This is a genomic window from Pseudomonas inefficax (assembly GCF_032164165.1).
GTDB classification, from domain to species: domain Bacteria; phylum Pseudomonadota; class Gammaproteobacteria; order Pseudomonadales; family Pseudomonadaceae; genus Aquipseudomonas; species Aquipseudomonas inefficax.
In genome coordinates this window covers 1,600,388-1,654,783 of sequence record NZ_CP134401.1, presented here as the reverse complement: position 1 = coordinate 1,654,783, position 54,396 = coordinate 1,600,388, and the positions used below count along the sequence as shown (strand labels likewise).

General features: G+C 64.2%; 58 protein-coding genes (2 of these 58 only partly in view). 31 read left to right on the top strand and 27 right to left on the bottom strand.

Annotation, left to right across the window (positions count from 1 at the left end):
* Window positions 1–148 carry the 5' end (the start) of an acetyl-CoA C-acetyltransferase gene (locus tag RIN61_RS07435; RefSeq protein ID WP_112250148.1) on the bottom strand. The gene continues 1,031 nt to the left of window position 1, outside the view, so 148 of the gene's 1,179 nt are visible here — the first part of the coding sequence; its start codon is at window positions 146–148; its stop codon lies beyond the left edge, outside the window.
* A gap of 176 nt (window positions 149–324) precedes the next feature.
* Between RIN61_RS07435 and RIN61_RS07430 the strand changes: the two genes are divergently transcribed.
* The 4 genes from RIN61_RS07430 to RIN61_RS07415 all read left to right on the top strand — a co-directional run bounded on the left by RIN61_RS07430 (window position 325) and on the right by RIN61_RS07415 (window position 3,654).
* Window positions 325–591, top strand: coding sequence for a PepSY domain-containing protein (locus RIN61_RS07430; protein WP_085692244.1), 267 nt, complete (start codon window positions 325–327; stop codon window positions 589–591).
* Complete coding sequence (locus RIN61_RS07425) at window positions 588–1,121, top strand: cytochrome b/b6 domain-containing protein (protein WP_112250150.1); 534 nt, start codon at window positions 588–590, stop codon at window positions 1,119–1,121. The genes RIN61_RS07430 and RIN61_RS07425 overlap by 4 nt, the downstream gene beginning before the upstream one ends.
* Window positions 1,122–1,366: 245 nt before the next feature.
* On the top strand, window positions 1,367–2,578 hold the full coding sequence (gene fabV, locus RIN61_RS07420; RefSeq protein ID WP_112250152.1) for an enoyl-ACP reductase FabV: 1,212 nt from the start codon (window positions 1,367–1,369) through the stop codon (window positions 2,576–2,578).
* 167 nt (window positions 2,579–2,745) lie between these two features.
* The gene (locus RIN61_RS07415; protein ID WP_313856487.1) at window positions 2,746–3,654 is read left to right on the top strand and encodes an alpha/beta hydrolase family protein; all 909 of its coding nucleotides are present in this window, start codon (window positions 2,746–2,748) and stop codon (window positions 3,652–3,654) included.
* 127 nt (window positions 3,655–3,781) lie between these two features.
* Here RIN61_RS07415 and RIN61_RS07410 read toward each other — a convergent pair whose 3' ends face one another.
* Genes RIN61_RS07410 through RIN61_RS07395 form a run of 4 tightly spaced genes read right to left on the bottom strand, consistent with a single transcriptional unit; the run spans window position 3,782 to window position 5,753 of the window.
* Entirely contained in the window at window positions 3,782–4,123 is a 342-nt protein-coding gene (locus RIN61_RS07410) for a HopJ type III effector protein (protein WP_112250156.1), read from the bottom strand.
* Complete coding sequence (locus RIN61_RS07405; RefSeq protein ID WP_003260708.1) at window positions 4,116–4,412, bottom strand: DUF1244 domain-containing protein; 297 nt, start codon at window positions 4,410–4,412, stop codon at window positions 4,116–4,118. Before RIN61_RS07405 ends, RIN61_RS07410 begins: the two co-directional genes overlap by 8 nt.
* Before the next feature lie 9 nt (window positions 4,413–4,421).
* Complete coding sequence (gene folM, locus RIN61_RS07400; protein ID WP_112250158.1) at window positions 4,422–5,159, bottom strand: dihydromonapterin reductase; 738 nt, start codon at window positions 5,157–5,159, stop codon at window positions 4,422–4,424.
* A 33-nt stretch (window positions 5,160–5,192) separates the two neighbouring features.
* Window positions 5,193–5,753, bottom strand: coding sequence for a putative antibiotic biosynthesis monooxygenase (locus tag RIN61_RS07395; RefSeq protein ID WP_112250160.1), 561 nt, complete (start codon window positions 5,751–5,753; stop codon window positions 5,193–5,195).
* A 219-nt stretch (window positions 5,754–5,972) separates the two neighbouring features.
* Between RIN61_RS07395 and RIN61_RS07390 the strand changes: the two genes are divergently transcribed.
* Window positions 5,973–6,908 carry a MerR family transcriptional regulator gene (locus RIN61_RS07390; protein WP_112250162.1) on the top strand — a complete coding sequence of 312 codons (936 nt, stop codon included), beginning with the start codon at window positions 5,973–5,975 and terminating at the stop codon, window positions 6,906–6,908.
* Here the strand turns inward: RIN61_RS07390 and RIN61_RS07385 are convergent.
* A complete protein-coding gene (locus tag RIN61_RS07385) occupies window positions 6,893–7,510 on the bottom strand; it encodes a hypothetical protein (protein ID WP_112250164.1) in 618 nt (205 codons plus the stop codon). The two genes, RIN61_RS07390 and RIN61_RS07385, sit on opposite strands and share 16 nt — an antisense overlap.
* Before the next feature lie 56 nt (window positions 7,511–7,566).
* Window positions 7,567–7,995, bottom strand: coding sequence for a PAS domain S-box protein (locus RIN61_RS07380; protein WP_112250166.1), 429 nt, complete (start codon window positions 7,993–7,995; stop codon window positions 7,567–7,569).
* A 129-nt stretch (window positions 7,996–8,124) separates the two neighbouring features.
* On the opposite strand from RIN61_RS07380, the gene RIN61_RS07375 reads away from it, so the two are divergent.
* Complete coding sequence (locus RIN61_RS07375) at window positions 8,125–8,580, top strand: flavodoxin (RefSeq protein WP_112250168.1); 456 nt, start codon at window positions 8,125–8,127, stop codon at window positions 8,578–8,580.
* A 128-nt stretch (window positions 8,581–8,708) separates the two neighbouring features.
* Here the strand turns inward: RIN61_RS07375 and RIN61_RS07370 are convergent, their stop codons facing one another.
* The gene (locus RIN61_RS07370) at window positions 8,709–9,605 is read right to left on the bottom strand and encodes a LysR family transcriptional regulator (protein ID WP_112250170.1); all 897 of its coding nucleotides are present in this window, start codon (window positions 9,603–9,605) and stop codon (window positions 8,709–8,711) included.
* A 96-nt stretch (window positions 9,606–9,701) separates the two neighbouring features.
* Between RIN61_RS07370 and RIN61_RS07365 the strand changes: the two genes are divergently transcribed.
* The 4 genes from RIN61_RS07365 to RIN61_RS07350 all read left to right on the top strand — a co-directional run bounded on the left by RIN61_RS07365 (window position 9,702) and on the right by RIN61_RS07350 (window position 12,881).
* A complete protein-coding gene (locus RIN61_RS07365) occupies window positions 9,702–10,088 on the top strand; it encodes a CidA/LrgA family protein (RefSeq protein ID WP_112250172.1) in 387 nt (128 codons plus the stop codon).
* Window positions 10,078–10,764 carry an LrgB family protein gene (locus tag RIN61_RS07360; RefSeq protein ID WP_024087732.1) on the top strand — a complete coding sequence of 229 codons (687 nt, stop codon included), beginning with the start codon at window positions 10,078–10,080 and terminating at the stop codon, window positions 10,762–10,764. The genes RIN61_RS07365 and RIN61_RS07360 overlap by 11 nt, the downstream gene beginning before the upstream one ends.
* Window positions 10,765–10,940: 176 nt before the next feature.
* Window positions 10,941–11,846, top strand: coding sequence for an alpha/beta fold hydrolase (locus RIN61_RS07355; protein WP_112250174.1), 906 nt, complete (start codon window positions 10,941–10,943; stop codon window positions 11,844–11,846).
* Between the two features lie 120 nt (window positions 11,847–11,966).
* On the top strand, window positions 11,967–12,881 hold the full coding sequence (locus tag RIN61_RS07350) for an SDR family oxidoreductase (protein ID WP_112250175.1): 915 nt from the start codon (window positions 11,967–11,969) through the stop codon (window positions 12,879–12,881).
* 353 nt (window positions 12,882–13,234) lie between these two features.
* On the opposite strand, the gene RIN61_RS07345 is transcribed toward RIN61_RS07350, so the two are convergent.
* Window positions 13,235–14,017 (bottom strand): IclR family transcriptional regulator, encoded by a 783-nt coding sequence (locus tag RIN61_RS07345; protein ID WP_112250177.1) that lies wholly within the window; start codon window positions 14,015–14,017, stop codon window positions 13,235–13,237.
* 174 nt (window positions 14,018–14,191) lie between these two features.
* Between RIN61_RS07345 and hmgA the strand changes: the two genes are divergently transcribed.
* The 3 genes from hmgA to maiA are packed head-to-tail and all read left to right on the top strand — an operon-like array spanning window position 14,192 to window position 17,434.
* Window positions 14,192–15,493: a homogentisate 1,2-dioxygenase gene (gene hmgA / locus RIN61_RS07340; RefSeq protein WP_112250179.1), complete on the top strand. Its 1,302-nt coding sequence runs from the start codon at window positions 14,192–14,194 to the stop codon at window positions 15,491–15,493.
* 3 nt (window positions 15,494–15,496) lie between these two features.
* The gene (gene fahA / locus RIN61_RS07335; RefSeq protein ID WP_112250180.1) at window positions 15,497–16,789 is read left to right on the top strand and encodes a fumarylacetoacetase; all 1,293 of its coding nucleotides are present in this window, start codon (window positions 15,497–15,499) and stop codon (window positions 16,787–16,789) included.
* 12 nt (window positions 16,790–16,801) lie between these two features.
* Window positions 16,802–17,434 (top strand): maleylacetoacetate isomerase, encoded by a 633-nt coding sequence (gene maiA, locus RIN61_RS07330; RefSeq protein WP_313856478.1) that lies wholly within the window; start codon window positions 16,802–16,804, stop codon window positions 17,432–17,434.
* Here maiA and RIN61_RS07325 read toward each other — a convergent pair.
* On the bottom strand, window positions 17,428–18,234 hold the full coding sequence (locus RIN61_RS07325; protein ID WP_112250184.1) for a SirB1 family protein: 807 nt from the start codon (window positions 18,232–18,234) through the stop codon (window positions 17,428–17,430). The genes maiA and RIN61_RS07325 overlap by 7 nt on opposite strands.
* A 125-nt stretch (window positions 18,235–18,359) precedes the next feature.
* Between RIN61_RS07325 and RIN61_RS07320 the strand changes: the two genes are divergently transcribed.
* On the top strand, window positions 18,360–19,379 hold the full coding sequence (locus tag RIN61_RS07320; RefSeq protein WP_313856477.1) for a Leu/Phe/Val dehydrogenase: 1,020 nt from the start codon (window positions 18,360–18,362) through the stop codon (window positions 19,377–19,379).
* A 124-nt stretch (window positions 19,380–19,503) separates the two neighbouring features.
* Here RIN61_RS07320 and RIN61_RS07315 read toward each other — a convergent pair whose 3' ends face one another.
* From RIN61_RS07315 to RIN61_RS07305, 3 genes are all read right to left on the bottom strand, one after another.
* Window positions 19,504–19,767: a YebG family protein gene (locus tag RIN61_RS07315; RefSeq protein ID WP_112250189.1), complete on the bottom strand. Its 264-nt coding sequence runs from the start codon at window positions 19,765–19,767 to the stop codon at window positions 19,504–19,506.
* 110 nt (window positions 19,768–19,877) lie between these two features.
* Window positions 19,878–20,141, bottom strand: coding sequence for a DUF3077 domain-containing protein (locus RIN61_RS07310; RefSeq protein WP_112250191.1), 264 nt, complete (start codon window positions 20,139–20,141; stop codon window positions 19,878–19,880).
* A gap of 157 nt (window positions 20,142–20,298) precedes the next feature.
* Window positions 20,299–20,541, bottom strand: a complete 243-nt coding sequence (locus RIN61_RS07305; protein ID WP_252378687.1) for a hypothetical protein — start codon at window positions 20,539–20,541, stop codon at window positions 20,299–20,301.
* 448 nt (window positions 20,542–20,989) lie between these two features.
* On the opposite strand from RIN61_RS07305, the gene RIN61_RS07300 reads away from it, so the two are divergent.
* Window positions 20,990–21,460, top strand: coding sequence for a phosphate-starvation-inducible protein PsiE (locus tag RIN61_RS07300; RefSeq protein WP_112250195.1), 471 nt, complete (start codon window positions 20,990–20,992; stop codon window positions 21,458–21,460).
* Between the two features lie 3 nt (window positions 21,461–21,463).
* Here the strand turns inward: RIN61_RS07300 and RIN61_RS07295 are convergent, their stop codons facing one another.
* Window positions 21,464–21,754 (bottom strand): DUF3509 domain-containing protein, encoded by a 291-nt coding sequence (locus RIN61_RS07295; protein WP_112250197.1) that lies wholly within the window; start codon window positions 21,752–21,754, stop codon window positions 21,464–21,466.
* 123 nt (window positions 21,755–21,877) lie between these two features.
* On the bottom strand, window positions 21,878–22,225 hold the full coding sequence (locus RIN61_RS07290) for an HPF/RaiA family ribosome-associated protein (protein ID WP_003260689.1): 348 nt from the start codon (window positions 22,223–22,225) through the stop codon (window positions 21,878–21,880).
* A gap of 232 nt (window positions 22,226–22,457) precedes the next feature.
* Between RIN61_RS07290 and RIN61_RS07285 the strand changes: the two genes are divergently transcribed.
* The 6 genes from RIN61_RS07285 (at window position 22,458) to RIN61_RS07260 (ending at window position 28,832) form a co-directional block, all read left to right on the top strand.
* A complete protein-coding gene (locus RIN61_RS07285; RefSeq protein WP_112250199.1) occupies window positions 22,458–22,763 on the top strand; it encodes a DUF3649 domain-containing protein in 306 nt (101 codons plus the stop codon).
* Window positions 22,760–24,337, top strand: coding sequence for a PepSY-associated TM helix domain-containing protein (locus tag RIN61_RS07280; RefSeq protein WP_112250201.1), 1,578 nt, complete (start codon window positions 22,760–22,762; stop codon window positions 24,335–24,337). The genes RIN61_RS07285 and RIN61_RS07280 overlap by 4 nt, the downstream gene beginning before the upstream one ends.
* Window positions 24,337–24,663 carry a DUF3325 domain-containing protein gene (locus RIN61_RS07275; protein WP_112250203.1) on the top strand — a complete coding sequence of 109 codons (327 nt, stop codon included), beginning with the start codon at window positions 24,337–24,339 and terminating at the stop codon, window positions 24,661–24,663. The genes RIN61_RS07280 and RIN61_RS07275 overlap by 1 nt, the downstream gene beginning before the upstream one ends.
* A 4-nt stretch (window positions 24,664–24,667) precedes the next feature.
* Window positions 24,668–25,243, top strand: coding sequence for an RNA polymerase sigma factor (locus RIN61_RS07270; RefSeq protein ID WP_252378686.1), 576 nt, complete (start codon window positions 24,668–24,670; stop codon window positions 25,241–25,243).
* On the top strand, window positions 25,240–26,223 hold the full coding sequence (locus RIN61_RS07265) for a FecR family protein (RefSeq protein WP_313856467.1): 984 nt from the start codon (window positions 25,240–25,242) through the stop codon (window positions 26,221–26,223). The genes RIN61_RS07270 and RIN61_RS07265 overlap by 4 nt, the downstream gene beginning before the upstream one ends.
* 218 nt (window positions 26,224–26,441) lie before the next feature.
* The gene (locus RIN61_RS07260) at window positions 26,442–28,832 is read left to right on the top strand and encodes a TonB-dependent siderophore receptor (RefSeq protein ID WP_313856465.1); all 2,391 of its coding nucleotides are present in this window, start codon (window positions 26,442–26,444) and stop codon (window positions 28,830–28,832) included.
* Between the two features lie 90 nt (window positions 28,833–28,922).
* Here the strand turns inward: RIN61_RS07260 and RIN61_RS07255 are convergent, their stop codons facing one another.
* Window positions 28,923–29,798, bottom strand: a complete 876-nt coding sequence (locus RIN61_RS07255; RefSeq protein ID WP_112250211.1) for a helix-turn-helix domain-containing protein — start codon at window positions 29,796–29,798, stop codon at window positions 28,923–28,925.
* 264 nt (window positions 29,799–30,062) lie between these two features.
* On the opposite strand from RIN61_RS07255, the gene RIN61_RS07250 reads away from it, so the two are divergent.
* Window positions 30,063–30,965: a DMT family transporter gene (locus RIN61_RS07250; RefSeq protein WP_112250213.1), complete on the top strand. Its 903-nt coding sequence runs from the start codon at window positions 30,063–30,065 to the stop codon at window positions 30,963–30,965.
* Window positions 30,966–31,101: 136 nt separating this feature from the next.
* On the opposite strand, the gene RIN61_RS07245 is transcribed toward RIN61_RS07250, so the two are convergent.
* Both RIN61_RS07245 and RIN61_RS07240 read right to left on the bottom strand, forming a co-directional pair.
* Window positions 31,102–32,076, bottom strand: coding sequence for a 2-hydroxyacid dehydrogenase (locus RIN61_RS07245; RefSeq protein WP_207877928.1), 975 nt, complete (start codon window positions 32,074–32,076; stop codon window positions 31,102–31,104).
* Between the two features lie 179 nt (window positions 32,077–32,255).
* Entirely contained in the window at window positions 32,256–33,203 is a 948-nt protein-coding gene (locus RIN61_RS07240; RefSeq protein WP_313856461.1) for a LysR family transcriptional regulator, read from the bottom strand.
* 191 nt (window positions 33,204–33,394) lie between these two features.
* Here RIN61_RS07240 and RIN61_RS07235 point away from each other — a divergent pair, with 191 nt between their 5' ends.
* The 4 genes from RIN61_RS07235 to RIN61_RS07220 are packed head-to-tail and all read left to right on the top strand — an operon-like array spanning window position 33,395 to window position 38,174.
* Window positions 33,395–34,924: an efflux transporter outer membrane subunit gene (locus RIN61_RS07235; RefSeq protein ID WP_207877930.1), complete on the top strand. Its 1,530-nt coding sequence runs from the start codon at window positions 33,395–33,397 to the stop codon at window positions 34,922–34,924.
* Complete coding sequence (locus RIN61_RS07230; RefSeq protein ID WP_313856458.1) at window positions 34,921–37,098, top strand: FUSC family protein; 2,178 nt, start codon at window positions 34,921–34,923, stop codon at window positions 37,096–37,098. Before RIN61_RS07235 ends, RIN61_RS07230 begins: the two co-directional genes overlap by 4 nt.
* A 4-nt stretch (window positions 37,099–37,102) precedes the next feature.
* A complete protein-coding gene (locus tag RIN61_RS07225) occupies window positions 37,103–37,303 on the top strand; it encodes a DUF1656 domain-containing protein (RefSeq protein ID WP_008097766.1) in 201 nt (66 codons plus the stop codon).
* A gap of 10 nt (window positions 37,304–37,313) precedes the next feature.
* Complete coding sequence (locus tag RIN61_RS07220) at window positions 37,314–38,174, top strand: efflux RND transporter periplasmic adaptor subunit (RefSeq protein WP_112250220.1); 861 nt, start codon at window positions 37,314–37,316, stop codon at window positions 38,172–38,174.
* Window positions 38,175–38,259: 85 nt separating this feature from the next.
* Here RIN61_RS07220 and RIN61_RS07215 read toward each other — a convergent pair whose 3' ends face one another.
* The gene (locus tag RIN61_RS07215; protein WP_063913353.1) at window positions 38,260–38,709 is read right to left on the bottom strand and encodes a universal stress protein; all 450 of its coding nucleotides are present in this window, start codon (window positions 38,707–38,709) and stop codon (window positions 38,260–38,262) included.
* A gap of 271 nt (window positions 38,710–38,980) precedes the next feature.
* Here RIN61_RS07215 and RIN61_RS07210 point away from each other — a divergent pair, with 271 nt between their 5' ends.
* The 5 genes from RIN61_RS07210 (at window position 38,981) to RIN61_RS07190 (ending at window position 45,136) form a co-directional block, all read left to right on the top strand.
* The gene (locus tag RIN61_RS07210) at window positions 38,981–39,889 is read left to right on the top strand and encodes a LysR family transcriptional regulator (protein WP_112250221.1); all 909 of its coding nucleotides are present in this window, start codon (window positions 38,981–38,983) and stop codon (window positions 39,887–39,889) included.
* A 235-nt stretch (window positions 39,890–40,124) separates the two neighbouring features.
* Window positions 40,125–41,666 carry an MFS transporter gene (locus RIN61_RS07205; RefSeq protein ID WP_112250222.1) on the top strand — a complete coding sequence of 514 codons (1,542 nt, stop codon included), beginning with the start codon at window positions 40,125–40,127 and terminating at the stop codon, window positions 41,664–41,666.
* Window positions 41,667–41,694: 28 nt separating this feature from the next.
* Window positions 41,695–42,756, top strand: a complete 1,062-nt coding sequence (locus RIN61_RS07200) for an HlyD family secretion protein (RefSeq protein ID WP_112250223.1) — start codon at window positions 41,695–41,697, stop codon at window positions 42,754–42,756.
* Window positions 42,753–44,201, top strand: a complete 1,449-nt coding sequence (locus RIN61_RS07195; RefSeq protein WP_313856454.1) for an efflux transporter outer membrane subunit — start codon at window positions 42,753–42,755, stop codon at window positions 44,199–44,201. Before RIN61_RS07200 ends, RIN61_RS07195 begins: the two co-directional genes overlap by 4 nt.
* A 140-nt stretch (window positions 44,202–44,341) precedes the next feature.
* Complete coding sequence (locus RIN61_RS07190) at window positions 44,342–45,136, top strand: SDR family NAD(P)-dependent oxidoreductase (RefSeq protein ID WP_207877934.1); 795 nt, start codon at window positions 44,342–44,344, stop codon at window positions 45,134–45,136.
* A 130-nt stretch (window positions 45,137–45,266) separates the two neighbouring features.
* On the opposite strand, the gene RIN61_RS07185 is transcribed toward RIN61_RS07190, so the two are convergent.
* From RIN61_RS07185 to RIN61_RS07150, 8 genes are all read right to left on the bottom strand, one after another.
* Window positions 45,267–46,079, bottom strand: a complete 813-nt coding sequence (locus RIN61_RS07185) for an SDR family oxidoreductase (protein WP_112250227.1) — start codon at window positions 46,077–46,079, stop codon at window positions 45,267–45,269.
* A 150-nt stretch (window positions 46,080–46,229) separates the two neighbouring features.
* Entirely contained in the window at window positions 46,230–46,694 is a 465-nt protein-coding gene (locus RIN61_RS07180; protein WP_112250229.1) for a multidrug transporter, read from the bottom strand.
* A gap of 235 nt (window positions 46,695–46,929) precedes the next feature.
* Window positions 46,930–48,384 (bottom strand): mannose-1-phosphate guanylyltransferase/mannose-6-phosphate isomerase, encoded by a 1,455-nt coding sequence (locus RIN61_RS07175; protein WP_112250231.1) that lies wholly within the window; start codon window positions 48,382–48,384, stop codon window positions 46,930–46,932.
* A 35-nt stretch (window positions 48,385–48,419) separates the two neighbouring features.
* A complete protein-coding gene (locus tag RIN61_RS07170) occupies window positions 48,420–49,067 on the bottom strand; it encodes an alginate O-acetyltransferase AlgF (protein ID WP_087500486.1) in 648 nt (215 codons plus the stop codon).
* A gap of 19 nt (window positions 49,068–49,086) precedes the next feature.
* Entirely contained in the window at window positions 49,087–50,244 is a 1,158-nt protein-coding gene (locus RIN61_RS07165; protein ID WP_112250233.1) for an alginate O-acetyltransferase, read from the bottom strand.
* Between the two features lie 10 nt (window positions 50,245–50,254).
* The gene (locus tag RIN61_RS07160) at window positions 50,255–51,712 is read right to left on the bottom strand and encodes an MBOAT family O-acyltransferase (RefSeq protein WP_112250235.1); all 1,458 of its coding nucleotides are present in this window, start codon (window positions 51,710–51,712) and stop codon (window positions 50,255–50,257) included.
* Between the two features lie 185 nt (window positions 51,713–51,897).
* The gene (locus RIN61_RS07155) at window positions 51,898–53,001 is read right to left on the bottom strand and encodes a mannuronate-specific alginate lyase (RefSeq protein ID WP_112250237.1); all 1,104 of its coding nucleotides are present in this window, start codon (window positions 52,999–53,001) and stop codon (window positions 51,898–51,900) included.
* A 7-nt stretch (window positions 53,002–53,008) separates the two neighbouring features.
* Window positions 53,009–54,396, bottom strand: partial view of an alginate O-acetyltransferase gene (locus RIN61_RS07150; RefSeq protein WP_112250239.1) — the 3' portion only. Its footprint extends 55 nt past the window's final position; the window shows 1,388 of its 1,443 coding nt (coding positions 56–1,443); its start codon lies beyond the right edge, outside the window; the stop codon is at window positions 53,009–53,011.

Below are 54,396 nucleotides of genomic sequence, written 5' to 3'. Positions count from 1 at the left end.
CGTCGACCTGCGCCGGGGCCAGCCCGGTCTGCTCCAGCAGGCGCTTGATCACGGCGGCACCGAGGTCTACTGCAGGTACGGTGGCCAAGGCGCCCTGGAAGCTGCCGATGGCGGTACGGGTTGCGGCGACGATGACCACGTCGTTCATGTTGTTGTTCTCCGTGCGATGGGCGTAATGCCTCAAGCATCGGTGGCTTTGGCTCATTTGTTAAGTTTGTTTTTCTTTACGATTGATGTGGAAAACAAATGAATGGGCGTAAAGCGGCCGGCAGAACTATGCTGATGGATGCGCTACTACACTCATCTGGATGGGAGCACATGCCCATGCGTACATTGATCGCGCTGACCCTTTTGATTGGCAGCAGCACTGCATTAGCCGCCACCGAATGCACCACCGCCGACAAAAGCACCTGGCAGGATCAGGAAAAATTCCAGGCGCAGCTCAAGGAGCAGGGCTACAAGATCAACAAGTTCAAGGTCACCAAGGGTAACTGCTACGAGATCTACGGTTTCGACAAGGATGGCAAGAAGGTCGAGATCTACCATGACCCAGTGACGGGCAAGGCAGTCAAGACCGAGTACCACGATTGAACAGCGACGGCACGGTGCAGCTGTGGGACCCCCTACTGCGGCTGTGCCACTGGTCGATCGCCGTGGTGTTCTTCGCCAATTACTTCTTCAACGAAGAAGGTGACGACTGGCACCAGTGGCTGGGTTACTACGCACTCGCCGTTGTGGTGGTGCGCGTTATCTGGGGCTTTGTCGGGCCACGCAGCGCGCGCTGGGCCGATTTCTGGCCAACCCCGGCAAGCCTGCTCGGGCATGCTCGGGCGTTGCTGCATGGGGAGCTTGACCATCACATGGGGCATTCGCCCATTGGCGCGCTGGTGATGGTGCTGATGCTGACCTGCATCGCCGGTCTTGGCCTTACCGGGTGGGCGTCGGAGGAGGTGGACGCGCTGTTCGGCGTCGATTGGCCGATGGACCTGCACAGCTGGCTGGCCAATGCGCTGCTGGCGCTGGTTTGCGTGCATGTGCTGGCGGCCATCTACGAGAGCGTGCGCATGCGGGAAAACCTGCCTTGGTCGATGATCACAGGGCGCCGTCGGCACCGCGATTGACTGTGGCGGCCTCTTCGCGGGCTTGCCCGCTCCCACAGGTATTGCGCAGCCCTCAGGCTTTGCGCCGTCCCTGTGGGAGCGGGCGAGCCCGCGAAGAGGCCGGCACAGGAAAACCTCGGTTTTGAATCCCTCTGATCACCCCGTAATATGTGTCGGATAACCTGCAGGGGTAGTCTCACCCTCTGATCAACCGGAATCGCCCATGGCGGCGCTTCCCCCGGCATAAACCTGACGAGGTACAGACATTGGCCATCATTCATCCTAAGGTCCGCGGTTTCATCTGCACCACGACTCACCCGAAGGGCTGCGAGCTCAACGTCCGTGACCAGATCGAAGCCACCCGCAAACTGGGCGTGCGCGAGGATGGCCCGAAGAAGGTCCTGGTCATCGGTGCTTCCAGCGGCTACGGCCTGGCAGCACGCATCACCGCGGCGTTCGGCTTCAAGGCCGACACCCTGGGCGTGTTCTTCGAAAAACCAGGCACCGAGACCAAGGCCGGCACCGCTGGCTGGTACAACGCTGCAGCCTTCGACAAGTTCGCCAAGGCCGAAGGCCTGTACAGCAAGTCGATCAATGGTGACGCTTTCTCCGACGAGGCCCGTGCCAAGGTCATCGAGCTGATCAAGAACGAAATGGGCGGCAAGGTCGACCTGGTCATCTACTCGCTGGCCTCGCCAGTGCGCAAGCTGCCGCAAACCGGTGAACTGGTGCGTTCGGCCCTGAAGCCGATCGGCCAGCCATACAAGTCGACCGCCATCGACACCAACAAGGACAGCATCATCGAGGCCAGCATCGAGCCGGCTACCGAGCAGGAAATCGCCGACACCGTCACCGTCATGGGTGGCCAGGACTGGCAGCTGTGGATCGACGCCCTGGCGGGTGCCAACGTGCTGGCCGAAGGCGCCCGCACCGTGGCCTTCAGCTACATTGGCAGCGACATCACCTGGCCGATCTACTGGCACGGTGCGCTGGGCCAGGCCAAGCAGGACCTGGACGAAACCGCCCTGCGCCTGGACAAGAAACTGGCCGGTGAAGTCAAGGGCGGCGCCAACGTGGCGGTGCTGAAGTCGGTGGTTACCCAGGCCAGTTCGGCCATCCCGGTGATGCCGCTGTACCTGTCGATGGTGTTCAAGATCATGCAGGAGAAGGGTGTTCACGAAGGCACCCAGGACCAGCTGGACCGCATGTATCGCGACCGCATGTACCGTGCCGACGGCGCGCCGGCCGAGGTCGACGAGAAGGGCCGCCTGCGTCTGGACGACTGGGAACTGCGTGATGACGTGCAGGACGCCTGCAAGGCGCTGTGGCCACAGGTGACCACCGAGAACCTGTTCGAGCTGACCGACTATGCCGGTTACAAGAAGCAGTTCCTAAACCTGTTTGGCTTCGAGCGCGCTGACGTCAACTACGACGAAGACGTGGCTACCGATGTGAAGTTCGACTGCGTCGAGCTGTAATCGCTGTCGGCCTGTACCGGCCTCTTCGCGGGTAAACCCGCTCCCACAGGGATCTCACCAAGCCTGAAGGCAGTGAGGACCTTGTGGGAGCGGGCAAGCCCGCGAAGAGGCCGGTACAGGCTATGAAAACTTTGCTAGCTTTGGCGCACAACAACAGGGAATGTGCCATGAGCAGCCTCACCCAGCCCGCCACCGCCTTTCGCCACACCGCAGCCGACGGCTACAGCCTCGGCGGCTTCCGCTGGCGCCACGCCCGACCTGACCCCCAGCGCCCGCTGGTGATCATCAACGCTGCCACTTCGGTACGCTGCCGCTACTACTCGCGTTTCGCCGACTACCTGTTTGCCCAAGGCTGCGATGTGCTGACCTACGACTACCGTGGCATCGGCGAATCCCGCCCGGCCTCGCTGCGCGGCTTCCAGGCATCCTGGAGCGACTGGGGCCGGCTGGATTTCGAAGCCATGCTGGTGCATGCCGCAGAACATTTCCCCGGCCAGCCGGTGGATGTGGTGGGGCACAGTTTTGGCGGCTGCGCAGTGGGGCTGGCACCGTCGGCGAGCAAGGTTCGCCGGGTGGTGATGGTTGGCGCACAATTCGCCTACTGGCGCGATTACGCGGCTGGCCAGCGCTGGCAGCTGTTCGGCAAGTGGCATGTGGTAATGCCGCTGCTCACCCGGGTGTTCGGTTATTTTCCCGGCAAGCGCCTGGGTTGGCTGGAGGACACGCCATCCGGCGTGGTGCACGACTGGACCACCCGTACCCCGCGCTATGAGCACCGACCCAGCGGGCGTGCACTGGAGGCACTACCGTTCGCCCAGGTGCGGGCGGCGACGCTGGCCATCAGCCTGACCGATGACCCCTTTGGTACCGTGGCGGCGACCGAGCGTTTGCTGGGCTATCTGCAGGGCGCCGAACGTAAGCACCTGCGCATTGCGCCTGTGGATATCTCGGTCGATGAAATTGGCCACTTCGCGTTCTTCCATGACCGGTTTCGCGAGAGTTTGTGGCCGGTGGCGTTGCAGTGGTTGCGGCAGGGGGGATTGGCGGGTGAGGTGCCGGGAACCATCATCAGGTGAGGTTGGTTTCGAGATTTTGGGGCCGCTCTGCGGCCCTATCGCGACACAAGGCCGCTCCTACAAGGAACGCGGTCTTCTGTAGGAGCGGCCTTGTGTCGCGATGGGCTGCAAAGCAGCCCCAGCTATCTCAAGCCTTGCGCGCAAGCGGCAGCTCGGCGAACTTGACGCCCGCCAGCCCATGCTCGATCAGCGCACGGATATTGCCATGGTCGCTGCCTTCGGGCGTGGCCACCACGTCACGGTAGTGCTCGCCGAAGGCCAGCAGCGCTTCCTGGTCGCTCAGCCCTTCCAGCAGCGCCAGGCCCAAGGTCTTGCACGAACCTTCGTTCTGCCCGGCCGCATTCGCCACGCCGCCATTGTCGAAGGCCTGTGGCTGGTAGCTGTAGTTCTCGGCAATGAACGCCAGGGTATCGGCAAACACGTGTTGGCCGCTGGCCAGGCTGGCGCGCAGGGTGTTCAGGTCAGTCACGGGGTTTTCCTTTTTCGAACGCCGCTTGTTGGTCGGCGCTGGCTTCTTTCTGGTATTGGGCTTTCCACTCGGCGTAGGGCATGCCGTACACCGCTTCGCGGGCGTCATCCAGGCTCAGGTCGAGCTGGCGCTCGTCGGCCGCAGCCTTGTACCACTTGGACAGGCAGTTGCGGCAGAAGCCGGACAGGTTCATCAAGTCGATGTTCTGCACGTCGGTGCGCTTCTGCAGGTGTTCGACCAGGCGCCGGAACGCGGCGGCCTCGAGTTCGAGCTGTTGCTGTGGGGTCATGGGCTTCTCTCAGGTCATGCGGTTCTTCAGGTGGCGGCCACCGTTGATGACCACCTGGCTGCCGGTGCTGTACTGGCTGGCGAGCAGGTACTTGACCGTCTCGATCAGCGGGCCGGCGCCGGGTTCGAACTCCAGCAGGGCCTTCTTCAGGGTCTGCTGGCGGTAGGTTTCGTCACCCCCTTCCTTGAGGATCAGCAGCCCCGGCAGGATACCGTTCACATGCACCTTGGGCGCATATTTTTCGGCGAATGACAGCACCATATTCTGCAACGCGGCCTTGGTCGCGGCGTAGCCGATGTGGCTTTTGCTGCCGCGCGAAGAGGTTTCGTCGCAAATGTGAATGATGTCGGCCTTTTCCACCTTGGCCAGCAGGTCGCCCAGGGCCAGGTTGAGATGGTAGGGCGCTTCGACGTGCAGGCGGAACATGGTCTCGAGGTTGTCGAGGCCATCGTCGAGCCAAAGCGAGGCGTTGTGGATGATCGCGCGCAGGCCGTCGTAATGGTTGTGCAGGTGGTCGATCAAAGCCTGGCGGTCGGCTAGCTGGCACAGGTCGGCCTGGAACTGCACGATGTTCGGGTGGGCCGTCTGTGGCTGAATGCTGCGGCTGGCACTGACCACCTTATGGCCGGCCTGCGCCAGTTCAAGAGCCAGGGCCAGCCCGACGCGCTGGCTGGCTCCGGTAACGAGAATGGGGCTGTTCATGTTCGGGGCGGTCAACTTGTCTGTCCTTTGGTTGCCGCCCAGCATACCCGAACTGTCTTCCGCGTGTACGGCCTGGCCTCAGCGGCTGCGCAGGGCGCCAGCGGGGGCCGCAGATGCATGCAGCCAGCCGGCCAGCAGGCGGGTGGACAGGGGGATGAACAGGTAGACCATCAACGGCGTCAGGCCCAGGGTGCTGAGCAGTACCCGTGGTACCAGGTCCAGGGTTGCCAGCCAATGGCCGAACACCAGGTTGAACACCAGCGAGACCGGGAAGAAGGCCAGCCAGATGGCCACGGCCTGCTTCCAGCGTGGCGGTTTTTGCACCATATTGGTGCCAAACCAGTCATCGATGCCGCTCACGCGCGCCTCTTTGGGGCGTTCGAACAGGCCGTTGCCGCGTTGCAACCAGGCCCGGCGCGAGGCGGAATGCTCCCAGGCATGCAGGGTCGGCTCGTCGCTGAAACGGAATATGATCTGGAATTCGTCGCTGTCGCGGGGTGGCGCGAGGATGCCCGAGCCAAGGTAGCCGGGGAAGTCGGTTGCCAGCTGTTCGCCTTCATGCAGCCAGGCCAGCAGGTCCTGGTAGCGGCCATGGGCGGCGCGGCGCGACACCATCAAGGTAACGGGTGGGGTAGACATCGTGTATCTCCTGGCAACAGGGCTGGCGGGTAGCCGGCCCCTTTGGCTGTGTGGCCCGGGGTGGTGGGCGACGCAGGCGGGCATGCAAGAATCGGGCGCGGATTATCGCCCATGCGCGATTTTCGGCAACTGTCAGCCGGCAAACGGTTGCCGACCAGCGTCTGGTATTGCCGTAGTAGACTAGGTGTTCAACTTGGGCACACAGGGTACTCCGTGCAGATGAACGAACAGGGACTGAATCCGGTAATCGATGCGGGCCTCGCGCAGCAGGACCTGTTTCCGATCCGTGAGGTTTCCCGCCTGACCGGCGTCAACGCCGTGACCTTGCGCGCCTGGGAGCGCCGCCACGGCCTGATCCAGCCAACCCGCACCGACAGCGGCCACCGCCTGTATTCCCAGGCCGATATCGATGACATCCGCCGCATTCTTGGCTGGCTGGAGCGCGGCGTGGCGGTAAGCAAGGTCGCCAGCATCCTCGCGCGCGACCATGCCCTTGCCGGCCAGGCAGGTGGCGCGGCGGGTGCCTGGGGGCGCTGGCAGCAGCAGATTCGCCAGGCGCTGCAACGTTTTGACCTGGCCAGCCTGGACCGCCTGTTCGACGAGGTGTTTGCCGCCTGCACCCTGGACCAGGTATTTGCTGAAGTGTTCATGCCGGTGTGGCATGACCTGGCGGCCGGGCATGGCGGCTATGGGCAGGCCAGCGAGTGGCTGTTCCTCGATCAGTTCTTGCGTGGCCGGGTGTCTACCCGCTTGCAGCTAGCCCGTGCACCGCGCAGCCGCATGGTGCTGCTGGCGCCGTTGCCGGGGCAGTGTCACGAACTGGAACTGCTGGTGACCAGCCTGACCCTGGGCAGCGATGAAGTTGGCGTAACGCCATTGGCGAGCGGGCAGCCGCTGGAGGAACTGGCACTGGTCTGCGAGCGCCTGACGCCGAATGTCCTGGTGCTGTTTTCCCATCAGCCGCCGACAATGGAGCTCACACGGCGCTTGACGCGCTTGGTGGCAGGGCTGGAATGCCCGTTGTTACTGGCTGGTGAAGCGGCGGAACTGGCACAGGACAGCCTTGCTGGCAGCCCGATTGCCTGCCTGGGCGCGCAGGGTAGCGTGATGCGCCAGCGTTTGCGGCAGTTTCTGGCCGGTCAGCTCGATACCTGAGTGTGAAGCTCGGGGTGGGCCCGGCGATGGGCCTGGAGGATGTAGTCACGCAGGCGTTCGATCTCTTCGGCCGGGCTTTGGCTGAGATCATAGGCGGCAAGGTCCGGGCCGATGCGCCGGCCCAGCACGCCATGCAGTTCGATGGGAGGGATGTTGCCAGGGGCGAAGCGCAGTTCGAAGCGGGCTGGTGCCGCTGGCAGGCCACGGACTTCAAGCAACGTACCCTTGAACGAAATATCGCGAACCCACAGGCCGCTTTCCTGACCATGGGCATCGAGCAGTGCGCTCGGCTGCTCCATCGACAGGCGCCAGGGGCGCAGCATGGGGCCGTCCTCGTAGATTTCCGGCGAGCCCAGTTGCAGGTGCAGGGCGTGGAATTCATCTTCCACCAGTTGCAGCGGGAAGCTGATCTGCTGGTTGTTGAACTGCGCCTGCAGGGTTACCTGTTCGTTGGCCACCAAGCGGGTGAGCAAGCTCTGGATGCGGCGGTCGCCATTGACCAGCAGGCTCGACATGGGGTCGGCCAGGTTCAATTGCGGCGAATGCTGCATGTTCTGTATGAAATCCAACTCGTCCTGGGTCAGGAGCGCTTCTGCTTGCATGATCGAACTCGATGGCGATTTCTTCAACGGGATTGACCGTGCGTGGCGTACTTGGTTCAGGTGCGTTCGTCGGGTTTCGGACGAACGCGCAGTTGCGCAAGTTCGCGCTCCAGTTCGACCTGGCGAGTGACGTCTTTCTGAATGCCGATGAAGTAGGTGCGCTGTTCGACGTCGTGCCTTACCGGGGTGATCGACAGTTCGTTCCAGAAAGCGCTGCCATCCTTGCGGTAGTTGCGCAGTACTTCGCGGCACGGTCGACCTTCGGCCAGGGCCTTGCGGATGCGGGCGCGGCCAAGCTGGTCGCGGTCGTCTGCCTGCAGGAAGCGGCAGTCCTGATAGAGAATTTCGTCACGGCTGTAGCCGGTCAGGCGTTCGAAGGCCGCGTTCACGTAGATGAGGATGGTGTCGTCGCCTTCCTGTTCGGCGACCACGATGCCGTCATTGGACGCATCGACCATGGATTGCAGCAGTTGCGCGTTGATCATGTTCGGGCCGTTGAGTAAACAAGGGTGCGAAGCAGGGCTGGGGGATGGTGACTTTGGTAGAGGCGGCCTTTTGCCAGCGCCGGATGCTAGTATCCTACGTTTTCACTCAGTTTCGGAATCCTCTACCCGATGAAAGTCGCCATTATTTCCGGATCGGTCTACGGCACCGCCGAAGAAGTCGCCCGTCATGCTGAATCGCTGCTCAAGGCTGCGGGCCTGGAGGCCTGGCACGCGGCACGCGCCACCTTGCAGGACCTTGAAGGTTTTGCCCCCGATGCCTTGCTAGCCGTGACCTCGACCACTGGCATGGGCGAACTGCCGGACAGCCTCATGCCGTTGTACAGCAGTATTCGCGATACCCTGCCTGCGGCCTGGCGTGGCCTGCCTGGTGCGGTGATTGCATTGGGTGACAGCAGTTATGGCGATACCTACTGCGGTGGCGGCGAGCAGATGCGCGAACTGTTTGCCGAACTGGGCGTGCGGGAAGTGCAGCCTATGCTGCGCCTGGATGCCAGCGAGACGGTGACCCCTGAGGCGGATGCAGAGCCTTGGTTGGCTGAGTTGGCAGCAGCATTGAAAGCCTGACAGGTCTTTTTTTGCCTGTACCGGCCTCTTCGCGGGTAAACCCGCTCCCACAGGGGAACCTCAGCTTCTGAAGCCTGTGTAGTACCTGTGGGAGCGGGTTTACCCGCGAAAAGGCCAGCAAGGGCAGCTCATTCCTTGCTGTCGAGCACCGGCCACTCGTTCACCAACGCCAACCACGCCTGCGCCGCCCGTGACAGATACGCCCCACGCCGCCAGATGAACGCGATATCCCACCGCAAATCCCCTGGCGAGCGCAGTGGCAAACGCACCACCCCGGGGCGCTCCAGCGCTTTCGCCACCACACGGGGCAGCAGCACCACGCCCTGGCCCGCCGCCACAAGTGCCGCGAGGAAGTCCGCCTGGCCACTGCGTCCGCCTTCCCTCGGGGTAAAACCCTCCTGCTGGCACGCCTTCAGTAGCCGATCGTTCAGCACGAAACTGCGCTGGTAAAGCAGGAACGGCGTATCGGCCAACTGCCGCAAGTCCACTCCGCCCTGGCCCGCAAGCTTGTGGCCGGCAGGCAAAACGGCATCCAGCGGTTCGTTGCAGAACGGCTGGTAGTCAAACGCCTCGTCACTGGGCGTCAGGCTGCCACCCAGTTCCAGCTCGCCACTCCTGACCGCCTGTTCGATGCTGCGGCTGCCGCCTTCGAGCAACTGGATCGCAATGTTCGGGTGACGCCGCCGATACTCGGCGAACAACCCGGCGAACAGCGCGTCGCTGCCCAGCATCGGCAAGCCCAGGCGCAGTTCACCGCGGCCCATCTGGCTGAGGTCGTCCAGTTCGCTGAGCAATGCCTGACGCTGGCGCAGCAAGGCTTCGCCGCGCTCCAGCACAATGCGCCCGGCAGCGGTCAGGTGCAGCTGCGAAGCCTGGCGTTCCAGCAGCGGCTGGCCCACATCTTGCTCCAGCTGGGCCACCTGTTTGCTCACCGCCGACTGGCTGATGTGCAGGGTCTGCGCCGCCTGGGTAAAACCGCCGCGGTGGACCACTTCGATAAAGCTGCGCAGCTGTTTGAATTCCATGATCGCAATTCCATTCTGGAATGGCATTCAGTCTAACAATTCGCTTTTGGCCTAGGTAGCCAAATCTTAAAATGAGGGCCTGTCGAGGAACCCCCCATGAAACCCGCGTTGTTGAAAAAAGCCCTGCGCCTGCTCGTCGAGCTGGCGATCCTCTGCGCACTGTTCCTGCTCGGTGGCCAGCTTGCCACTTGGCTGGGCTGGCCGATTCCTGGCGGCGTGATGGGCCTGGCATTGCTGCTGTTGCTGTTTGCCTCGGGTGTGCTCAAGCCGGCCATGCTGCAACTGGGTGCCGGCTGGCTGATGGCTGAGATGCTGTTGTTCTTCATCCCGGCGCTGATGAGCCTGCTCGATTACGGCGCCCTGATCCGTGACGAGGGCTGGCGTATTTTGCTGGTGATTGCCGTGAGCACCTTGATGGTAATGGTGGTGACCGCGTTGACCGTGGAACTGGTGTGCCGCTGGAGGTTGCGCCGTGAGCCTTGAACCCATGCCGCTGTTCTGGCTGGCCCTGACCTTGCTCGCGTACCTGGGCAGCCGCTGGTTGTACCGGCGCAGCGGGCGCTACCTGCTGTCGCCGCTGATCCTGGTGCCGGTTCTGTTGCTGGCGGTGGCCGTGCCGCTGCACACTGCCTATGCCGAATACGCCCGCAACACCCATTGGCTGATGAGCGTGCTTGGCCCGGTGACCGTGGCATTCGCGGTGCCGATCTGGCAGCAACGGGCCATGCTGGCGCGCCATTGGCCAGCTTTGATGGTGGGCATGGTCGCAGGCAGCAGCGCTTCGATTGCCAGTTCCTGGGGGTTGGCTCATATGTTGGCGCTCGACAGCGCGACCAGCCTGTCGCTGGTGCCGCGTTCGATCACCACGCCTTTTGCCATGCCATTGGCCCATGACCTGGGTGGCGTACCGGAGCTCACGGCGGTATTCGTGATGTTCACCGGCGTGCTGGGCGCCATGTTCGGCGGCGTGCTGCTGCGCTGGTTGCCGTTGCGCACGCCGCTGGCGCGGGGTGCGCTGTTCGGCGTCGGCGCCCATGGTGCCGGTGTCAGCCGGGCGCAGGAGGTAGGCCGCGAGGAAGGCTCGGTGGCTGGCCTGGTCATGGTCCTGACCGGGTTGTTGAACCTGTTCGCGGCACCGCTGCTGGCCATGCTGCTCTGACCGTTCGTGCCACTGACTCGCCAAGTCATCAAGCTGGCTGGAAACGCAAGTTCCAGCGCGTGGGCTGCTGGCTAGACTCAGCCTCGACATAGAGAGCACATGTAAGTGCCGAGGTGACATGCAATGACCGCAGCCTTGCTCTATTCCGCCGACACCACTTCACCGGGACCGTTCTGATGCCTATGGCCGAAATTCCATTGTGCGTCTGGCGTACCCGGGGACAGAGTTTCACTTTCCGGGGCCAGAGCATCCGCTACTGGACCGCAGGGCAAGGAGAGCCCCTGCTTCTGTTGCACGGCTTCCCCACTGCCAGCTGGGATTGGCACTACCTGTGGGGGCCTTTGGCCCAGCGCTTCAGGGTGATCGCCTGCGACATGCTCGGCTTTGGCGATTCGGCCAAACCGGTCGATCACGTGTACAGCTTGATGGAGCAAGCCGACCTGCAGCAGGCCTTGCTCGCCGAGCTGAAGGTCGACCAGCCGGTGCACCTGCTGGCTCATGACTACGGCGGCAGTGTGGCCCAGGAAATGCTGGCGCGGCATCATGAACAGCGCGCCAATATCGCCAGCTGCGTATTCCTCAATAGCGGGCTGTTCCCCGAAAGCTGTCGCATGTTGCTGATCCAGAAGCTGCTGCTCAGTCGCCTGGGCTGGCTGGTAGGGCGTTCGTTCGGGCGCGACGATCTGGTGCGCAACGTGACGCAGGTCTACGGCCCGTGCACCCACCCCAGTGAAAGCGCGCTGGATGACTTCTGGAGCCTGATCGCTGCCAACGGTGGCACGCGTATCCTGCACAAGCTGGTGGGTTACATGCCGGAGCGCAGGTTGCACCGCGACCGCTGGGTTGGTGCGATGCAGCACGAAGGCGTGCCGCTGCGCTTCATCAATGGCGTGGTCGACCCGCTGTCCGGCGCGCACATGGTGGAGCGCTACCGGCAACTGGTGCCCGAGCCGGACATAGTGCAGTTGCAGGGCGTCGGCCATTACCCGCATACCGAAGCGCCGGTGCAGGTGCTGCGCCATTACCTGACCTTTCGTGAACAACCTGTGAGCTATTTCCAGCAGAAAGTGGCGTGGTCCTGACAGGGCCCCACAACCATCGCGCTGCGTTATTGCCAGGCATTCAGCCTGCGTGAGCTTGATTGTTCGCCCGCCGCTGGCGGCGGACACTCGGCTGACCTGAACCTGCCTGGAGCCATGAGCATGAGCGAGCCTGTCCGTCTGCAAGATCGCGTGGTGATCGTCACCGGAGCCGGGGGCGGCCTGGGCCGTGCCCATGCGCTGCTGTTCGCCGCGCGTGGCGCCCGGGTGGTGGTCAATGACCTCGGCGGCTCCACCCACGGAGAAGGTGCCAGCGCCTCCGCCGCCGACCGGGTTGTAGAGGAGATCCGCGCCGCTGGTGGCAGTGCCATTGCCAACCATGACTCGGTCAGCCACGGCGCGCGTATTGTCGAGCAGGCCCTGGACAGCTTCGGCCGGGTCGATGTGCTGGTGAACAACGCCGGCATCCTGCGTGACAAGACCTTCCACAAGATGGAAGACAGCGACTGGGAGCAGGTGTATCAGGTGCATGTCGAGGGGGCTTACAAGGTCACCCGCGCCGCCTGGCCGCACCTGCGCGAGCAGAACTGGGGGCGGGTGATCTTCACCGCTTCCACGTCCGGCATCTACGGCAACTTCGGTCAGGCCAACTATGGCATGGCCAAGCTGGGCCTGTATGGGTTGACTCGTACCCTGGCAATCGAAGGGCGCAAGCACGGCATCCTGGTCAACGCCATCGCCCCCACGGGTGGCACCCGCATGACCGAAGGGCTGATCCCGCCCCAGGTGTTCGAGCGGCTCAAGCCTGAGCTGGTCAGCCCACTGGTGGTGTACCTGGGCAGCGAGCAGTGCCAGGGCAGCGGTGAGCTGTTCGAAGTGGGCGGCGGCTGGGTGGGCAAGGTGCGGTGGGAGCGCAGCCTGGGGGTAGGCTTCGATCCTCGCGAAGGCTTTACCCCGGAACAGGTGGCGGAGAACTGGGCACGGATTGGCGACTTCGACGGGGCAGTGCACCCACAGGACAGCTTGCAGGCGTTGCAGCAGATGATGGCGAACTTGCAAAAGTATCCGCTGGGCTGAAATTTTTATGCCTGTGCCGGCCTCTTCGCGGGTAAACCCGCTCCCACAGGTACACCACAAGCCTCTGGGGGAGTGATATCTCTGTGGGAGCGGGTTTACCCGCGAAGAGGCCAGCACAGGCGACGGAAATTTTTCAGGGCAAATAAAAAAGGCCGCTGCAAGCCGCAGCGGCCAATCGAGACGTCAGATCAAGGAGCTTCAAAATCTACGTCGGTGAACCTCGCAGGCCTGAAAGGCGGGGGGGAGAGCCCTTCATGCCGGCCAGTGAGTTAAGAATAAGCGCCTAATCCTGTAGGAAAAATAGCCGCTTATGACATTCACCTTTACGTTTCGGGCAATAGTGCCGCAGGCGCTCAGTCGGCGGGCGAGTACCCCATGCGCCAGCTGGTTTCCCGCGTTGCCGCCAGCAGCCGCTGCGCCGCCGGGCCATGCTCGTCGGCATGGAAGATCGACGTCGGCCCGACCACCGTCATCACCGCGGCGATCTGCCCCATGGCATTGAACACCGGGGCCGACAGCGCATCCACGCCCGGCATCAACAGCCCGTGCACATGGTGCAGGCCACGTTCGCGAATGCCCGCCAACACCGCCTGGTAGTCAGCGGCGTTGTGCTGCAGGGCGGCCAGTTCCCGGTCACGCAACTCCACGGTCTCGCGCTCGGGCAGGTAGGCGGCGAATACCAGCCCGGTGGACGATGTGAGCAGCGGCAGTACCGAGCCGATCTGCGTTACCACGGTGACCGCGCGTACTGCCGGCTCGATACTGACCACTGTCGCGCCCTGGTTGCCCCATACGGCAACGAAACAGCTCTCGTTAAGTTCATCGCGCAGCTGCGACAACGGCAACGCGGCAATCTTCAGCACATCGATGCTGCCCAGCGCCGCCAGCCCCACCCGCAGTGCCTCGCGCCCCAGGCCGTAATGGTTGGTGGCCGCATCCTGTTCGGCAAAACCGCTGGCGATCAATGCTTGCAAATAACGGTGCACCTTGCTCGCTGGCATCTGCACATGTTCCGCCAGGCGCGACAGGGAGGTGGACGGGGAGAGTTCGGCAAGGGCCTTGAGGATGTCGGTGCCGACCTCCGCCGAGCGGACTTTCTGCTTGCCGTTGTCGGCGGGGGAGCTGGCTTTGGCCATGGACATCTTCTTCCGGATTCGTCGAGTCGCGCCTTTATAGCTTGACGCATTGCCCGTAGCAAATTACGTTATTCGTAATCTGATTACGATAAAAACAATGCAGACGCGCTGCCACCCCGCCCCGGGCCAGCAGCCAGCTGCCAGCAACGGCTCGGTCAGAGCCCGGAGGCATCGATGAATCGCGATACGTCACCCGACCTTCACTACCTCAGCGGCTTCGGCAACGAGTTTGCCAGCGAAGCGCTGCCAGGGGCCCTGCCGGTCGGGCAGAACTCGCCGCAGAAGGCACCCTATGGGCTGTATGCCGAGCTGCTCTCGGGCACGGCGTTCACCATGACCCGCAGCGAGCTGCGCCGCACCTGGCTGTACCGTATTCGCCCGTCTGCCCTGCACCCGCGTTTCGAGCGCCTGGCGCGCCAGCCACTTACCGGCCCGCTGGGGGCCATCACCCCCAACCGCCTGCGCTGGAACCCCCAGCCGATCCCCGTCGAACCGACCGATTTCATCGAAGGCTGGCTGCCGATGGTGGCCAACGCCGCTGCGGAAAAACCGGCCGGCGTGAGCATCTACATCTACCGCGCCAACCGTTCCATGGAGCGGGTGTTCTTCAACGCCGACGGTGAACTGCTGCTGGTGCCGCAACAGGGCCGCCTGCGCCTTGCCACCGAGCTGGGGGTGATGGAAGTCGAGCCGCTGGAAATCGCGGTAATCCCGCGTGGCATGAAGTTCCGCGTCGAACTGCTCGACGGCGAGGCCCGCGGCTACATCGCCGAAAACCACGGCGCGCCGCTGCGCATCCCGGACCTGGGCCCGATCGGCAGCAACGGCCTGGCCAACCCGCGCGACTTCCTCACCCCGGTGGCGCACTACGAAGAGGCCAATGGCCCGGTGCAGCTGGTGCAGAAGTTCCTGGGCGAACACTGGGCCTGCGAACTGCAGCACTCGCCACTGGATGTGGTCGCCTGGCACGGCAGCAACGTGCCGTACAAGTACGACCTGCGCCGCTTCAACACCATCGGCACCGTCAGTTTCGACCATCCGGACCCGTCTATCTTCACCGTGCTGACCTCGCCGACCAGCGTGCATGGCCTGGCCAACATGGACTTCGTGATCTTCCCGCCACGCTGGATGGTGGCCGAGAACACCTTCCGTCCACCATGGTTCCACCGCAACCTGATGAACGAGTTCATGGGCCTGATCAACGGTGCCTACGACGCCAAGGCCGAGGGTTTCCTGCCGGGCGGTGCCTCGCTGCACGGGGTGATGAGCGCCCATGGCCCCGACGCCGAAACCTGCGAAAAGGCCATTGCCGCCGACCTGGCGCCGCACAAGATCGATAACACCATGGCCTTCATGTTCGAGACCAGCCAGGTGCTGCGCCCGAGCCTGCAAGCCCTTGAATGCCCGCAGTTGCAGGCCGACTACGATAGTTGCTGGGCCACCTTGCCGAGCACCTTCAACCCGAACCGGAGATAACCCATGAATCACACTGCCATTGCCCGTAGCTGGGTCGAGCACGCCAACGGGCACAGCGACTTCCCGCTGCAGAACCTGCCGCTGGGCATCTTCAGCCGGCCGGGTGAAGCCAGACGCTGTGGTGTGGCCATCGGCGACGCGATCCTCGACCTGGAAGCGGTGCTGGCCGCCGGCCTGTTCGACGGTGCCGCCAAGGCCGCTGTCGAGGCCACCCGTGGTGGGGTCTTGAACGCATTCTTCGCCCTCGGCCGCAGTGCCCGCGTTGCCCTGCGCGAGCGCCTGCTGGTACTGCTGGGCGAACACAGCGAGCACCAGGCGGCGCTGCAGGCCGCCCTGTACCCGGCCAGTGCCTGCCAGCTGCATGTACCGGCGCAGATCGGTGACTACACCGACTTCTACGTGGGCATCGAGCACGCCAAGAACGTGGGCAAGCTGTTCCGCCCCGACAACCCACTGCTGCCCAACTACAAGTACGTGCCGATCGGTTATCACGGCCGCGCCTCGACCATTCGCCCGTCCGGCACCGACGTGCGCCGGCCCAAGGGCCAGACCCTGCCGGCCGGGCACACCGAGCCAAGCTTCGGTCCCTGCGCGCGCCTGGACTATGAGCTGGAGCTGGGTATCTGGATCGGCCAGGGCAACGACATGGGCCAGGCGATCCCGGTAGGCGATGCCGCCGAGCACGTGGCCGGCCTGTGCCTGCTCAACGACTGGTCGGCGCGCGATATCCAGGCCTGGGAATACCAGCCGCTGGGGCCGTTCCTGTCCAAGAGCTTCATTACCAGCATCTCGCCCTGGGTGGTTACCGCCGAAGCGCTGGAACCGTTCCGCTGTGCCCAGCCGGCACGCCCGGAAGGTGACCCACAGCCACTGTCGTACCTGCTGGACAAGCGCGACCAGGCCGCCGGTGCTTTCGATATCGAGCTTGAGGTGCTGCTGCTGACCGAGCGCATGCGCGAGCAAGGCCTTGCCCCGCACCGCCTGGCCCTGAGCAATACCCGCAACATGTACTGGACCGTCGCGCAGCTGGTTGCGCATCACAGCGTCAACGGCTGCCAGCTGCAACCGGGCGACCTGTTCGGTTCGGGCACGCTGTCGGGCGCCACGCCAGGTTCGTTCGGCAGCCTGCTGGAGATCACCGAAGGCGGCAAGCAGCCGGTGGAACTGGCCAGTGGCGAGGTGCGCAAGTTCCTCGAAGACGGCGACGAGATCATCCTGCGTGCCCGCTGCGCGCGTGATGGCGTGGCCAGCATCGGTTTCGGCGAATGCCGCGGCACGGTCATCGCCGCCAACTGAGGAGGCAAGGGCATGGAGCTGTACACCTATTACCGTTCCACCTCGTCCTACCGGGTGCGCATTGCCCTGAAACTGAAGGGGCTGGCCTACCAGTCCTTGCCGGTCAACCTGTTGCAGGGTGAGCAGCGCGGTGCGGGCTACGTCGCGGTCAACCCGCAGGGCCGCGTGCCGGCCTTGCGCACCGATGGCGGTGAGCTGCTGGTGCAGTCGCCGGCGATCATCGAGTACCTGGAAGAGGTTTATCCACAGCCCGCGCTGCTGCCTGCCACGGCCGAGGCGCGCGCCAAGGTGCGGGGCGTGGCGGCGATCATCGGCTGCGACATCCACCCGCTGCACAACGTCAGCGTGCTCAACCGGCTGCGCCAGGCCGGCCAGGACGAGAGCCAGGTCAACCAGTGGATTGGCCACTGGATCAGCCAGGGGCTGGCGGCAGTGGAGCAACTGATTGGCGATCACGGCTTCTGCTTCGGTGATGACCCGGGCCTGGCGGATATCTACCTGATCCCGCAGCTGTACGCGGCTGAACGCTTCAATATCGACCTCGACAGCTACCCGCGGATCCTGCGGGTTGCCGCGCTGGCGGCGGGGCACCCGGCGTTCGTCCAGGCCCATCCTGCCCGGCAGCCGGACAGCCCGGCTCAGTGAATGGAACGGTTCGTCGCCGGAAGCTTGCCGATACGTTCGGACAGTTTCAGGCGCTGAACCGGGTCCTCTGTCAGCAATAACGCATGCTCCAGGTCGAAGCGCTCGGCCTGTGGGCAATCCAGATGCTGGTAGAGCGAAGCACGGGTCACATAGTCACTGACCTGCACCGGGCCAAGTTGCATGACCCGCTCGGCATCGATCAGCGCCGCCAGGTGGTTGTCGTTGCTGATATGCAACTGGCGCAGGTTGCGTGACAGGCGTTGCAGCATCTGCAGCGGGCTGGCACTGCGCATGTGCTCGGCAGTCAGCGCTACGTGCGGGCCAAACTGGCGAGCCAGCAGCTCACGGCAATCGTTGGGGTACAGGCGCCGGCCGCCACAGGGGTCGAGCAGATGATCGGCACCCGGCACGCGCACCAGGAAATGGCCCGGGAAACCTACGCCCTCAAGGGGAATGGACAGGCGCCGGGCCAGTTCCAGGGCGAGGATGGCCAGGGTCAGCGGTTGGCCACGGCGGCGCTGCAGCACTTTGTCCATCATCGCGGCATGCGGGCGTAGCGGGTGGTGTTCATCCTGCTGGAAGCCCAGGGCATTGAGTTGGCGCAGCAGTGGCTGGGCCAGTTCGCACAGCGGCAGCATCGGCAGGTTGGCGCTGATCTCGCGCTGCAGGCCATGCAGCATGGCAAGGCTGTCCGCGGGCTCGACGCTTCGGTCGTGCTCGGCGGCAATCCATAATGCGGCTTCCAGCAGGGCGACGGGCTCGCGTTCCAGGCAGGCCAGGCAGGCTTGACGTGGCTTCATGGGGGCATCTCCACACACGCTTGAGTATTAGCCGCAGCCGGCGGTTTCGTCCAGTGGTCCGGCGGCGGCGCCAGCCCAAGGGCCGCGCCTATACTGGAAGGAGCACCTCGTAGGGGAGCCTGTCGATGTTCGCGCTGATGCAAAGCACCCGAACCCAGTCGCTGCACCTGTTCACCGACCCGCCCACCGGCCTGAAGGCCGTGGTGGCGATCCACAGCGAGCAGTTGGGCCCGGCCATGGGCGGTTGCCGCTACCTGCCTTATGCCGATGATGAAAGCGCCATGATCGATGCCATTCGCCTGGCCCAGGGCATGAGCTACAAGGCGGCGCTGGCCGGCCTGCCACTGGGGGGCGGCAAGGCGGTGATCATGCGCAACCCGCATGTGGAAAACCGTGCTGCGCTGTTCGAGGCCTTTGGCCGCTTCATCGACACCTTGCAAGGGCGCTTCATCATCGCCGTGGACAGTGGCACCTCGACCCTGGACATGGACTGCATTGCCCAGAGTACTCCGCATGTGACCAGCACCACGGCCTCGGGTGACCCCTCACCGCATGCGGCGATGGGGGTTTTTGCCGGCATTCGTGCGACCACTTCGTTCCGCCTTGGCAGTGATGACCTGCAAGGGCTGCGGGTGGCGGTGCAAGGGCTGGGCAATGTCGGTTATGCGCTGGCGGAGCAACTGCATGCGGCGGGTGCGGACCTGCTGGTGAGTGATCTGGACCCTGGGCGGGTGCGGCTGGCGGTGGAGCAGTTCAATGCCCATCCGGTGACCAACGATGCGTTGATCAGCACCCCTTGCGACATCTTTGCCCCTTGCGGCGTGGGGCCGGTGTTGAACGGGCAGAGCGTGATGCAGTTGCGTTGCGCGGCAGTGGCGGGGGCGGCCAACAATCAGCTGACCACTTTGCAGGTAGCCGACCAGCTGGAATCGCGCGGGATACTGTATGCCCCCGATTACGTGATCAATGCCGGCGGGCTGATCTACGTGGCACTTACCCATCGTGGCGAAGACCTGGGTACCATCACTGCGCACCTGGCGCGGATACCTTCACGGCTGACCGAAGTGTTTGGCCATGCCCAGGCAGAGAAGCGCTCGCCGGCGCGGGTTGCGCAGATGCTGGCGGAGCGGTTGCTCTACGGCTGAGGGTTGATACTGGCTTTGCTGGCCTCTTCGCGGGCAAGCCCGCTCCCACAGGTATCGCACAGGTCTTGAACATTGTGGAGTACCTGTGGGAGCGGGTTTACCCGCGAAGCAGGCGCCGCCGACATCACTCGGCAGCGCCACCCTCGAGCAACTCGGCCAACGCATCCGGCTGGCTCTTGAACGCCCGGGCGAACACATCGCGGTTTTTGGCCATGTAGATACCGGCTTCCTCGACCTGTTTCTCGCTCAGCGAAGGCACTGCCTTGTGCAGTACTTCGGCCAGACGCTCGGCCAGTTCGAGCATCTTGTCGTGACGGTCTGCTTCGGCCTTATCCATGAACAAGCGCTCCGGGTCGCGGCTGCTGCGGTATACCACTTCGACGGCCATTCATCACCTCTATGCCTTTTGCTGGTTGCGTTTCGATTTACTGTATCTATATACAGTAATGGCAATGTTGATTGCTTCGCAAGCAGAAATTGTAGCGTGGTGCAGAGGGCTTACTGCTTCATGCCCAACTCAGCATCATCCATCAGCGCCTTGGCCATCGCGCTCAAGTAATGCGCAGCCCAGATCATCATCGGTTTCTCGTCCATCAGGCCGGTGATGGTCAGTTCGCGTACATAGCCCATCAGCTCTGAGGACTGCTCGCGGGCGTCCCGGCAAGGGATGCCTGGCTCGATACGGAAGAGTGGGTGGGTACCGTTTTCACCTTGGAAGAAGATGGTTTTGCCGACGGTGAATTGGGTGTCTTCTGTAGTCATTTTTGAATCCCCTCAAAATTCTCGACTGCCTGAACGGGCCCTTTCGCGGGTGAACCCGCTCCCACAGGTACTGCATCTACCTCAAAGGCCTGTGGAGATCCTGTGGGAGCGGGTTTACCCGCGAAGAGGCCAGCCCAGACAACGCAACACTCAAACCTCAGTGCAAAGTCCGAGGCTCAGCGGGCATCTGCATCTGAACCAGTGCCGACTCAAGCAAAGCCCGCAACGTCTCCAGCTCATGCATTGAGGTCATCATCAAAATCGATGCCGGCGACTTGGGCTGAAGCAACAAGGCCTGATGCACCACGGTGGCTGCGCACAACGCATAGTCCGTAGCCTGGATCAGGGTGTCTTCAAGGAAATGGGGTGTGTGGGGTGGATCGGGGACTACTTTCAGCATGATTAAGGCCTGTTCAAAGTTGGGGCCACCGCCTCCTGCTGTCAAACAGGAAGGCGGCAGCTGTGCATGGGTTGACAGACCGGTGAACAGAACCAAAAGCCGGCGCACACGAGGTGCCCCATGACAGCTGCCATAAAGGCAAAGCCATGTGGTTAGTTCAGGGCGGCCTGTCAAAGCCGGTCGCTGATTGGCAGCGACGATCCGAGACTAGTGCTCATCCCCGAACACCACAATGGCAGGGAGTATCTTTGGGAAATGCCCTGCAAGGAAGGGGTTAAATCTGATTTTCTCCAGCGCATGGCCGTGTTTCTGGCAACTTGCCACGCCTCAACGTGCCTTGCGGCAATCGGTCGCCTTCCAAGCCAGGGGCCTGGCCCTTTAACTGCATGGCACAAGCGTCACACCGGTGACGCATCATCCTTCAAGACGTATCGGGGAATGGAACATCGTGAACACCAAATGGGCAGAAAAGCTGCGCAAGGGCCTGCATGGCTCCGCCGACTCGCTGGGCAACCTGTGCGTCGAGGCATTCCATTACCTGGCATTGTTCGGGATTGGCGCGATCACTGCCTATGCGGCGGTGATGACCTTCATCGACATGCTCGGCAAGGGCGGGGTCAGTGTCGATGACATCCTGCTGCTGTTCATCTACCTGGAGCTGGGGGCGATGGTCGGGATCTACTTCAAGACCAATCACATGCCGATCCGCTTCCTGCTGTACGTGGCCATCACCGCGCTGACCCGCCTGCTGATCGGCGATGTCTCGCACCACAAGGCGCCGGACGCAGGGCTGCTGTACGTGTGCGGCGGCATCCTGTTGCTGGCGTTCTCGATCCTGGTGGTGCGCTACGCCTCCTACCGCTACCCCTCGACCAAGGCGCTGGACGCCAACGGCAAGGAAGTGGAAGAGGGCAAGTAAGCCTCAGTTGGCGACGAAGTGGCGCGGCTCCTGGCGGGCATCGCGGGTCAGCGCGGCCAGCACCTGCATGGGGTTCTGGCTATGCTCGATGGCCAAGCCCAGGCGAATGCTGTCGATCACCCGCTGCAGGCGCACCGGATCATTGCGCTGAGCTTGGGTGATGAGCCGCTTGGCGACCACGCCGGCGTCGTCTGACAGGGTCAGCATGATGCTGCCGTCGAGGTTGGTGATGCTCAGGTTGACCCGGTATTCGGGGGCGAATGCAGCACTGATTCGTTCGAATGGGTTGTTCATGGTCTTGCTTCTGCGGTGAATGACTGCAGAGGTTGACCGGCGCGAACGCCAGTTGGTTCAGCGCCATTGATCGACCCAAACGAAAACGCCCGGCACGAGGCCGGGCGTTGTCTGCGGTGCCGATCAGGCGTCCGGGTCACTCAGCTCCAAGGCGCCGCGCTTGCTGCGCAGCTTGCCGTAGAAGTGTTCCAGCGCGTGGTTGAGCTTGGTGGCGGCGCCATCGACCGCCTGGTCCAGCGAAGTGGCGGTGTGGGTCACGGAAATCGGTTGGTGGCCTTTGGGGCGAGCCTCCATCTGGCAGCGTTTGTCATGCGGTCCGGGCTTGGCGCCGTTCTCGTCGCGCAGGTGAACCTCGATGCGGGTGAGGTCGTCTTCGTAACGTTCCAGCGAGTTCTGCAGTGTGCTGCGGACCCACTGGTCGAGCCGGGCGTTGCCTTCGAAATGGTTGCTGCTGTTGACCTGGATTTGCATGATTCAATCCTTATTCAGCTTGCTCGCATGGAGACGCGCCTAGGCCTTTGAGACCCTTGGTATTTCTGCGTCTCTTGACTCTAAGGTCAGGCAACGGCGAAACGAATTCAAGCCCTTTTTGAAAATAAATTTCTTGTTGCATTCAGGGCGGCAGGCGGCTCATCGCTCGGCCTTTGCTTATGAGAATTGAAATCATTATTATTGCAGGCCCGAAAACGCCCGGACCTTCGCCATGACGCGCAAAACTGCCGGTCTCTCGCCCAGCTATCGCCTGGCCGTGGCTTCACGCAGCCTGGCCGCGCTGCTGGGCGGCTACCTGCTGGCGTCTGCGGCCAGCGTTTGCATTGCCCTGGTTGCGCCGCTGCCACGGGTCGATGCCACGCTCACCGGCCTGCTGCTGTCATTCGTCTTCTACCTGCTGGCGTTCATCTGGTGCTTTGCCTGCCGCAGCGCTTTGCGCGCCTGGCTGGGCGTGTTGGCGCCAAGCGTGCTGCTGGGGGGGATCAGCGGGTTGGCCTACTGGATGAAAAACCCATGAAAGAAGGCTTCCGCCAGGCCATGGCCTGGCTGCACACCTGGACCGGCCTGATCTTCGGCTGGCTGTTGTTTGCCATCTTCCTCACCGGCACGCTGTCGTATTTCAAGGAAGAAATCACCCACTGGTCGCAGCCTGAGGTGCGCAGCCATGCCCTGGAGCCGACCCATAGCCTGGAGGTGGCCCAGCGTTACCTGCAGGACAATGCCGGGCATTCGGGCACCTGGCTGATCCGCATGCCCAACGCGCGCGAGGCCGCCCTGAGCGTGGGCTACCGCGACCCCAATGGCGGGCCACGCGGCTTCGTCACCAAGACCCTCGATACCCAGACCGGCCGACCGGTAGAGGCTCGCGACAGCCGCGGTGGCGAGTTTTTCTACCGCTTCCACTTCCAGCTGCAGATGCCATACCCCTTCGGCCGCTGGCTGTCTACGTTCTGCGCCTTGATCATGCTGCTGGGGCTGGTTACCGGCATCATCACTCACAAGAAAATCTTCAAGGAGTTCTTCACCTTCCGCCCCGGCAAGGGCCAGCGCTCCTGGCTGGATGGGCACAACGCCATTGGCGTGCTGGTGCTGCCGTTCCACCTGATGATCAGCTACAGCAGCCTGGTGCTGTTCATGTACATGGTGATGCCGGCTGGCATCATGGCCGGCTACGGCAATGACACCGGCAAGTACTTCAACGACCTGTTCGGCCGTAACGATGCGCCCAAGGCGGCCCACGTGGCCGCGCCGCTGGTACCGTTGCCGAGCCTGTACGCCAAGGTGCAGGACCTGCAACCGGGCGCGCGTATCGGCCGTATCCAGGTAGAGAACGCCGGCGACAGCAATGCCCGCGTCACCTTCACCCAGTCCGCGGCCGATCATGTGGCCTATCGGCGCAGCGCCAACTGGACCTTCGATGGCGCCAGCGGTGTGCTGCTGAGCCAGGGCAAGCCGGAGAGCGGTGTCATGATGACCGCCTTCAGCTTTGCCGGCCTGCACATGGGCAACTTCGCCGGGCCTTGGCTGCGCTGGCTGTACTTCTTCTTTGGCTTGGCCGGTACCGCGGTGATCGGCACCGGGCTGGTGATGTGGCTGGGCAAACGCCAGCTCAAGCATGCCGGGAGCGAACGCCTGCCGGGCGAACTGCGCCTGGTCGAAGTGCTCAATATCGCCAGCATGAGCGGTCTGCTGCTGGCCGTGGCGGGCTTCTTCTGGGCCAACCGCCTGATCCCGATGGGGGTCGAAGGCCGAGCCGACTGGGAGGTCAACGCCTTCTTCATCGCCTGGGGCCTGTCGCTGGTACACGCTGTGCTGCGTAGCGGGCGCCGGGCCTGGGGCGAGCAACTGGCACTGGGCGCGCTGGCCTTTGCCTTGCTGCCGCTGCTCAACGGCCTGACCACCGGCCAGGGCCTGAATCATTCGCTGCCGGCGGGTGACTGGGCCATGGCCGGCTTCGACCTGACAGCGCTGGGCACCGGCCTGTTCCTGGGCTGGCTGGCCGGCAAGATGTTGCGCAGCCCGAAGCCTGTGGCCAAGCGGGCCCCTCGTGCAGCAAAGAAGCCAAGCACTGAAACGGCGGAGGCGAGCTGATGCTGGGTAATGCGCTGATCGCTTACGCCGGCTTCGTTGCCCTGTGCCTAGCGATGGAGAAACACTTCGTCGACCTGCTCGGGCGCAAGCCGCGCCACGGGCAGTTGCGCCTGTTGCGCAGCGCCGGCTGGCTGCTGCTGGTGCTGTCGCTGGTGCTGAGCGTGCACCTGCGTGGCTGGGCCCATGGCCTGGTGGAGTGGACCGCAGTGATGATGGCCGGGGTGACCCTGTGGGTGTTCGGCCTGCCATACCAGCCCCGCCTGTTGCTGGGCCTGGCCGCCGCCAGCGTGGTGCTGGGGCCGTTACTGGCCGTGTTCGCCGCGTGAGCCGATGAGCGAGCCGGGCGACATGACCGAGGTGGATGCCGAAAGCGGCGGTGGGCGTGCGCGCTTCGTCCAGGTGTTCCAGGCCCAGCGGGCGCGCATGGAGGCGCTGGTGAGCCGCCGGGTCGGCTGCCGGGCCACGGCATCGGACCTGGTCCAGGAACTGTTCCTGCGCTTCTGGCGTCGGCCCGAGGTCAAGGTCGAGGCGCTGGATACCTACCTGCTGCGTTGCGCCGGCAACCTGGCCATCGACCACCTGCGCAGCGAGGGTAGCCGCGAACGCGTGGCCGAAGCTGTGCTGCCGCTGGGCGAGGTGGCGATGGCCCAGGCCCCGGAGCAGGCCGTGGAGGTCGATCACGACTTGCAACGCATCGATGCTGCCTTGCGCGCCTTGCCCGAGCGCACGCGACAGATTTTCCTGCTCAACCGTATCCATGGCTGCAAGTACGGCGAGATCGCCAAGGCCATGCAGCTGTCCCAGAGTGCTGTGGAAAAGCATATGATGCGCGCCCTCGAAGCGTGCAAGGCGAGTGTTGCCGAGCCCGCGACCACCCCACGCCGGCCAGGGAGTGCCCGTCGATGAGCCGTTTACCGCCGATCACCGAGGCGCAATCCCGGGCTGCACTGCAATGGCTTAGCCGCATCAACGAGCAGCCTGCGCAAGCCGAGGGCGCGGCGTTCAAGCGATGGCTGCTGGCTGACCCTGGGCACCGTGAGGCCTACGCCCAGGCCCAGGCGCTGTGGCTGAACAGCGCCGCCCCGGCGGCGCGCCTGGCCGCTGAAGACCAGGCAAACCTGCAACGTTACCTGGATGCGATGGCCAGGCCGCCGGCCGGGCGCCCCTGGCTGCAACGGGTCGCGGCGCTGGCGGTGGCCGCGTGCCTGGTAATGGCCGTTGGCGTAGCCGGTGGTTGGCGCCCGGGCCTGTGGCTGCAGGACCTGCAGGCCGACTACAGCAGTGCTGATCAAGTTCGCCAAGTGACCTTGGCCGACCAGTCACAAGTGACGCTGGATGCAGGGAGCGCGATTGCAGTCGATTTTGTGCAGGGCGAGCGCCGTGTGCGGTTGTTGCATGGCGCGGCATTCTTCCAGGTCACGCATACCGGCGCGCCGTTCCTGGTGGAAGCCGCCGGTGGCGAGGTGCGTGTGCTCGGCACCCAGTTCGAGGTGCGCGAGCGGGGCGAGGGCGCCCAGGTCACGGTGCGCAGCGGGCGGGTGGCGGTGAGCCCGGCACCAGGCGCCGCAGCGCGTGAACTGACGGCCAACCAGCAGGCGGCCTATGCTGCCGGCCGAGTCGGCGACACCCTGGTGGTGGACAGCGACAACCGCCTGGCATGGCGCCAGGGCTGGCTGAATTACTACCAGGTGCCGCTGGCGCAGGTGGTCGAGGACCTGGGGCGTTATTACCCGGGGCGCATCCTGTTGCTCGATGATGAGTTGGGGCAGCGCAAGGTCAGTGGCAGTTTCCCCGTGGCCGAGCCGTTGCTGGCGCTGGATTCGCTGGGCAAGGTGATGGGCTTTTCGCGGCAGACAGTGCTGGGGCGGTTGACTGTCATCCGGTAGTCGCCTGTGCCGGCCTCTTCGCGGGTGAACCCGCTCCCACAGGAAGGGCGCAAGTTTCAAATCCTGTGCAGTACCTGTGGGAGCGGGTTCACCCGCGAAGAGGCCCGCACAGGCAAAAATATTTTCAGATAGCGGGTGAGGTAACAGGACGTGGCATCCGTGTAATGAGTGGAAGTGCGATTCATTCGCAGTCATATCCCTCTCACAGGTCAGCGTCCATGAAGTTCACCCCGCGTTGCGTCCCTCTCTGGTTCGGCCTTTGCGCGCTCCCGGCATTCACTGTTGCCCCCCTGGCCTGCGCCGCCGAGCAACAGCAGGCGTATACCTTCGCCCAGCCGGCGCAACCCTTGGCCCAGGCACTCGATGCCTTCAGCCGCACCACAGGCCAGAGCGTGGTCTACACCTTGGAACTACCTGGCCTGCAGGCGCCAGCGCTGAACGGCAGGTTCAGCGCCGAACACGCTCTGCAACAGCTGCTGGCCACTACCGGGCTGGCCTGGCGCCGCGTCGATGCACGCACCTTCACCGTCGAAGCGGTGGACACCTCCGGTGCCCTCAACCTGCAGGCCATCACCGTGACCTCGCAACTGGACGACTACAGCTACCAGCCACCGGCTACCGCCTCGATCATGCGCGGGCAGGGCCCTAGCCAGGACATCCCCCAGGCGATCAACGTGGTACCGGCCCAGGTCATCCGGGACCAGGCCCCCCGCAACCTCGATGACGCCCTGGCCAATGTCAGCGGCATCACCCAGGGCAACAATTTCGGTGGCACCTCCGACACGGTGATGAAGCGCGGCTTCGGCGACAACCGCGACGGCTCGATCATGCGCGATGGCATGCCCATCGTGCAGGGCCGCAGCCTCAACGCCAGCACCGAGCGGGTCGAAGTGCTCAAGGGCCCGGCCTCGCTGCTGTACGGCATCCAGGACCCGGGCGGGGTGATCAACGTGGTCAGCAAGCGCCCGCAACTCGAGCAGTACAACGCCCTGAACGTGCGCGGGTCCACCTACGGCAGCGGCAAGAACGGCAGCGGTGGCGGCTTCGACAGTACCGGCGCGCTGGGCGACAGCAACTTTGCCTATCGCTTGATCGTCGACCACGAAGATGAGGACTACTGGCGCAACTACGGCGTGCACCGTGAGTCGCTGGTGGCGCCGTCGCTGGCCTGGCTGGGCGAAGACACCCAGGTGGTCCTGGCCTACGAGCACCGCGAGTTTCTCTACCCCTTCGACCGTGGCACGGCGTTCGGCAGCAACGGCCACCCGCTGGACATCCCTGCCACGCGTCGCCTGGACGAGCCTTTCAACGACATGGAAGGGCGTTCCGACCTGTACCGTCTGGAAGTCGACCACCAGCTGGCCGATGACTGGAAGCTGCACTTCGGCTACAGCTTCAACCGCGAAACCTATGATGCCAGCCAGGTGCGGGTGACCGGCGTGAATGAAAAAAGCGGCACGCTGTCGCGCAGCATCGACGGCACCCACAACGCCATGAGCCGTGACCAGTTCGCCACGCTGAGCCTGGCCGGCAATGTGGAACTGGCCGGGATGCAGAACGACCTGCTGTTCGGTGTCGATCATGAAGACCGCAAGATCTTTCGCGGCGACCTGATCCGGCAGACGGCACAATCCACCTTCAGCTATGTGAACCCGGTCTACGGCCAGGAAGTGGAGGGCACAACGGTAAAGGCCAGTGACAGCGACCAGACCGATAAGCTGCGCACTGATGCACTGTTCGTGCAGGACGCGCTGCACCTGGACGAACACTGGATCCTGGTGGCCGGTGCGCGCTTCCAGCAGTACGACCAGTACGCTGGCCGTGGCCGACCGTTCAAGGCCAACACCGACATCAGTGGTCAGGCCTGGGTGCCGCATGCCGGTATCGTCTACAAGGTCGATGACCAGCTGTCCTTCTATGGTAGCTACAGCGAGTCGTTCAAGCCCAACTCGACGATCGCGCCGCTGACCGGCAATGTGGTGCTTGACTCGTCGGTGGCGCCAGAGGAAGGGAAGTCGTGGGAGCTGGGGGCCAAGCTCGACATGCCAGGCCGCGTTACCGGCACTCTGGCGCTGTTCGACATTACCAAGCGCAACGTGCTGGTTTCCGACTTTGATGCCAGCACCCGCGAGACTGTGTACAGCAATGCCGGGGAGGTCAGCTCGCGGGGTGTCGAACTGGACCTGACTGGCCAGCTCAGCGACCGCTGGAGCCTGATTGGCAGCTATGCCTTCACCGATGCCAAGGTGACCAAGGACCCTGATCTACAGGGCAACCGCCTGCAGAACGTAGCCCGGCACAGTGGTTCGCTGTCGGCGGTGTATGACTACGGCAGCCTGTTCGGCGGCGACCGGTTGCGTCTTGGCGCTGGGGCACGCTACGTAGGCGAGCGGGCTGGTAACTCGACCAACACCTTCGACCTGCCGTCCTATACCGTGGCCGATGCCTTTGCCAGCTACGAGACCCGGCTCGATGAGCACAAGGTGCTGTTGCAGCTGAACGTGAAGAACCTGTTCGACAAGGTTTACTACAGCTCGGCGGTGAACCAGTACTTTGTCGCTATCGGGGATGCGCGGCAGGTGAGTTTGTCCAGTACCTTCGAGTTCTAGGCCAGCCTGTACCGGCCTCTTCGCGGCTAAAGCCGCTCCCACAGGTACTGCACTGCCCTTGAGGTTGGCGCGGCCCCTGTGGGAGCGGCTTTAGCCGCGAATGGCCGAACGGTACTCGCCAGGCGTTGCACCGACTGCCTGGCGGAACCGGTTGCTGAAATGGCTGGCACTGGCAAACCCGCACGACAGGGCAATCTCCCCCAGCGGCATCACCCCCAACCGCAACAGCTGACAAGCCCGATGTAGCCGCCGGGCCAGCAGATATTGATGCGGCGGCAGCCCGAAACTGGCGCGGAACATGCGCGCAAAGTGGTATTCGGACAGGTTGCAGCGCACGGCCAGTTCACCCAGGGTGATGGGCTGGTCAAGGTGCGCTTCGATGTAGTCGACCATTTGCCGGCGCAGGCTCGGAGCCAGCCCGCCTTTCAGGCGCAGGCCCTGGCGCAGCCCGACCTGGTTGAGTAGCGCATGGTCGACGATATCGTGCGCCAGGCTGCTGGCCAGCAAGCGTTCACCAGGTTCGTCCCAGTCCAGGGTTATCAGCTGGCGAAAGCGCTTGGCCTGCTGCGGGTCATCAAGAAAGGTCGCTTCCTGCAGTTGCAGCTCACGCGGTTCTCGGTCGAGCAGGCGCACGCAGCCCAGGGCAAATTGGGCCTCGCTGACATACAGGTGTGCCAGGCGGATCGCGCCATTGACCACCCAGTTCGATTCATGCCCGGCCGGCATCACGCACAGCTTGTCGGGTGCCCCTTTGTCGCCGGGACGCTGGCGACGAAAAGTGCCGGTGCCGTCGGCGATGTAGCACGACAGGGTGTGATGGCTCGGTGCCTGGTAATCGCGGGCATCGTCGCGGTTGCTCCACAGCGCCGCTGCCAGCCCGTCGCCCAGGTGCGCGCTCAGCTCCAGCCGGGCGTGGGGCGAGGCGTGCATGGCGTTGAACACTTGCAGCTGGGTAAGTGGGGTCATGGGCGGTTCCTCTTGCCAGCCATCCTACTGCGCCTTGGCCAGGCTTACAGCCATCAGCGGGACAAATGCGCAAGTTTGTGCAAGCGCGTGGGTGTTCGACAGGAGAACACTGAAATGCCTCGGCGAGGGCTGCGCCCTCGATTCGCGGGTGAACCCGCTCCCACAGGGACCGCGCCAGCTTCGAGAGCAGCACGGTCCCTGTGGGAGCGGCTTTAGCCGCGAAGCGCCGGGCACCGAACTTGAAAGGCCCAAGGAACCGCCACCATGAACCTGTCACTCTACCTGCTCACTGTCCTGATCTGGGGCACCACCTGGATCGCCCTGAAACTCCAGTTGGGCGTGGTCGCCATTCCGGTCTCGATTGTCTACCGCTTCGCCCTGGCCGGGCTGATCCTGTTCGCCTTCCTGCTGCTCACCCGGCGCCTGCAGCCGATGAACCGGCGTGGCCACCAGATCTGCCTGGCCCAGGGCCTGTGCCTGTTCTGCGTCAACTTCATCTGCTTCCTCAGCGCCAGCCAGTGGATTGCCAGCGGCCTGATCGCCGTGGTGTTCTCCACCGCAACCCTGTGGAACGCGCTCAACGCGCGGATCTTCTTCGGCCAGAAGATCGCCAGCAATGTGCTTGGCGGTGGCGCCCTGGGGTTACTTGGCCTGGGCCTGCTGTTCTGGCCGGAGCTGGCGCACCATGCGGCCAGCCGCGAAACCCTGTACGGCCTCGGCCTGGCCCTGCTCGGCACGCTGTGCTTCTCTGCCGGCAACATGCTGTCGAGCATGCAGCAGAAGGCCGGGCTCAAACCCATGACCACCAATGCCTGGGGCATGGTCTACGGGGCGGTGATGCTGGCGGTGTTCTGCGTGGTCAGCGGCGTGCCGTTCAGCATGGAATGGAACGTGCGGTACATCGGCTCGTTACTGTACCTGGTGGTGCCGGGCTCGGTGATCGCCTTTACCGCCTACCTTACCCTGGTCGGGCGCATGGGGCCGGAGCGGGCGGCGTACTGCACGGTGCTGTTCCCGTTGGTGGCGCTGAATGTGTCGGCGGTGGCTGAGGGGTATCAGTGGACGGCACCGGCCTTGTTGGGGCTGGTGGCGGTGATGGCGGGGAATGTGCTGGTGTTTCGCAAGCCCAAGGCCAGGGCGGCTGAGGGTGTTGTGGTGGCCAAATAGATATGAAGGGTTGCCTGTGCCGGCCCTTTCGCGGGTAAACCCGCTCCCACAGGTACCCCACAGACCTCAGCGCCTGTGCAATACCTGTGGGAGCGGGTTTACCCGCGAAAGGGCCGGTGCAGGCAGTAAAAGGCTATCAGCCCTTCCACACTTGAGGATTCACCAGGTCCCGCGGCCGCTCACCCAGCAGCGCCGCGCGCAGGTTGTCGATTGCCCGGTTGGCCATGGCCTCGCGGGTTTCGGCAGTGGCCGAGCCAACGTGCGGCAAGGTCAGTGCATTGGGCAGCTTGAACAGCGGCGAGTCGCTCAGCGGCTCTTTCTCGTACACATCCAGGCCCGCACCGCGAATGGTGCCGCTCTGCAGTGCCTCGATCAGCGCCGCCTCGTCCACCACCGGCCCGCGGGCGATGTTGATCAGGAACGCGCTCGGCTTCATCAGTTGCAACTCACGCGCACCGATCAGCTTGCGGGTGGCATCGGACAACGGCACCACGATGCAGACGAAATCGGCTTCTGCCAGCAGTTGCTCCAGGCTGCGGAACTGCGCGCCCAGCTCTTGCTCCAGTGCGGTCTTGCGGCTGTTGCCGGAATAGATCACCTGCATGTTGAAGCCGAACCGGCCGCGGCGGGCAATGGCGGCACCGATGTTGCCCATGCCAACGATGCCCAAGGTCTTGTCGTGCACATCGCTGCCGAAGTGCGCCGGGCCTACGGTAGCTTGCCAGTTGCCGGCCTTGGTCCAGGCATCCAGCTCGGCGGTGCGGCGGGCGCAGCCCATGATCAGCGAGAAGCCCAGGTCGGCGGTGCTTTCGGTCAGCACGTCGGGGGTGTTGGTCAGGGCGATGCCGCGTTCGTTGAGGTAGTCCAGGTCGTAGTTGTCGTAGCCGACCGAAACGCTGGACACCACCTCCAGCCTGGCCGCGCCTTCAAGCTGCGCCCGGCCGAGCTTGCGGCCAACGCCGATCAGGCCGTGGGCCTCGGGCAGGGCTTCGTTGAACTGGGCGCTGATGTCGCCCAGCTTGGGGTTGGGCAGGATCAGGTTGAAGTCTTGCTGCAGGCGCTCGGCCATGGCCGGGGTGATACGGCTGAAGGCCAGGACGGTCTTTTTCATCGGGCAACTTCTCTGCAAGGCGGTGGGGCGGTGATGGTTTCTTCGCGGGTGAACCCGCTCCCACAGGTATTGCACAGGCCTGGAAGGCTGTGGTGTACCTGTGGGAGCGGGTTTACCCGCGAAGAGGCCGGCAATGGTTAGCAACCTACCATTGTCCGCCCCCGCAATGCAGCAGCTTTTTAGTTGGCGATCATCACCTGATGGGTTCTCAGGTCCGCCTCATGGGCTGCCAGAATCTCTGGCAGCGAGTTGCGCAGGTACTCCACCCAGGTCTTGATCTTGGCATCCAGGTACTGCCGCGACGGGTAGATGGCGTACAGGTTCAGCTCCTGCAGCCGGTACTCGGGCAGTACCCGCACCAGGCTGCCATCGCGCAGGCCTTCGATGGCCGAATAGATCGGCAGCACGCCTACGCCCATGCCGCTACGGATCGCAGTCTTCATGGCATCGGCAGTATTGACCATGAACGGCGAGCTGGTGATGTTGACCATTTCCTGGCCTTCCGGCCCGTCGAACAGCCATTTCTCCAACGGGATCACCGGGCTGACCATGCGCAGGCAGGCGTGCTTGAGAAGGTCGGCAGGCTTGTGCGCCACGCCGTGGCGGGCGATGTAGGCAGGCGAGGCGCAGACGATGCTGTAGGTGATGCCCAGGCGCTGGGACACGAACCCCGAATCGGGCAGTTCGGTGGCCAGCACGATGGACACGTCATAGCCCTCGTCGAGCAGGTCGGGCACGCGGTTGGCCATGGTCAGGTCGAAGGTCACGTCCGGGTGCGATTCGCGGTAGCGGGCGATGGCGTCGACCACGAAGTGCTGGCCGACCCCGGTCATCGAGTGCACCTTCAGTTGCCCGGCCGGGCGGGCATGGGCGTCGCTGGCCTCGGCCTCGGCTTCTTCGACATAGGTAAGAATCTGTTCGCAACGCATCAGGTAGCGCTTGCCGGCTTCGGTCAGCGCAATGCGGCGGGTGGTACGGTTGAGCAGCCTTGTTTGCAGATGGGCTTCCAGATTGGAGACCGCCCGCGACACATTCGCGGTGGTCGTATCCAGCTGCCCGGCGGCAGCGGTGAAGCTGCCGAGTTGGGCTACGCAACTGAAAGCACGCATGTTTTGCAGGGTGTCCATGGGTCACTCTCGATGTAGAGGACAAAATTGTGTCACGAAGTAACGCAAAAGAGATGAAAAGTTGCCTTCGACCAAAGGCGGATTATCGCTGTTTTGGTAACAAAGATTCGCAGGAATCCACGCTTATCGCCAGTGCTGCCGCCCCCTAGAATTGCCCGGCCTCTTCACCTCTTCCTCGGGAAATCGCAGCTGTGCCGCGTCGCATCATCAGAACGCTCAATGCGTTCAGTGCCTGTGCCCTTGCCCTCGCCCTGAGCGGCTGTATCGGAACCTGGGGCATCGCCCCGCAAAGCAAGACGCTGCAAGCCAACACCCTGACCACCGACGCGGCCATACGCGAAGCCGCGACCGACGCCCATTGGCCCGATCAGCAATGGTGGCGCGCCTATGGCGACCCGCAGCTGGACCGCTGGGTTGCCCTGGCCGTGGCTGGCAGCCCGAGCCTGGCCATGGCTGCAGCGCGGGTACGCGAAGCCAAGGCCATGGCCGGCGTGGTCGAGTCGGCGGAAAAGCTCCAGGCCAACGGCCAGGCCACGCTCAAGCGCCACAACTGGCCTGAGGACCAGTTCTACGGCCCGGGCGCGCTGTCCGGCGCCAATACCTGGGACAACAACGCCGCAATTGGCTTCAGCTATGCGCTCGACCTGTGGGGCCGCGAACGCAACGCCAGCGAGCAGGCCGTGGACCAGGCGCACATGAGCGTGGCCGAAGCCCGCCAGGCGCAGCTGGAGCTGCAGAACAACGTGGTGCGCGCCTACATCCAGCTGAGCCTGCATTTTGCCCAGCGCGACATCGTCAAGGCCGAGCTGGAACAGCAGGAGCAGATCCTTGCCCTGGCCAAGCGCCGCCTGGATGCCGGTATCGGCACCCACTTCGAGGTCAGCCAGGCCGAAGCACCGCTGCCGGAAACCCACCGCCAGCTCGACAGCCTCGACGAAGAAATTGCCCTGGCCCGCAACCAGCTGGCCGCCCTGGCCGGCAAGGGCCCGGGGGAGGGTGCGCAGTTGCAGCGCCCGAGCCTGGCCCTGGCCGCGCCGCTGAAACTGCCGTCGAACCTGCCGGCCGAACTGGTCGGCCAGCGCCCCGATGTGGTTGCCAGCCGTTGGCAGGTAGCTGCCCAGGCGCGTGGCATCGATGTAGCCCACGCCGGCTTCTTTCCCAACGTAGACCTGGTCGGCAGCCTTGGCTTCATGGCAACCGGTGGTGGCCCGCTGGAATTCCTCACCGGGCGCAAGTTCAACTACAACGTCGGCCCGGCCATCAGCCTGCCGATCTTCGACGGTGGCCGCCTGCGCTCGCAGCTCGGCGTGGCCTCGGCGGGCTATGACGTGGCCGTGGCGCGCTACAACCAGACCGTTGTCGGTGCGCTAAAGAACATCTCCGACCAGCTGATCCGCCGTGAGTCGATGAAGGAGCAGTCGCACTTCGCCGCCGAATCGGTCGCGGCCGCGCAGAAAACCTACGACATCGCCATGGTCGCGTTCCAGCGTGGCCTTACCGACTACCTCAACGTACTCAACGCCCAGACCTTGTTGTTCCGCCAGCAGCAGGTGCAACAGCAGGTGCAGGCCAACCGCCTGATTGCCCATGCCGAGCTGGTCACCGCCCTGGGCGGCGGCTTGCAGGCGGGTCAGGACGTGCCGAAAGAGGAGCGCCAGGCCGCACCGAAAACCCCGGCCACCCTGGCCATTTTCGACAAGAAGCCGGATAACGCCGAATGAGCACTTCCAGTTTGCCCGTGCGCTGGCTGCAGAGCCTGGAATGGCGCCGGGGCTTCTTTGCCTGGGCGCGCACCGACGGGGTGACCTGGGTGTACATTTTCAAGGTGCTGGCCGCTGCGTTCATCACCCTGTGGCTGGCCATGCGCCTGGAACTGCCGCAACCGCGCACGGCGATGATCACCGTGTTCATCGTCATGCAGCCGCAAAGCGGGCATGTGTTCGCCAAGAGCTTCTACCGGGTGCTCGGCACCCTGGCCGGTTCGACGATGATGGTGGCGCTGATTGCCATCTTCCCGCAAAACACCGAGCTGTTCCTGCCCAGCCTGGCCCTGTGGGTAGGCCTGTGCTCGGCCGGAGCCATGCGCTACCGCACCTTCCGCGCCTATGGTTTCGTGCTGGCCGGCTACACCGCGGCAATGATCGGCCTGCCGGTGCTGGAGCACCCTGACCAGGCGTTCATGGCGGCGGTATGGCGAGTACTGGAAATCGCCCTGGGCATTCTGGTGTCGACCTTCGTCAGCGCTGCGATCCTGCCGCAGTCGGCCAGTGCCGCCATGCGCAACGCTTTGTACCAGCGCTTTGGCGTGTTCGCCGGGGTGGTTGTCGAGGCCCTGCGCGGCGAAAGCCAGCGGGACCGTTTCGAGAGCAGCAACGTGCGCTTCGTCGCTGAAGCAGTGGGCCTGGAGAGCCTGCGCAACGTCACCGCTTTCGAAGACCCGCACATGCGCCGGCGCTCTGGTCGCCTGGTGCGCATGAACGGCGAGTTCATGGCCATCACCACGCGCTTCAATGCCCTGCACCGTTTGCTGGAGCGCTTGCGCGCCCGCGGCCCGCTGCAGATCGTCGGCGCGATCGAGCCGGGCTTGAACACCCTGGTGGAGCTGTTGCAGCCCTATGTGGGCCGGGCGCTGACCGACGCCGATGCGCTGCGCCTGACCCTGGAGCTGGCCGCCTACAGAGAAGGCCTGCAGGCACAGGTGCGCGGCCTGCGCGCCGAGTACCTGGCAACCGAGCCGAGCGAGTCCGACCTGCTCGACTTCCACACCGCCTTCGAGCTGCTCTACCGCTTCGTCGACGAGATGTACAGCTACGCCGAAACCCACGCCTCGCTGGCAGCGCACCGGCACGAACGCGAACAGTGGGATGAGCCCTACGTGGCGCAGACCAGCTGGCTGGTATCGTTGGCCGCCGGTGTGCGCGCCTCGGCGGTGCTGTTGCTGCTGGGCAGCTACTGGCTGTTCAGCGACTGGCCCAGCGGCGCCATGATGACCCTGATCGCCACCGTCACCGTGGGCCTGTCGGCGGCCTCGCCGAACCCCAAGCGCATGTCGTTCCAGATGGCCTGCGGCACGGCGATCGGTGCCTTCGTCGGCTTCTTCGAAACCTTCTTCGTGTTCCCCTGGATCGACGGTTTCCCGCTGCTGTGCATGGTGCTGGCGCCGGTGTTCGTGCTGGGCGCGTTCCTTTCGTCACGGCCGGCCTACGCCGGCTACGGCATCGGCCTGCTGGTGTTCTTCGCCATCGGTTCGGTGCCGAACAACCTCACCGTGTATGACCCGTACACCTTCATCAACGACTACATCGGCATGGTCATCGGCATGTTCGTCTGTGCCGCTGCCGGTGCGATCATCCTGCCGCCCAACAGCCGCTGGCTGTGGAGCCGCCTGGAGCAGGAGCTGCGCGAGCAGGTGCTGTTCGCCATCAGCGGCCGCCTGCGCGGCATCGGCACGGCCTTCGAAAGCCGCACCCGCGACCTGCTGCACCAGGCCTATGGCCTGGCAGCCGGCAAGCCGCAGGTACAGAGCCAGTTGATGGGCTGGATGTTCACCGTGCTGGAAATCGGCCATGCCATCATCGAGCTGCGCAAGGAGCAGGCCCGTGCGCCGGTGCACCCGGCCTACGCCGAATCGCAGCCCTGGCGCCAGGCAATCCGCGTGATGGGCCGTGCCCTGGCCCGGCTGTTCCTGCAGCCCAGCGCCAGCAACCACGAACGCGCGCTGGTGGCCGTGGACCACGCCATCGCCCGCGTGCAGGCCACCGACGAGCCCTTCGCCCGCCACTTCGACACGTCGGTGCTGCGCCGCGCACAAAGCTACCTGCACTTCATCCGTTCTTCCCTGCTCGACCCACAGTCGCCGTTGGCACCGGCGAAAGGACTGCACGATGCTCCGTGAAACCATGCCCCGTGAAATCGCCTTCCATGGCGTGTACATGCCCACCATGACCTTGATGTTCCTGTTCGCCCTGGGCCTGGCCTGGGGCCTGGACCGGTTCATTGCCAGCCATGATGGCTACCGCTTCTTCTGGCACCCGGCGCTGCTGCGTCTGAGCCTGTTCGTCTGCCTGTTCGGCGCCCTGGCGCTGTCGCTCTACTGGTGAGAATCCTTCGATGAAAAAGTTCTTCAGCCTGGTCGCCACCCTGTTGGTGCTTGCCGCTGCCGTGGTGATCGGTCGCCAGTTGTGGCTGCACTACATGACCACGCCATGGACCCGCGACGGCCGTGTGCGTGCAGACATCATCAACGTCGCTGCCGACGTGCCTGGCTATGTGATGGACGTGCCGGTCAAGGACAACCAGCGGGTGAAGAAGGGCGACCTGCTGATCCAGATCGACCCTGAGCACTACCAGCTGGCGGTGGACCAGGCCAAGGCGCAGGTTGCATCGCGCAAGGCCACCTGGGAGATGCGCAAGGTCAACGCCAAGCGCCGTGCCGACATGGACAACCTGGTGATCTCCAAGGAAAACCGCGACGACGCCAGCAACATCGCCAACTCCGCCCAGGCGGATTACCAGCAGGCCCTTGCCGAACTGGCGGCGGCCGAGCTGAACCTCAAGCGCACGCATATCGTGGCCACGGTGGACGGCTACGTGACCAACCTGAATATCCACAAAGGTGACTATGCGCGTACCGGTGAAGCGGTGATGGCGGTGGTCGACGAGAATTCGTTCTGGGTATACGGGTTCTTCGAGGAGACCAAGTTGCCGCATGTGAAGGTGGGCGACCAGGCCGAGCTGCAGATGATGAGCGGCGAGCGAATCAGGGGCCATGTGGAAAGCATCGCCCGCGGCATCTACGACCGCGACAACCCGCAGAGCCGCGAATTGATCGCGGATGTGAACCCGACCTTCAACTGGGTGCGGCTGGCGCAGCGGGTGCCGGTGCGCATTCATATCGATGAAGTGCCGGACGGGTTCTTGCTGGCGGCGGGGACGACTTGTACGGTGGTGGTGAAGCCGAGCGAGGGATGAGCCGGGGTGAGGAAGTGCGGCTCCTGGCCTCTTCGCGGGCTGCCCGCGAAGAGGCCAGGAGCAATGAACACTTCTCGCAGAGCAGTTAGCTCGCAGCCCCTACCAACACTGGCACCTTCACCCGATCAATCACCTTGGCGCTGATCGACGGGTCCAGCAACCGCCCCAGCCGCGACAGGTGGCGGTGGCCCATGATGATCAGTTCACAATTCAGTTCCTGCGCCTTGGCCACGATCGCCTCGACCGGCTGCCCGGCTACCATGCAGCCCTGGCTGGCGAAGCCGGCTTGCTGCAGCTCGCGCACCGCCTTGGCCACGGCCTGGTCGGCCTGGTGCTGCTCTTCGCAGGCGGCGGGGTATTCTTCCAGTTCCTCGGCGGTGTAGGGCGCGGGCTGGTCGTGGACGGCGAAGGTAGAGTCGATGGCCAGCAGCACGTGCAGTTCGTGCTCGTCGGGGCGGCAGTAGCGGCGGGCGAGGGTGAGCAGGGCGGTGGATGCAGGGGAGGCATCGATGGCGATCAGGACGGGGCTGGGCATGTGGAATCCTTGTTCCAGGCTGGCTGAGGGGTTGTCTGTTCTGGCCTCTTCGCGGGTAAACCCGCTCCCACAGGTGCGCCACAATATTCAGAATCTGTGCAGTCTCTGTGGGAGCGGGTTCACCCGCGAAGAGGCCGAACCTGCCGTTCCTCATTCTTGGCTCAACCCACCCTCAGGATAAATGCCCCACCACGCACGAGCGCATTGCGTCTGGTGCAATCCAGCAACCTGCTACCATCGCCATTCCCCACAGCTGTAACGGAAAACAGCCATGCAACTCCCGGACATGAACCTGCTCGTCGCCCTCGACGCCCTGCTCGATGAAGGCAGCGTGGTCGGCGCGGCGCAGCGCATGAACCTCAGCCCGGCGGCGATGAGCCGGACCCTGGGGCGTATCCGCGATGCATTGGGTGACCCGATCCTGGTGCGCGCCGGTCGCGGCCTGGTGCCGACACCGCGGGCGCTGGCGCTGCGTGAGCAGGTGGCCGCGTTGGTGGAACAGGCGGGCGAGGTGTTCCGCAGTGCCGACGAAGTCGACCTGCCCAAGCTTGACCGGGCCTTCAACATCCGCACCAACGACCTGTTCATCGCCCTGTACGGCGCGCAGCTGCTGCGGCGCATGCACGAGCAGGCACCGCGCACGGTGCTGCGCTTCGTGCCGGAAAGCCCCGGCGGTGATGATGACAGCGTGCTGCGCGACGGGCGTACCGACCTGATCATCAGTTCGACCGTGGACCTGGGGCCGGAGATCAAGGTGCAGAGCCTGTTCCAGACCTACTACGTGGGGCTGGCGCGGCGCGACCACCCGATTTTCGAGCAGCCGATCACGCCGCACAGTTTTGCCAGTTATCCACAGATCAGCGTGTCCCGTCGTGGACGGGCCAATGGGCCGATCGATGTGGAACTGGCCAACTTCAAGGTGCAGCGGCGGGTGGCGCTGATCACCCCGAGTTTCCACTCGGCGCTGTTCTCGTTACCGGATTCCGACCTGATCCTGCCGATGCCGGCCAACATCCTCAACAGCGTGCACAAGCTCGGGCTGCCGCTGCGCTCGTTCGAGATCCCGGTGCCGCTGGAGCGGGTGACCGTACTGCAGGCATGGCACCCACGGTTTCACAATGACCCGGCGCATCGGTGGTTGCGGCAGACCCTGAAGGCTTGCTGCAGTGTCGACCCTTGAGTGATGGTCTGCCTGGGCCGGCCTTTTCGCGGGTGAACCCGCTCCCACAGGGATATCACAGGTCTTGAGAGAGGCTCTGTACCTGAGGGAGCGGGTTTACCCGCGAAGAGGGCGATGCGGTATTACTCTGGATTGCGCCTGACGCAACATAAACCTACCGATAAGTCAGTTTTCGTCAGCATTCGACCTTCTTAGACTTGCTCCAGTCGCAAATTGTTGCTGGAGATGTCTGCCCATGAGTTCCCTGTCCGCCCCGTCTGCTGTGGTTGCCGCCGCGCCCGCGCCGGCCGCGCCTGCGCAGACTGCGTTCGGCCTGCAGGTAGTGGTCGGGCTGTTCGGTGTGCTGCTGGCCGTGTTGTGCGCGGGCCTCAACGAGTCGGTAACCAAGATCTCCCTGGCCGATATCCGTGGGGCCATGGGCATTGGCGCCGACGAAGGCGCCTGGCTGCTGGCGGTCTACAGCGCCGCCTCGGTCTCGGCCATGGCTTTCGCGCCATGGCTGGCCACCACGTTCTCGCTGCGGCGCTTCACCATGAGCGCCATCGGCCTGTTCGCCGTGCTCGGCCTGCTGCAACCGTTCGCCCCCAACCTGCACAGCCTGATGCTGCTGCGTGTACTCCAGGGCTTCGCCTCTGGCGCCTTGCCACCGATGTTGATGAGCGTGGCCCTGCGCTTCCTGCCACCGGGCATCAAGGTATATGGCCTGGCCTGCTATGCCCTCACCGCCACCTTCGGCCCCAACCTCGGCACGCCGCTGGCAGGGCTGTGGACCGAATACGTCGGCTGGCAGTGGGCATTCTGGCAGATCATCCTGCCCTCGCTGCTGGCCATGTTCTGTGTCGGCTGGGGCCTGCCGCAGGACCCGCTGCGCCTGGAGCGCTTCAAGCAGTTCGACTGGCGCGGCGTGCTGCTCGGCCTGCCCGCCATCAGCTGCATCGTGTTGGGCCTGTCGCTGGGTGACCGCTGGGGCTGGTTCGATTCGCCACTGATCTGCTGGCTGCTTGGCGGTGGCCTGCTGTTGCTGGTGCTGTTCATGTACAACGAATGGTCCGAGCCGCTGCCGTTCTTCCAGTTGCGCATGCTGTCGCGGCGCAACCTGAGTTTCGCCCTGGTGACGCTGGCCGGCGTGCTGATCGTGCTCTCGGGCGTGGGCAGCATTCCGTCGGCCTACCTGGCGCAGATCCAGGGCTACCGGCCGGCGCAGACCAGCCCGCTGATGATGCTGGTAGCCATGCCCCAGCTGATCGCCCTGCCGCTGACGGCGGCGCTGTGCAACATCCGCGCGGTGGACTGCCGTTGGGTGCTGGGCATCGGCCTGGCGATGCTGGCGGTGTCCTGTGTCGGCAGCAGCCTGCTGACCAGCGAGTGGATCCGTGGCGACTTCTACCCGTTCTACCTGCTGCAGGTGTTCGGCCAGCCAATGGCAGTGCTGCCGCTGCTGATGCTGTCCACCAACGGCATGACCCCGCAGGAAGGCCCGTTCGCCTCCAGCTGGTTCAACACCGTCAAGGGCCTGGCCGCGGTGATCGCCGGTGGCCTGCTGGACGCCCTTGGCACCCTGCGCCGGCACTTTCATTCCAACCACCTGGTGGACAGCCTGGGCAACGCCCCGCTGGTCGACGGTAACGCAGCCGGCCTGGCCAGGCGCATCCACGACCAGGCGCTGGTGCTGACCTCAGCCGACCTCTACCTGGTCATGGCCTGCATTGCCGTGGCCCTGATCTGCCTGATTCCTTTCGTGCCTACCCGGGTCTATCCGCCGCGCGCGGTGGCCTGAACCCTGGATGAATTCGAGAACCACTGAAATGACCAACAACCGCAAAACCCTGTTCATCGGCTCGGTGCTTGCCGTGGCTGTCCTGGCCGGCATCGTCGGCCCCTGGATGTTCGGCAGCGACCACCGCCAGAGCACCAACGACGCCTATGTAGTCGCCGACTACACCGTGGTCGCGCCCAAGGTCGCCGGCTTCATCAAGGAGGTGCTGGTGGAGGACAACCAGCAGGTCAAGGCCGGCCAGTTGCTGGCGACCATCGATGCCCGTGACTACCAGGCCGCGCTGGATGCCGCGCAGGCGCAGTTGCTGGTGGCCCAGGCGCAAAGCGCCGATGCCCGCGCCACCCTCGAGCGCCAGGCGTCGCTGATTGCCCAGGCTGAGGCTGCAGTGAAAGCAGCCCAGGCCGAAGCAGCGTTCGCTGATCATGAGGTCAACCGCTACAGCCGCCTGGCCGAGCAGGGTGCCGGCACCGTGCAGAACGCCCAGCAGGCGCGCAGCGGGGTCGACCAGGCCCGCGCACGCCTGGCCAATGCCCAGGCGGCACTGGTAGCGGCGCGCAAGCAGGTGGATATCCTTACCGCCCAGGTGGCCAGTGCCGACGGGCAGTTGAAGCGGGCAGAGGCGGGGCTGGAAAAGGCCCAGCTCGATCTGTCCTATACCCGCATCACCGCGCCCGTGGACGGCATGGTCGGCGAGCGCGCCTTGCGTGTCGGTGCCTACGTCAACCCGGGCGCCCGCCTGCTGTCGGTGGTGCCGTTGCAACAAGCCTATGTGGTCGGCAACTTCCAGGAAACCCAGCTGACCCACGTACAGCCTGGCCAGGCCGTGAGCATCAGCGTCGACACCTTTGCCGGTGAGAAGCTGCAAGGCCATGTGGAAAGCATCGCCCCGGCCACCGGCGTGACCTTCGCCGCGGTCAAGCCGGATAACGCCACCGGCAATTTCACCAAGGTGGTGCAGCGCATTCCGGTGAAGATCGTTTTCGATGACGGCCAGCCGCTGCTTGCCCGCCTGCGCGTGGGCATGTCGGTGGAAGCGACCATCGACACCCGTGGCGACAAGCTGGACGGCAAAGAGGTAAGCGCACGATGAAACCGGCATTACGCTTGAGCCCGTTGCTGCTGGCCGTGTTGATGGCTGGCTGCACCCTGGGCCCAGACTTCCAGCGCCCTTACAGCCAGGCACCGCAACAGTGGGCGCCGCTGCTAGGCGAGGCGGCGGCCAGCCAGCCGCAGGCCGAACCGCTGGAACTGCGCTGGTGGGAGAGCTTCCACGACGCCCGCCTGAGTGCCTTGATCCAGCGTGTAGCCGAGCGCAACCTCGACCTGCAGATGGCCAGTGCCCGCCTGCTGCAAAGCCGCGCCCTGCGCAGCACCGTGGCTGCCGACGAAGTACCAGCGGTGGACGTGAACGCCGGCTACAGCCGCGCGCGCAACAGCGCCGAAGGCCTGAGTGACCCGTCCGGCAAGGCGGGCAAGCAAGCTTTCAACCTCTGGCAGGGCGACTTGGTGGCCGGTTGGGAGCTGGACCTGTGGGGCCGTGTGCGGCGCCAGGTCGAAGCTGCCGATGCCACGGTCGAAGTGGCCGAGAACGACCGCCGCGGCGTGCTGCTGGCATTGCTTTCGGAAACCGCCGGCAACTACATCCAGCTGCGCGCCGTGCAGCACACCATCGATGTGACCCGCGACAACCTCAAGGTCGCCCAGCACAGCCTGAAGTTGTCCGAGAACCGCCAGGCCGAAGGGGTCGCCACGCGCCTGGACGTGGCCCAGGCCAGTGCCCAGGTCGCCTCGATCGAGTCGCGCCTGCCAAGCCTGGAAGCGCGGCGCGATGACTTGATCAACGCCCTCAGCCTGCTCGCCGCCGAACCGCCGCGCAGCCTGCAGGCCGAGTTGCTGCAGGGCGGCGAACTGCCTGCGCCGCAGCAGAAGTTCGCCATTGGCCTGCCGTCCGAACTGGCCGAACGCCGCCCGGACATTCGCCAGGCCGAGGCCCGCCTGCATGCCGCCACCGCCAGCATTGGCGTGGCCAAGGCCGACTTCTACCCCAGCATCCGGCTGTCGGGCAGTGTCGGGTTCCAGGCCATGCAGCTGTCCGATTTCGGCGCCTGGGATTCGCGCCGCTTCGCCTTCGGGCCGCAGCTGTCGCTGCCGATCTTCGAGGGTGGCCGGCTCAAGGGCACCCTGGAACTGCGCGAGGCGCAGCAGCAGGAAGCGGCGCTGAACTACCGCAAGGTGGTGCTGGGGGCCTGGCATGAAATCGACGATGTGCTACGCCTGTACAACGCCAGCCAGTTGCGCCGCGACCATTTGGCCGAGGCGGTGCGGCAGAACCGCATCGCCCTGGAAACTGCCCAGCGCCAGTATGTGGAAGGGGCGGTGGACTTTCTCAATGTGCTGACGGTGCAGGGTGCCCTGCTGGCCAGCGAGGAGCAGTGGATCGACAGTTCGGCGGCGGTGTCGCAGGCGTTGGTGGGGCTGTACAAGGCTCTGGGTGGTGGCTGGCAGGCGTTTGATGAGCAGCCAGCGAAAGCATAAAGACGGGGTCTGCTTTGCAGCCCATCGCCGGCAAGCCAGCTCCCACAGGTACAGCGCTGGCATTCCTGTGGGAGCTGGCTTGCCGGCGATGGGCTGCAAAGCAGACCCCTGCGATTTCCCAGACAGACGAGGAGGCACAGATGCACATTTCCCTGAACGGCAAGCGCGCCATCGTCAGCGGCTCCACCGCGGGCATCGGCCTGGCCATCGCCATCGGCCTGGCCGAGGCGGGGGCCGAAGTGGTCCTCAACGGTCGTACCCAGGCCCGGGTCGACGAAGCCCTCAAAGTTGTGCGCGAGCGTCTGCCACAGGCGCGCATCATCGGCATCGCTGCCGACCTGGGTACCCAGGCCGGGGCGCAGACGCTGTTCGACCAGGTGCCGCATACCGACATCCTGGTCAACAACTTGGGCATCTTCGAGCCCAAGCCGTTCTTCGAGATCGAGGATGAGGACTGGCAGCGTTTCTTCGACGTCAATGTGCTCAGTGCGGTTCGCCTGTCGCGCCACTATGCCCAAGGCATGGCCGAGCGCAATTGGGGACGGGTGGTATTCCTGTCCAGTGAGTCGGCGCTGCAGATCCCGACCGAGATGATTCATTACGGCATGACCAAGACGGCGTTGCTGGCGGTGTCGCGCGGGCTGGCCGAGACCCTGGCTGGCACAGGGGTGACGGTGAATGCGGTGTTGCCGGGGCCTACACGTTCGGAAGGTGTGGGCGACTTCTTTGCCAAGCTGGCCGAGGAGCAGGGGGTGTCGACTGCAGAGCTGGAAGCCAACTTCCTGGCGGAGCACCGGCCGACCTCGCTGATCAAGCGGCTGGCGACGGTGGAGGAGGTGGCGAACATGGTGGTGTATCTGGCGTCGATGCAGGCCAGTGCCACTACCGGGGCTGCCTTGCGGGTTGACGGCGGCGTGCTGCGTTCCATTGCCTGATCTGGTTTGCCTGTTCCGGCCTCTTCGCGGGTAAACCCGCTCCCACAGGTATCGCACAGGTCTCAAACTCTGTGGGGTACCTGTGGGAGCGGGTTTACCCGCGAAGAGGCCAGCACAGGCAACCAATCAATCAGAGCGGGCGCAACAATCCGAACCGCTTGCGCAACGCCCAATCCAGCACCCGCCGCGGCAGTAGCCGGGCCATCAACGGCAACGCCGTGCTGCCATTCCCCAACCGCACCACCGCCGGCACCGGCGACCTCCCGACCGCCGCCAACACGCCTTGGGCAAACACCGCCGCCGAGGTCGGCTTGTCCTGCGATGCCCGCGCCCGTGCCTGCACATGCTCGCGCAACGGCCACCATGCCGAATCCGCCGCCAGCACCTGCTCGGCCTGGCGCTGGGCATTGCTGGCGAACTGCGAGGCAATCGCTCCTGGCTGCACTTCCATTACCTGCACACCAAATGGCGCCAGTTCCAGGCGCAAGGCATCGCTCAGGGCATGCACGGCTGCTTTCGAGGCGCAGTAGGCGCCGGCGAACGGGGTGACCAGCACGCCTGATACGCTGCCGATGTTCACCACCAGGCCCCGTGAGCGGCGAAGCAGTGGAAACAATGCGCGGGTAACGCCGACCACGGCGAATACGTTGGTTTCGAACTGCTGGCGCAGGGCATCCACACCGCCATCGAGCAGCGGGCCCATGGCGCCGTAGCCGGCGTTGTTGATCAGGATATCGAGGTTTTCCAGTTCCTCGGCCAGGCGGTCCAGCGCTTCGCTATCGTTCACATCCAGTTGCCGGGCAGTGAAGCCGGCGGCGTTCAGTTGCTCGACATCCTCAGGTTTGCGGGCGGTGGCCCAGACATGGTGGCCGGCATCTCGGAAGGCGTCGGCCAGGGCGCGGCCGATGCCGCTGGAACAACCGGTGATAAGGACGGTGGGCATGGTTGGGGCCTGTTGTCAGGGGATTGGTTTTTTCCTGTGTTGGCCTATTCGCGGGTGAACCCGCTCCCACAGAGTCCCCACAGAATCTGAGGGCTTTGGAGTATCGGTGGGAGCGGGCGAGCCCGCGAAGAGGCCGGCACAGGCGATACATTAGTTGGCAAACGTACCTTGCAGGTGCTCTGCGCGAAACTCCAGAGTCTGCGGCCGGTACCCGGAGCGTAGTGGCGGCAGTGGCAGGCAGTCTTTCCACTCCGCCCCTGGCTGCAACTCACCCGGTCCGCGGTAGCGCGGGGCGTTGTAGGTGTTCTCCGCCAGGTTCACGGTATCGCCCGGCGCATACGCCGCCACCCGCCAGCGCAATTCGGTGAGCGGCACTTCGTTGCCGTTCCTTACGCTTGCTTGCAGGGCTCGGTCGGCAGGGCAGTGTTCGGGGGCATACGTCAGGCGCAGGTCCAGGCGGGCCAGTTGCGAGGTTTCGCGGGTGTCCTGCCAGACCACGAACAGGGCCACCAGGCCCAGGCCACAAACGGCAGCCAGCGAGATCGGCAGGGCCTTGGCCGGGTAGCGCAACAGCAGCACCAGCCAGGTGAGGATGAGGAAGGCACCGATGATCATGGGGCGGGCAGACCTTGATTGCGCGGGGTCTGACCATCGTAGCCCGAAATGGGAGTGGGCTCAAAAGCGGGGAGGGCTTTGTCGTAATGCCTGTCAGATAGCGCTGACAGGGCTGCTACGCAGCCCATCGCCGGCAAGCCAGCTCCCACAGGGATCGCACATTCCTGAGTTCTGCGCGGTACTTGTGGGAGCTGGCTTGCCGGCGATGGGCCGCGAAGCGGCCCCCGGGTCTTGCTTACTGCGCGATGGTCTTCACCGAAACACCACGCTCGATCGGCGTGGAGGTACGGCCGTACACATCCTCGAACCGCTCGATATCATCCTCGCCCAGATAGCTGCCGGACTGTACTTCGATGATCTCCAGCGGGATCTTGCCCGGGTTGCGCAGGCGGTGCACCGACGCGATCGGGATGTAGGTCGACTGGTTCTCGGTCAGCAGGAACACGTTCTCGTCACAGGTAACCTCGGCGGTGCCGGACACCACAATCCAGTGCTCGGCGCGGTGGTGGTGCATCTGCAGCGACAGGCTGGCACCTGGCTTGACGGTGATGTGCTTGACCTGGAAGCGGCCGCCCATGTCCACCGAGTCGTACGAGCCCCACGGGCGATACACTTCCAGGTGGTTCTGGGTTTCGCTGCGGCCCTGCTCGTCGAGGGTCTTGACCATCTGCTTGACGCCTTGGACCTTGTCCTTGTGGGCAATCATCATGGCGTCCTTGGTCTCGACCACCACGATGTTCTCCAGGCCAATCACCGACACCAGCTTGCCGTTGCCGTGGATCATGCAGTTGTGGCTGTCCTGCACCACCACGTCGCCCTTGGTGACGTTGCCGTTGTCGTCCTTCTCGTGCACTTCCCACAGCGACGACCAGCAGCCCACGTCGCTCCAGCCGGCCGACATCGGCACCACGCAGGCGCGCTGGGTCTTTTCCATCACCGCGTAGTCGATGGAGTTGTCCGGGCAGCAGGCGAAGGTGGCTTCGTCGATGCTCAGCACATCACCGTCTTCCTGGCTGCGCTCCAGCGCCAGTACGCAGGTGTCGTAGATGTCGCCGTCGTGCTTCTTCAACTCTTCGAGGAAGCGGCTGGCACGGAACAGGAACATGCCGCTGTTCCAGAAGTAGCCACCGGCCTGGACGAACTCGGCGGCGCGTTTTTCGTCGGGCTTCTCGACGAACTGTGCCACGCGCGCCACGCCTTCAGGCAGCAGGGCGTCCTGGCTGGAACGGATGTAGCCGTAGCCGGTTTCCGGCTTGGTCGCCGGCACGCCGAACAGCACCATCTCGCCGCGCTCGGCGGCCACGGTGGCCAGGGCCAGGGCGCGTTGCAGGGCCTTCTGGTCATCGATCACGTGGTCGGCGGGCAGCACCAGCATCAGCTCGTCGCGGCCTTCGTTGACCAGCTTCATGGCAGCCATGGCCACGGCCGGCGCGGTGTTGCGGCCGAACGGTTCCATCAGGATGCCTTGGGTTTCCAGCTTCAGCGCGGCCAGTTGCTCCTGGACGATGAACTTGTGGTCCTTGTTGCAGACCACGATCGGCGTCTCCATGCCTTCGAACACCAGGCGCTCGAGGGTTTGCTGGAACAGTGTGTGTTCACTGGTCAGGGCCAGGAACTGTTTAGGGAACTGCTTGCGCGACAGAGGCCACAGACGGGAACCGCTACCACCAGAAAGAATTACCGGGATCATCATGTTTCTCCAATAGTCGTTGAGAGGCAGGGGAATCAGTTGCTAGCCACGGGGCGAGTTACCCACACCGGCGACAAGGCGTTGCCGGAACCCGTTACGTACAGCACTGCGGCTTCGCCGCGCTCCAGGGCGACGGGTTTCACGTCACCCACTTTCTTGTCTCCTTGGTACAGCGCCAGGTTGACCTTGACCGGGTTGATTTCGCGTTCGCCACGGCCGTTGGCGGCCACCGGCTTGACCACTTCGGTCTTGCCGTCGGCGGTCTTCAGGGTCAGTTGCTGGTCGCTCAGGTTCTGCACGCGAACCAGGGCTTTCTGCTTGTTCTTGAACGGCGGCTCTTCGATCAGCTGCGGGTTGCCGCTGGCGCTGTTGACCAAGGTGTAGTACTTGTCCGCAGCCAGCTTGACCGGCACGCTCTTGCCGCCGACCTGGGCGGTGTAATCACCCCCTGGCAGGAAGCTGAAGTCGCTGCTGGCCTGGGCGCCAACCTGCTTGATCTGGGTGTTGCCGACCGACGCTGCGGTCGGTGCGCTGGAGGCGTTGTACAGGCGCACGAAGGTCGAGCCTTTCGGTGCGCTCGGGCCGTACAGCGCGGCGTCGGCGCCAGCGAAGGCCTGCATCGAGGCCAGGGACAGGCCGGCCGCGAGGGTGAGGGCTTTGGCAATGGAAGTCTTGGTAGTCATTTGCGTGTTCCTCTCTTTATCAATGGTTCGTCCGGGTGGACGACAAGGCCAGGTTTTCTTCGGATTTACGGGAGTTCTTCAGCTGCGCGATCCACTGCGGGTCGAAGCTGCTGAGGTCGTTCTTCATTGGCAGATAACGTTCGGGGAATTCCCACACCACCACCTGGGGTGCGGCATTCTTGAAGGCATCGCTTTGCAGGTACTTGAGCATCGGCAATAGCGGGCCATGGCCGTCTTCGGCGTAGTTGGCCACGTCGCTGCGCAGGGCCTGCTGCAGCGCGCCGAGGAAGTTCCAGTGCGGGTTGGCGCTGTAGCTGGTGCCCACCAGTGCAACCGGGATCTGCGTGTCGGCGAACAGTGCGTCACCGGCTTCACCTTCGGCTTCTACCGGGCGAGTGGTGCGCTGCTGCAGGTTGTCCGGGGCCGGCAGCAGGTTGCTGAACAGCGGGTCCAGTGGCAGGAAGTTGGTCAGGTCGCCCTTGTATGGCGCGGTGCTGCCGGCTTCGGTGATGAACGCCTGCGGGTCGCCGTTGAGCAGGCTCTGGCGGCTGACTGCTTCAGCCAGTGCCTGCGCCGCCACTTCGGCGCCCATCGGCGTCCAGTGGGTGTCGGTGCGCAGGAACACCTGGCCGCGGGCCTTGGCCTGCTCCATGGGGGCCATCAGGTCCGGGGCGAACACGTTGGCCTGGCGTGCCTGGGCATGGAACTGGTTGTACAGGTCGTCATGCAGGCTGGTCGGCAGCTCCTTGCCCAGGTACTCGGCGTACACCCGCGCCTTGGCTGGCACGATCGCCAGCACCAGCTGGCTGCCGTGCTGCTGCAGGGTGTCACGCACGCCACGGATCAGCGCCAGGTTTTCCTGCATCAGCTGCTCGGCACCGGCGGTGGGCTTGAACTCTTCGTCACTGAACAGCCACTGGTCGCGGCCCAGCACCACGCCGGGGCGGCCTTCGTTGAACAGCTTGAAGTCCATTGCCGCCCACAGGTTGGTACCCAGGCGCTTGATCGGGAACTGCTCGTCGTAATGGGTCTCGGCGGCCTTGGCCAGCTTGCCGTTGAGCAGGGTCATCTGCTCGGTACGCTGGAAGCTTTGCAGGCCACCGGTGGACCAGACGCCCATGCCCACCAGCAGGCCCAGGAACGACAGCGAATAGGTAATGCGTAATGTCCGGGTCATGTCATCAACCTCAGAACTGGAAGTAAAGGAACGGCGAATAGCTCTGCGCCGAAAGCTTGAGGATCGAGGCCACGAACAGCAGCAGCACCAGGGCGCGGGTCATCACCCGGGTCCAGTCCAGGCCGATCGAACCGTCGCTGTTGATCTCCACCGGGGTGGCCTTGGGCGTTGGCCGGGCGTTGCGGTAGAAATCGCGCAGGCCGAAGAACGCCAGGGTGATGTAGGCGACCACCAGGGTGGCTATCTGCAGGCCGGTGAGCTGGGCGCGGTTGAGTTCCGACAGCTGCCAGTCGCCGAAGCTGAACATGGCGCCGTACATGCGACCGGCCACTTCCAGGTTCTCGGCGCGGAAGATCACCCAGCCGACCACCACCAGCAGGAAGGTGAAGGCCCACTTCACCGGGTTGAAGCGCTGCGGGTTGGTGTCCAGGCCCAGCGCGCGCTCGATGGCCAGCCACATGCCGTGCCAGGCACCCCAGATGATGTAGGTGAAGTTGGCGCCGTGCCACAGGCCACCCAGCAGCATGGTAAGGAACAGGTTGCGATAGGTGTTGAAGGTGCCTTTGCGGTTACCGCCCAGGGTGATGTACAGGTAGTCGCGCAGCCAGGTCGACAGGCTGATGTGCCAGCGCCGCCAGAACTCGGTGATCGACTGGCTGATGTACGGCTGCTTGAAGTTCTCCATGAAGCGGAAGCCCATCATCAGGCCCAGGCCGATGGCCATGTCGCTGTAGCCGCTGAAGTCGAAGTACAGCTGCGCGGTGTAGGCCAGGGCGCCGAGCCAGGCATCCCCGGTGGTCGGGTTCTGCAGGGCGAAGCAGTGGTCGGCCACTACCGCCAGGGTATCGGCGATGAACACTTTCTTGATGAAGCCCTGCATGAAGCGGGTGCAGCCTTCGGAGAACTTGTCCAAGGTGTGGGTGCGGTTGTTGAACTGGTCGACCAGGTCCTTGAAGCGCAGCACGGGGCCGGCGATCAGGTGCGGGAAGATCGCCACGAACGCCGCGAAGTCGATCAGGTTGCGGGTGGCCGGGGTGTCGCCGCGGTACACATCGATGATGTAGCTGATCGACTCGAAGATATAGAACGAGATACCGATCGGCAGCAGCACGTGGGTGAGGATGAACGGCTCCAGGCCGAACGAGGAAATGATCGCGTTCAGGCTGTCGACGCCGAAGTTGGCGTACTTGAAGTAGCCGAGGATCGCCAGGTCGACACCGACGCCGAGCAGCAGCCAGCGCTGCGCGGGCTTGGTGCGTACACCGGCGGCGCCGACTTTCAGGCCGATCCAGTAGTTCCACAGGGTGACCCCGGCGAACAGGGCCAGGAAGTCCACCCGCCACCAGGCGTAGAAGATGTAGCTGGCGACCAGCAGCAGCAGGTTGCGATAACGTTGCCCGCTCAAGTAGTACAGGCCGAGGAAGATCGGCAAGAACAGGAACAGGAACACGTTGGACGAGAAGACCATCCCGGTTCTCCTTTTTGTTCACAGCATCCGGGGCAAAGCGCCCCCCAAACCCCCCACACAACAAGTGTGGCGGGCTACCTAGATTCCTGTGGGAGCGGGTTTACCCGCGAAGAGGCCGGCACAGGCACCGCACATGGCAGGTCTGGCCTTTTCGCGGGTAAACCCGCTCCCACAGGGGTTTTGCGTTACTTTTTCGATTCTGCGCTCGGGTCATAGACCCGGGTCAGGTCGCCGCCCAGCCGGAAGCTGTTGAACGGCTGCATGCCGCGCTTGCGTTGCAGGGTGTCGCCATTGCACGCATACAGGCTGCAGTAGGGCTCCATCCACGAGTACTTGCTGTCGATCTTCAGGTCTTTCATGTCCTGTTTCTCGCCATTGCGGGCTTTGAACTCGCTGGGGTCCTTCGACCCGTTCAGCACCCGCTGCGCCAGGCGCTGCAGGGCGTTATTGTTCTCGCCGCGCACATCCACACCATTGACCTGGGCGAAGCTGGCGATCATCGCCAACGGCGGCAGGGCGTAGTTGTGGTAGGCCAGGGCGCGTTGCTTGCGCTTCAGTTCGTTGGGCAGGAAGCCCTGCTCGTCGACCTGGTTGGCGCCAACCCGGTATTCCTTCACGGCCCAGTCGAACAGGTCGCGGCGGTCGGTGGCCACGGCGCTGGCCATTACCGCCCAGGCCGCCCAGTAGCTGTGGTTGTTGATCTTTTCCAGTGGCAGGTCGCTCCAGTCGCGCACGGTTTGCTCGGCCAGGCGGGCGAACCATTTTTCGATCAGCTCGGCCTCGGCCTGGTGCGCGGCCAGCGGCTGCGAATTGGAGAATTTCAGGCGCAGCCACGAACCACTCATGCTGCCCAGCGCCCATTTGCGCATCGACTTGCCGGTGTGGTTGTAGTCGGTGGACATCAGCGCATCGGCGCGGGCCCAGCTGCCCAGCCAGGCCAAGGTGCAGTCGAGCTGCGCCGGGCGGCCGTCACGCATGTACTGGCCGATCATCTTGCTCACGCCTTTCTCAAGGGTGGTGATGTCTTCGGTGGACTTGCGAAAGGCCTTTTCCGAGTCGGTATTGAGCGTTGCCCGCGCCTTGTCCGAGCCTTCGTACTTGCTGCGGAACTGCAGGGCGCCGGTGTACGGCTTGGGGGCAGCCTCGCAGCGGAAGTTGCCGTCGCCGGTCTTGAGCTTTTCGATCCCCTCGTAGTAACCCTGGGGCGGTACCAGCGCGGCGTGCGCGGCACCGCCGCACAACGCCAGGGCAAGCAGGGCGGGGCGGGAAATTCGCTTGAACGGGATCATGGTCGCCTCACTGGCCGGCCTGCGCAGTCTGCGCGGGCACGGCGAAGTTGTTGCGTTTGCAGAGCTTGGCTTCGACTTTCTGGGTACCGCTTTCCGGCCCCTGTACCTCGAACGCCAGCAGGCTCTGGCTGGCCCAGTCCTCGTCTTCGCGCATCTGGAAGACGAAGCGCCCGTCGGTGTCGGAGGTTTCCGGTTTTTCCAGCTTGATGTCCTCATGGCGGCCGTTGAGGTACCAGAGGGTGGCCTGCAGCACCTTGACCGACGGGTCTTCGAACTTGACGTCCATCTGCATGTTGCGGTTGATCAGGTCTTTGATCACACCGCCCTTGCCGTTGACCATCAGCTCGTTCTTGCCGGGCTTGAGGGTGGCGCTGGCGCTCATCAGGGCCGGGCGGTCATCGCAGCCGTCGTCGAGCAGGCCAAGGATTTGCCGCCAGATGGTTTCCTGGTCCAGGCGATACAGTGGGGAAAATTCCCAGATCAGGATCTTCGGCGGGTTCTTCTGGAATTCCTCGCTGCCCAGATACTGGATCATCGAGCCTTCCAGGCCACCGCCAGGGAAGGCCACGTTCAGGACATCGGCACCAATGTACTGTTGCAGGAAGCCCGCAAAGTTGTAGTTCTTGCCGCTGTGGCTGGTACCTACCAAAGTGATCTGCGCGTTGCCGGCGTCACCGAACAGGTCGTCACCGCCACCGTCGGAGCCTTTCGGCTCGGTGGCGAACTGGTCCATGTACTGAACTGCGTAGCTGGTGCCACAGATTTGGCCGGCGACGTTATGCAAGGTGCCGGTCTTGCCCATGCGCCCGGACTTTTTCGTTTCGAATTCCTTGCGCGGGATGCCTTCGAAGGCCGGCATCTTGTGCACGGTATCGGCCACGATCTTTGCCGCGCGCTCGGCGCCGTAAGGCGTCCAGTGCTGGTCGCCACGGAAGTAGAAGTCCTTGCCCTGGTCGGCGGCGGCCAGCTGTTCGTTGGTCAGCGGCGACAGGTCGGGCACGTTGTAGCCCATGCTGGCAAAGCGCTTGAGCATGGCCTGGTAGTTGCCCAGGGCTTTCTGGTAGTCGAAGGCGGCTTTTTCCGCCGGGTTGAGCATGTTGCGGTTCACCAGGCCACGGGTCGGCTGGTACACCACCACCAGTTCCACGCCGCGTTTCTTGAACGCGTCGTGCACTTGCTGCAGGCGCTTGTAGCCGGCCGGGGTGGTATTGAACTCGGTGCGCAGGTCTTCGCGGGTACGGAACAGCCAGTCGCCCTGGGCTTGCACCAGCGTGGTGAAGTTCTGCTGGTAACGGGTGGTGTAGCGGCTGGCGTCATGCGCTTCAGGGCACAGCTGGCAGCAAGGCTCGGCGCTGAAGGTAGGGGCCTTGACGTCTTCGGCGCGCACGCCCTGGC

Bases quoted from the DNA above. Each gene is read 5' to 3' on its own strand.
- RIN61_RS07185 (WP_112250227.1), bottom strand. From the start codon at position 46,079: ATGCCCACCGTCCTTATCACCGGTTGTTCCAGCGGCATCGGCCGCGCC.
- RIN61_RS07200 (WP_112250223.1), top strand. From the start codon at position 41,695: ATGACCAACAACCGCAAAACCCTGTTCATCGGCTCGGTGCTTGCCGTG.
- RIN61_RS07270 (WP_252378686.1), top strand. From the start codon at position 24,668: ATGAGCGAGCCGGGCGACATGACCGAGGTGGATGCCGAAAGCGGCGGT.
- RIN61_RS07320 (WP_313856477.1), top strand. From the start codon at position 18,360: ATGTTCGCGCTGATGCAAAGCACCCGAACCCAGTCGCTGCACCTGTTC.
- fahA (WP_112250180.1), top strand. From the start codon at position 15,497: ATGAATCACACTGCCATTGCCCGTAGCTGGGTCGAGCACGCCAACGGG.
- RIN61_RS07365 (WP_112250172.1), top strand. From the start codon at position 9,702: ATGAAACCCGCGTTGTTGAAAAAAGCCCTGCGCCTGCTCGTCGAGCTG.
- RIN61_RS07160 (WP_112250235.1), bottom strand. From the start codon at position 51,712: ATGGTCTTCTCGTCCAACGTGTTCCTGTTCCTGTTCTTGCCGATCTTC.
- RIN61_RS07170 (WP_087500486.1), bottom strand. From the start codon at position 49,067: ATGACTACCAAGACTTCCATTGCCAAAGCCCTCACCCTCGCGGCCGGC.
- RIN61_RS07350 (WP_112250175.1), top strand. From the start codon at position 11,967: ATGAGCGAGCCTGTCCGTCTGCAAGATCGCGTGGTGATCGTCACCGGA.
- RIN61_RS07180 (WP_112250229.1), bottom strand. From the start codon at position 46,694: ATGATCATCGGTGCCTTCCTCATCCTCACCTGGCTGGTGCTGCTGTTG.
- RIN61_RS07355 (WP_112250174.1), top strand. From the start codon at position 10,941: ATGCCTATGGCCGAAATTCCATTGTGCGTCTGGCGTACCCGGGGACAG.
- maiA (WP_313856478.1), top strand. From the start codon at position 16,802: ATGGAGCTGTACACCTATTACCGTTCCACCTCGTCCTACCGGGTGCGC.
- RIN61_RS07230 (WP_313856458.1), top strand. From the start codon at position 34,921: ATGAGCACTTCCAGTTTGCCCGTGCGCTGGCTGCAGAGCCTGGAATGG.
- RIN61_RS07255 (WP_112250211.1), bottom strand. From the start codon at position 29,798: ATGACCCCACTTACCCAGCTGCAAGTGTTCAACGCCATGCACGCCTCG.
- RIN61_RS07240 (WP_313856461.1), bottom strand. From the start codon at position 33,203: ATGGACACCCTGCAAAACATGCGTGCTTTCAGTTGCGTAGCCCAACTC.
- RIN61_RS07205 (WP_112250222.1), top strand. From the start codon at position 40,125: ATGAGTTCCCTGTCCGCCCCGTCTGCTGTGGTTGCCGCCGCGCCCGCG.
- RIN61_RS07245 (WP_207877928.1), bottom strand. From the start codon at position 32,076: ATGAAAAAGACCGTCCTGGCCTTCAGCCGTATCACCCCGGCCATGGCC.
- RIN61_RS07395 (WP_112250160.1), bottom strand. From the start codon at position 5,753: ATGTCTACCCCACCCGTTACCTTGATGGTGTCGCGCCGCGCCGCCCAT.
- RIN61_RS07285 (WP_112250199.1), top strand. From the start codon at position 22,458: ATGACGCGCAAAACTGCCGGTCTCTCGCCCAGCTATCGCCTGGCCGTG.
- RIN61_RS07310 (WP_112250191.1), bottom strand. From the start codon at position 20,141: ATGACTACAGAAGACACCCAATTCACCGTCGGCAAAACCATCTTCTTC.
- RIN61_RS07225 (WP_008097766.1), top strand. From the start codon at position 37,103: ATGCCCCGTGAAATCGCCTTCCATGGCGTGTACATGCCCACCATGACC.
- RIN61_RS07405 (WP_003260708.1), bottom strand. From the start codon at position 4,412: ATGACCCCACAGCAACAGCTCGAACTCGAGGCCGCCGCGTTCCGGCGC.
- RIN61_RS07370 (WP_112250170.1), bottom strand. From the start codon at position 9,605: ATGGAATTCAAACAGCTGCGCAGCTTTATCGAAGTGGTCCACCGCGGC.
- RIN61_RS07155 (WP_112250237.1), bottom strand. From the start codon at position 53,001: ATGATCCCGTTCAAGCGAATTTCCCGCCCCGCCCTGCTTGCCCTGGCG.
- RIN61_RS07265 (WP_313856467.1), top strand. From the start codon at position 25,240: ATGAGCCGTTTACCGCCGATCACCGAGGCGCAATCCCGGGCTGCACTG.
- RIN61_RS07190 (WP_207877934.1), top strand. From the start codon at position 44,342: ATGCACATTTCCCTGAACGGCAAGCGCGCCATCGTCAGCGGCTCCACC.
- RIN61_RS07295 (WP_112250197.1), bottom strand. From the start codon at position 21,754: ATGAACAACCCATTCGAACGAATCAGTGCTGCATTCGCCCCCGAATAC.
- RIN61_RS07375 (WP_112250168.1), top strand. From the start codon at position 8,125: ATGAAAGTCGCCATTATTTCCGGATCGGTCTACGGCACCGCCGAAGAA.
- RIN61_RS07315 (WP_112250189.1), bottom strand. From the start codon at position 19,767: ATGGCCGTCGAAGTGGTATACCGCAGCAGCCGCGACCCGGAGCGCTTG.
- RIN61_RS07290 (WP_003260689.1), bottom strand. From the start codon at position 22,225: ATGCAAATCCAGGTCAACAGCAGCAACCATTTCGAAGGCAACGCCCGG.
- hmgA (WP_112250179.1), top strand. From the start codon at position 14,192: ATGAATCGCGATACGTCACCCGACCTTCACTACCTCAGCGGCTTCGGC.
- RIN61_RS07260 (WP_313856465.1), top strand. From the start codon at position 26,442: ATGAAGTTCACCCCGCGTTGCGTCCCTCTCTGGTTCGGCCTTTGCGCG.
- RIN61_RS07390 (WP_112250162.1), top strand. From the start codon at position 5,973: ATGAACGAACAGGGACTGAATCCGGTAATCGATGCGGGCCTCGCGCAG.
- RIN61_RS07175 (WP_112250231.1), bottom strand. From the start codon at position 48,384: ATGATCCCGGTAATTCTTTCTGGTGGTAGCGGTTCCCGTCTGTGGCCT.
- folM (WP_112250158.1), bottom strand. From the start codon at position 5,159: ATGCTGGGCGGCAACCAAAGGACAGACAAGTTGACCGCCCCGAACATG.
- RIN61_RS07210 (WP_112250221.1), top strand. From the start codon at position 38,981: ATGCAACTCCCGGACATGAACCTGCTCGTCGCCCTCGACGCCCTGCTC.
- RIN61_RS07385 (WP_112250164.1), bottom strand. From the start codon at position 7,510: ATGCAAGCAGAAGCGCTCCTGACCCAGGACGAGTTGGATTTCATACAG.
- RIN61_RS07220 (WP_112250220.1), top strand. From the start codon at position 37,314: ATGAAAAAGTTCTTCAGCCTGGTCGCCACCCTGTTGGTGCTTGCCGCT.
- RIN61_RS07195 (WP_313856454.1), top strand. From the start codon at position 42,753: ATGAAACCGGCATTACGCTTGAGCCCGTTGCTGCTGGCCGTGTTGATG.
- RIN61_RS07325 (WP_112250184.1), bottom strand. From the start codon at position 18,234: ATGAAGCCACGTCAAGCCTGCCTGGCCTGCCTGGAACGCGAGCCCGTC.
- RIN61_RS07305 (WP_252378687.1), bottom strand. From the start codon at position 20,541: ATGCTGAAAGTAGTCCCCGATCCACCCCACACACCCCATTTCCTTGAA.
- RIN61_RS07250 (WP_112250213.1), top strand. From the start codon at position 30,063: ATGAACCTGTCACTCTACCTGCTCACTGTCCTGATCTGGGGCACCACC.
- RIN61_RS07380 (WP_112250166.1), bottom strand. From the start codon at position 7,995: ATGATCAACGCGCAACTGCTGCAATCCATGGTCGATGCGTCCAATGAC.
- RIN61_RS07165 (WP_112250233.1), bottom strand. From the start codon at position 50,244: ATGACCCGGACATTACGCATTACCTATTCGCTGTCGTTCCTGGGCCTG.
- RIN61_RS07280 (WP_112250201.1), top strand. From the start codon at position 22,760: ATGAAAGAAGGCTTCCGCCAGGCCATGGCCTGGCTGCACACCTGGACC.
- RIN61_RS07415 (WP_313856487.1), top strand. From the start codon at position 2,746: ATGAGCAGCCTCACCCAGCCCGCCACCGCCTTTCGCCACACCGCAGCC.
- RIN61_RS07430 (WP_085692244.1), top strand. From the start codon at position 325: ATGCGTACATTGATCGCGCTGACCCTTTTGATTGGCAGCAGCACTGCA.
- RIN61_RS07215 (WP_063913353.1), bottom strand. From the start codon at position 38,709: ATGCCCAGCCCCGTCCTGATCGCCATCGATGCCTCCCCTGCATCCACC.
- RIN61_RS07275 (WP_112250203.1), top strand. From the start codon at position 24,337: ATGCTGGGTAATGCGCTGATCGCTTACGCCGGCTTCGTTGCCCTGTGC.
- RIN61_RS07345 (WP_112250177.1), bottom strand. From the start codon at position 14,017: ATGGCCAAAGCCAGCTCCCCCGCCGACAACGGCAAGCAGAAAGTCCGC.